Here is a 57,671-nt window from a genome sequence, read left to right as displayed (position 1 = left end):
TAAGGATCTGCTTGAGCGGGAAGGGGCAGGAAGCCCGTTTGAGGTTTATGGGGTTGAAGCTCCTCTGAGCAGATGATGGTATTAATTGGGGAGAGGAAATATCCCGGGTAGGAATCCTATCCTTATATGGAAAAGGAGAGAGAAATGTCAACATTTAAGTCATACAAAGAGCAGTATGTTACAAAAATAAACATTGACCGAAGCGAGTCGCAGGCATTCTACGATAAATATCTGCTGCCGGATGTCTGTGAAAGCTTTGTAAAAAAAGTCAGTGAGCAGAGGGAGCAGGAACCGTCGCTTTACTCCTATGATTACCTGATTACAACTGTTGGTTTTGACATCAGTTCAAGTATCATGTGGATTAAAGCTCTGCAACCGAAAAACGTTTTATTTCTCTGTTCCAGGGAAACGCTTCATCTCGTGGACCGGATTGTGGAGGAAACATCCCTGAAAGTCATTCAAGTTGCTTACGAAGTCGCGGGGAAAAAAGGAGGCAGGGATGTTTACCGAAAGATCAGTGAATATATCCAGAAAAAGAAAATCACTCCTGCCTCCTACCAGCGGGTGGCAATTGATATTACAGGGGGCAAAAAGAGCGTAGTCTCCGGTAGCACGCTTGCAGCCAATCACCTTGGAATTGATATTATATATATAGATAATAACGGCCACTTTCCGGGCCACAAATCCCCACAGCCTGGTAAGGAAGAGCCATCCATTCTGGAAGATCCTCTAGCAGTCTTCGGTGACAGGGAAAAGGCAATTGCAATCTCAAAGTTTAACAGCGAGGACTTTGAAAATGCTGTAGAGTATTTTAAGAGAATACAGGAGAGAGTATTTAATCCCCGCCCGTACGAGGCCTATGAACACTTTGCTGCAGGTTATGCCCATTACGAGTCAATGGAATTTGCCCAAGCTTCCGGGAAACTGGAACGGGCGGTCAGTATAGCCGACATGCTCGAAATAAACGATATTCCCGTTTATAAGATTAAAGAGCAGCTAAGCGCCATGAAGCCGCTTATGAAACTTCCTGATCAGACACCGAAGGATATACTTACAGATGAAGAAACCTACTGGCACTTAAGTGCCTATATGTTTGAAATGGCCAACCATTATATGAAGCGGGGAAAATACGATCTGACTGCACTGTTAACCTACCGTGCGCTGGAAATGATTCTGCAGCATCTTCTTCTTGTCCATAATATTTATTTCAAAGCACCTGATTACTCACCGTATGATGAGACTGATCTTCTCCGGAAAATGAATGATGAAGCACGCAGGGTTTTCACCCCTTTTAGGCGAAATCACCAGCTCCCCAAAAGAATTACGCTTATGCAGGGGCTGTTGCTGTTAAAAGCCCTGGATGATCCCATTATCCGCAATATAGATGTCAAGGTCATCACCGATTTTATTGAACTTCGGAATAAAAGCCGTCTTGCCCACGGTTTCGATGTACTTGACGAAGGAAAGGTGGAACAGTTTTTCTACCGTATTAAGCAGATTAATAATCTTCTCTGGAACAAAAATGTAGTGTATAAAAAGCAGTACAATTCCTTTAATGAGTTCTCAAAAACCTTTGCCTTTTTGAATATTCATCTTCCCAACTATTATCTTGGGGATGAATAGGATTCATAAACAATGAGATTTCGCTCCTTCAATCGCTATAACGAGGAGCGGATTTTTTTATTCCAATTCCTCCTCCTGTTGTTTAATTCCTTTTTCTTCCTCTTAATCTATTCACTCTCGTTTTCTGTTGCTGTAAAATGAAAGTTACCAAAACATTCAGTAAAAAAGGAGGCTGAGCAATGAACGGAGCGAGGCAGACGTACGAGTATTTTCTGCTGTTTGTAAAGACGGCGTTCACGTCGAAGGTGCAGGTATTTTTTATTCTCGGATTCCCGCTGCTCTATATGATCGCTGCAAATATGCACTGGTTTTCGGAGCCGCCGGCGGAAGCGGCGTTTACAGGGCTTCTTGTCATGTTTGTGACGGTGCAGGTGTTCATTACCGGGATGCAGACGGTAATGAACCTTGTCACGGCTAGAGAGGGCGGGTTTTTTAAGATGTTTACGTTTATCGCGGGTCGCCGGGGGCCTGTTGTGTTCGGTCAGATTCTTGCAGGTTATGTTTTTCTCCTGGCAAACACGATTGTTCTCGCTGCCGTCACCGGTTTGATGTTCGGTCACTTCAGTTTTGCCGTGGTTCTTCATGCGTCTGCTGTTGCGGCGCTCACGATGATTCCCGCCACCCTTGCCCTTTCGTGGATTCTGCTTCTGAAACTGCAGCAGCAGTCTTTCGGTGCGGTTATGAGTATCAGTATCTTTGCCGTCCTGTTTATTACGTTTAACCAGGTGGTTACAGGCGCTCTGTCAATACCGTTTGCCTTTGTTAACCCTGCATATTTCACGTACCAGATTGCGATGCACGTACCGGGAGTTGAGGCGGGAACACCGGAAGTTTCTATATGGATCCTTCTGACGATCGGAACAGTCTATCTTGCCGGTGGGGCAGCTCTGCTTCGGCGGGTTCCGCTAACTTCATCGATTCTGAGAACGTAGGGAGGCAGAGGAATGAAAATCAATCAGGTAAATTACTCGTACGCAAAATCGAACAGACAGGTACTTAACGGACTTTCCTTTCACCTGAAGCCGGATCGGCTGAATGTTGTGGCGGGACTGAACGGAGCGGGGAAGACTACGCTGTTTGATATTCTGACGGGGGTGCTGAAAGCGGAAGGGGAGATCGAAGGACTTCCGAAACAGAACGATGTCGTATATCAGCAGCAGGGTGTATACTTTACCCAGACGTTAAAAGGGCGGGACCTCGTCCGCCTGGTGCTCCACTGCGATCACAGTGGTAAGACCAGGGTCAGGAAAAAAGAGCCGTTTGTTACACCATGCATGACGAATGAAGAGAAAGAGAAGATGGCTGAGCTGTGGCAGCGGCCCTTTGGCCAGATGTCTGTCGGGGAAAGAAGGTGGCTTCTGACATTTGTAATGTGCCGGCTGGATCGGAAGCTTTACGTGTTCGATGAGCCCACCTCAGGGGTGGATCCCCATTCAAGGGTGCAGATCATGAACCGGATCCGGAAACTGGTGGAGGAACCCGGAAAAACGGTCGTTGCAAGTACGCATACTCTTCACGAACTCCAGTTTTACGCTGTTCATCTCGTACTTCTGCACCAGGGAAAAGCTGTTTTTACCGGTACGTACGAAGACTTCCTTACCGAAGGCGGCTCTGATAATCCGGATACAGCTTTTCAGAATCTGGTTATTTCGGAGCGGCCGGCAGTTTCAGGGACTTAGATACATAGAGGAACGGAGAGGACAGCAATGTGGCTGAATGAAATTGTACTATGGACGATTGCGGTATTTGCGGCAATCGGCGCACTGGATCGAGTGGCGGGAAACCGGTTCGGGTATGGTGGTGCGTTTGAGCGGGCATTCCAGGCGATGGGCCCGCTCGCCCTCGCCATGATTGGGGCAATCTGTTTTTCCCCGGTGGCTGCGGAAGGACTGCGTCCAGTCCTCACACCTGTTTTTGAGTGGGCAGGTGCAGACCCGGCTATGTTTGCCGGGATTCTTTTTGCCATCGATATGGGCGGCTACCCCCTCGCAGTTGAGCTTGCGGGTTCGCAGGAAGCGGCGCTGTTTTCAGGGATTATCCTTGCTACGGTTATCGGGCCGCTGTTCGTATTTACGATTCCAGTTGCCCTGGGGATCATTGAAAAGGCGGATCAGCCGTTTTTTGCCCGGGGTGTCCTGACGGGTCTTGTGACAGTACCTCTGGGGGCCTGGATCGGTGGGACGGCAGCGGGCTTCGAGGCTTCTTTTCTGCTCAAAAATCTGATGCCCCTTCTGGCAGCGGTCGTCCCGGTGATTGCCGGGCTCATTTTTGCTCCTCTGCTTATGGTTAAAGGTTTTCTCGTGTTTGGCCGCATCGTTACTGCTTTGCTTACTGTGCTTGCCGGGATCATCGCCGTGGAAGCAGTGACCGGGACCGTGGTAGTTCAGGGGACCGCACCTGTGGAGGATGCCCTTGTGATCGTAGGTATGATTGCACTGACCCTTGCCGGGGCATTTCCGTTCGTTCACTTTCTGCAGAAAGTTCTCGCAAGTGCGCTTAAACCTGTGTCCAGGGTCACAGGAGTGAACACAGCGGGACTTACCGGACTTCTCGCATCTCTCGCCCACTCGATCCCTGCGTTTCAGACGATGGGGGATATGAATCCCCGCGGCAAGGTGATGAGCGGTGCGTTTGCTGTGAGCGGTGCGTTTGTCCTTGGCGGCCACCTCGGATTTACAGCTTCCCTTGAGCCGGAAATGATCGTACCAATGATGACAGGGAAGCTGAGTGCCGGAGTGATCGCGGTGGGTATTGTGATGCTGTGGCCACTCTCAGATAAGGCAGAGACAGAGCTGAAAAGGCCAGGTGAAAATAATTCCTTCAGCCGGGAGACTTAGCCCTGCACTTTCCGGTAACCTCATTTCGAAAAGAACTTAAACAAAAACCGCCTGCCATGGGCGGCTTTTTTTGTCTCAAGTTAAGTACGGAATACAGTGTGCCTGTTTGCGGATACTAAAACAGCTAAAAATTTTGACAGGGTGTTAAAATTTTTTTACGTAAAAAGAATTTGCAGTATGCACTTATGATAGCCCGAAATCCACTATAAGACTGCTGTTAAAGGGATCAGACGAGTTGGCACGGGTCTTGCAATAAGAAAAAGCGGCGACAAAAAACGTGAAAAACAAACACGACTCTACAGGAGGTGTCGAGTTTTGGGAGGACCATGGCAGTATTTTGTTAACAATATTGATTTTGTCCTGCAGCTGACGATGCAGCATATTCAGCTGGTGGGACTGGCAGTGATTATTGCCATTCTGATCGGTGTACCGGTCGGGATTTACCTCACTACAAACGAAGAGGTGGCTGAAGCTGTACTTCAGGTAGCCGCAATTATCATGACGATTCCGAGTATCGCTCTGTTTGGAATTATGATTCCGATTTTGTCCACAATCGGGCACGGAATCGGGTTTTTACCGGCCCTGATTGCCCTTATTCTTTATTCGCAGCTTCCGATTATCCGGAATACCTACGTGGCCATTAACAACGTGGATCCGGCAATGAGGGATGCAGCGAAGGGCATCGGGATGACCACGTGGCAGCGCCTGAAAACGGTCGAACTGCCGATAGCCGTACCGGTTATTATGGCCGGTGTGCGAACGGCGATTGTACTGAGTATCGGAATTGGAGCGATTGCCGCCTTTATCGGAGCCGGCGGACTTGGTGTCATTATTGACCAGGGGATTTCAAGAACAAACCGTGACATGATGCTTGTCGGGGCGATCGCAGTATCGGTTCTTGCGATTGTTATTGATTCGGTTCTCGGCCTGCTCCAGCGCTGGTTAACACCGAAAGGATTATCATAATTCGAGGAGGCAGTTTTTCATGATAGAGTTTTCAAATGTAACGAAAGTGTATGACGGGGATGTGAAAGCCGTTGACGACGTCAGCTTCAGCGTTCCTGAAGGAAATATTGCTGTTTTTCTCGGACCGTCCGGGTGCGGAAAAACGACTCTTCTCCGTATGGTTAACCGGCTCGTGCCGCTTACGAGCGGAACGATTTCCATTAACGGTGAGGACACAGGATCATTAAATGAGATTCAGCTGCGGCGCAAGATCGGCTACGTCATCCAGAGTAACGGTCTGTTCCCGAACATGACGATCGAGCAGAACGTAATGGTTGTACCGAACCTGCTAGGCTGGGATAAAAAGAAGCAGCGGGACCGTTTTAACTATCTTATGGATCTCGTCGGGCTTGCACCTGATGAGTACCGGAAGCGTTACCCGAACGAATTATCCGGCGGTCAGCAGCAGCGTGTCGGGATTATTCGGGCCATGGCGGCAGACCCGCCGGTAATGCTGATGGACGAGCCTTTCGGTGCCCTGGATCCGATTATCCGAAACCGGATTCAGAATGAGTTTCTTCAGATTCAGAAGGAAGTGCAGAAAACCATTCTGTTTGTTTCCCATGACATTGATGAAGCGATTAAAATGGGCGACCAGATTGCCATTTTCAAGTCCGGAAGTCTCATGCAGTACGACACACCGACCGAAATTCTTGCTAATCCTAAAAATGACTTTGTCAATGAATTTGTCGGTGCCGACCGTGCGATCAAAAGCCTCAGCCTTTATAAAATTTCAGATCTGCTTGAGGAAAAGCAGCTGAAGCCTGTAAATGGGGAAGCGGTGACAAAAGTAACCGCTGATACAAACCTCCGTGAAACGATTGCGGTTCTGTTTACGGAAAAAGAAAACGAAGTTATGGTCACCAACGACGCCGGGGAACCGCAGGGGCTGCTGTCACTGGATGAAATTCAGGAGTATCTGCAGCAGTCAATTGAAAGTAAATAACGGGAGGTGAGCGTGTTGAATAAAAACAAAGTCATCGCCCTCGGATTTAAAGGGGTTTTCTGGATCCTCGTTCTTTACTTTCTTTTCTGGGCGTACACTAACGGTTACTTTGACATTCTGTTCAATCAGACAGATGAATTTACGAGGCTTCTGCGCCAGCACCTCATGCTCGTGGGTCTGTCATCGGCGCTTGCGATTCTTATAGCTGTACCAATCGGTATTTTTGTTACACGGCCGGCGTTCAGAAAAACAGAATGGTTTTTCCTGAATACCGCCAATCTCGGTCAGACGATTCCAACGATTGCCATTTTGGCGATAGTCATGAGTTATCTTGGCATCGGCTATCAGCCGGCAGTTTTTGCGCTGACGGCATTTTCGATTCTGCCGATTCTCCGGAACACGGTAGCGGGGATCAACTCCGTTGAGAGCGAAGTGCTGGATTCGGCTAAAGGGATGGGGCTTACTCCCTGGCAGACGCTCATAAAAGTTGAGCTGCCGAATGCAGGTATGCCGATCATGGCCGGTATTCGTACCGCGATCGTCATGAACGTGGGGACAGCGGCTCTGGCCTACCTTGTAGGCGGAGGCGGACTCGGCGACTTTATTTTTACAGGAATTATGCTACGCAGTAATGAGTACCTCATGAGCGGGGCGGTGCCGGTAACAGTTCTGGCGATCCTGCTTGATCAGATTCTCCGGGTCGTTGAAAGAGTGGCGGTACCGCGGAGTCTGAGGGCATAAGACAATCGATAAGAAAAAATGAAAATGAATTACATGTGGAGGGAATTATAATGAAAAAAACAGCAATGGTATTATCAACCGCAGCTTTAGTGGGACTGACTGCCTGCGGAGGTAACGGCGACAGCGCAGCAGAGGATTCAAAAGGACTGATTAACGTAGGTGGTAAAAACTTTACCGAGCAGTTTGTCCTTGCTAAAATCACATCCATTTACCTTGAGGAAAACGGATATGAAGTAGAAGAGTCAACGAACATGGGCAGTGAAGTAGTCCGTGACGCACTCGTGAACGACCAGATCGATCTTTACTGGGAGTACACGGGAACGGCCCTTGTGAACTACCTTGGCGAGGAGCCGCTTGCCGAAGAGGAAGAAGCCTATGACATCGTAAAGGAAATGGACCTTGAGGAAAACGGTATTGTATGGCTTGATATGGCTGATCTTAACAATACGTATACCCTTATGATGCGTGAAGATGATGCTGAAGAAAAAGGAATTGGCAGTGTGTCCGATCTGGCGGACTATGTTAACGACAACCCGGGAGAGCTGAACTTTGCCTCGGACGCTGAGTTTGCCACTCGGAGTGACGGTCTTCCAGGGGCAGAGGAAGCGTACGGATTCAGCTTTGGTTCAGACAATGTAAACCGCATGGATGCCGGTCTTACGTATCAGGCGCTTCGTGACGGTGATGTAAGCGTGGCGATGGGTTTCTCAACAGACAGCCGGATCGTAAACTTTGATCTCGTTAACCTGGAAGATGATCAGTCCTTCTTCCCGGCGTACAACGCGGCGATTTCCGTAAGAGATGAAGTACTGGACGAGCATCCGGAGCTTGAAGAGCTTCTTGCACCGCTGGCAGAAGTGATTGACACGGAAACGATGACAGAACTCAACTACGAAGTGGACGTGGAACAGCGTAACGAAACTGAAGTTGCACGCGAGTTCCTCGAGGAAAATGAACTGATTAATTAATCAGTCGGCACGGTTTTATCAAAGCAATCCCGGGAGGTATAAACCTATGAAAAAAATGACAGCAGGATTATCTATTTTATCCCTAATGGCTCTTGCAGCCTGTGGCGGCGGGGGAGACGGCGGAGAGGAGTCTGCCGGTGACCTCGTTGTCGGAGGGAAGAATTTCACTGAACAGTTTGTGCTTGCGACGATCACATCCATCTACCTTCAGGAGAACGGGTATAACGTAGAGGAAGCAACAAACATGGGAAGTGAAGTGGTGCGCGACGCCCTTGTTAACGAGCAGGTGGACCTTTACTGGGAGTATACGGGAACCGCGCTTGTGAACTATCTCGGAGAGGATCCTGTTTCCGACGGGGACGAAGCATTTGACCTTGTAAAGGAACTCGACTACGAGCAGAACGGCATTACATGGCTGGACAGAGCGGAAGTGGACAATACCTACACACTGATGATGCGTCAGGAAGCGGCAGACGAGATGGGCATAGAATCCATTTCCGATCTTGCTGATTACGTGAACGCCAACCCGGGGGAACTTTCTTTCGCCTCAAATGCGGAATTTGCCTCCCGGAGTGACGGCCTTCCTGGTGCGGAAGAGGCCTACGGCTTCGAATTTGGCAGCGGAAATGTGAACCGGATGGACTCCGGCCTGACCTACCAGGCCCTTCGTGACGGCAACGTGGATGTGTCTATGGGGTTTTCCACTGACAGCCGGATCGTTGCTTTCGACCTGGTTAACCTTGAGGACGATAAAGGTTTCTTCCCGGCATACAATGCCGCAATTTCCATAAGAGATGAAATTCTGGAGGAGCATCCTGAACTGGAAGAGCTTCTGGCGCCGCTTGCTCAAAATCTCGATACACAGACGATGACCGAGCTGAACTACGAAGTGGACATCGAACAGCGGAACGAATCGGAAGTGGCCCGGGAATGGCTTGCCGAGCACGGCCTGATTGATGAAGAATAGCAGAAATGTTTCTGGACCTCTGTACGTGCATGCGTACAGGGGTTTTTACATGTATAAGGCAGTGAAGTGTACAGCAAATCATGAATAAGTAGAAGGTCCGACAGCCGAATATATCTCTCCTCAATCCCGTAACCTCATTCCTGTAACTTCAATCCCCCTCCAAAGGAAGTGGGCATCTTTCCCCACCGATCGTCCTATTCGTGCTAAAATGACAAAAGAAGACAAAGAGCGTTTCACAGCGCGTATTGAAAGATAATTTATGCCGGAACATTGGAGTGCCAACATTATGAAGTTTCCCATTGGACTGCCGAGGGGGCTTACAAAACGATTTATATTCTTAGGGTTATGGATCTTTCTGCTTCCGATGACCCTTATTTTTATGCTTGCTGTTTTTCTGTCTCAGCAGACGCTTGAGCAGCAGTCAGACGACCAGACATTTGTAGCGGCGCAGACGCTCTCCCTGCAGACACGCCAGGTATTTGATCATCAGATCGATATGCTGGAAGCGTTTGTGTTTGATTACCGGAATAACGGAAATCTGGAACGGCTTGAAGAGAGGGCGTCGAGCCATGCGCTCCGGGAGCCGGTATTCAGTGAAGTGATGCTTTATAATGCTGATGGAGATCCCGCAGCCGGCCCGGACGCCGTGGACAGCATGGCTCCGCAGGCTGTTTCCGAAGTTTTTGAAGAAGCGCAGTGGCGTCGTTCTTCCTTCGTTAAAGGGGTAACGACTGAAAGCGGTCATGTGAGGGTTTATATTTCGGTACCTGTCCAGGAAGCCGATCATGAACCAATAAACGGAGCGATAATAGGGGAGATAAACCCTTCTTATTTTTATCACCTCATCCAGACGAGTACGATAGGATCAGAGGGGTGGAACCTTCTTGTTTCATCCGATGGGACTGTTTTTACCGATACAAAGGGTAACCGGTTCAGAAATGAGTCGATCCGTGAAGAAAATATATATGATCTTCTGAGCCGGGGGAGAATGGGTACTTTTCGCGGGAAGTTTTTTGAGGAAGACAGTGTAGCCGGTTATGCACCGGTGGAACGGCTGCCGTTTTACGCAGTGACAATACAGCCTGAATCACAGGCCGGAGCCCCGATTGCCACCCTTCAGCAGGTACTTTCTTCAGGGTGGATGCTGCTGTTTCTCGCGGGGCTCGTTCTGCTCGGTGTATCTGCACGGTGGATCGTAACCCCTGTAAGGCGGCTGACTGATCAGGCGATGAGCTATGCAGAAGGAGAGAGCTGGCATCTGCAGGTAATGAAGGAGAAGGACGAGATTCGGACGCTTGCCAAAGCGATGCAGTTTATGGCAAACGATCTGCAGGAAAAGGAACGCTTTCTCCAGAGGATCCTTTCTTCTTTTCCATACGGGGTTATTACCACAGACTCCAGCGGCTATATCACTTCCGTTAACCGTGAAGGGGCACAGCTGCTGAACATCAGCGCGAGATCACTTACCGGGAGACCTGTTGAAACGATTACATCCAAAAGTCTGAGCCGGCACATCAGAGTACTGTGCGGCCGCAGCCGCCCCTTCAGAAACCACAGCGAGGAGTTCAACTTCGTTAATCATAAACAGCAGAAGCTTGTAATAAAAGTATCCTCAACTCCTCTTCAGGACGAAAAAGGGGAACGGATCGGGGTGCTGACAACCTTCTGGGATCATACGGAGTACAGAAAGCTGGAGCAGCACATCCAGAGGTCGGAGCATCTGGCGGCGATCGGACAAATGACAGCGGGACTTGCCCACGAGGTCAAAAACCCTCTTGGCACAATTCAGATGGCCGGGGACCTGATTGAGGCAGAGACAGAGGAACTGAGGAAGAAGTACCAGCTGAGAGGACCTGCAGTGAGCATGATTCAGGAAGCTTCTGCCGATATTCAGGAAGAGACACGGCGCCTCAATGAACTTGTCAAAAGGTTTCTTAAAATGAGTAAGCCTCATAAAGATGAGGAAACGACTGTGGATATTGGGGAACTGACTGAAGAGGTGGCCCGCCTTGTTTCCCATCAGATGAAAAGGGCAGACATTGACTGCACGGTTTATCATAAGGATGATGGTGTCATCGTACGCGGCGACCGCAGCCAGCTAATGCAGGCATTTCTCAATCTGGCTCTGAACGCCCTTGAAGCAATGGAAAGGGTTGATCGGGGTGTACTGTCCATTACTGTACGGAAAAAGGGGAGCAATGCTGAGATCTCGTTTCATGACAGCGGCGCAGGAATTCCTGCTTCCAAGCTTAAACGGATTTTTAACCCTTTTTTCTCCACCAAACAGGAAGGAACGGGACTTGGGCTTTCAATTACACATGACCTGATAAACGAGCATAAAGGCAGCATAGAAGTGGAAAGCGAGTATGGCAAGGGTTCGGAATTTACGGTACGTCTGCCCCTTGATAAAGAGGGAGAGGAGGCTCAATAATGGACACGTCGATTCTTCTTATAGAAGATAATGAAAAGCTGCGGCGGCTTATGAAGCTGACGCTTGAAAAAGAAGGGTACCGGGTAGAGGAAGCTCCTGACGGAAAAACGGCACGCAGTCTGTTTTCCGAAGATAATTTTGATATTGTTCTTTCCGATATTCTGCTGCCGGATACAACAGGCATTAAGCTTCTTGAAGAATGGAAGGAGAGTGACCCGGGGGTCTGCTGTATTCTCTGTACGGCCTACGGAGAGGTGGAGGACGCTGTTCAGGCCATGAAGCTGGGGGCGTTTGACTACCTGACCAAACCGATTAAAGCGGACGAGCTCAAGGTGGTCATCCGCAGGGCGATCGAATGGGTGAGACTGAATGAAGAAAACGAGTACCTGAGAGAGGTATTTGCCGATGAACGCCAGCTGCATGGTATGGCCGGTGTGAGTGAAAAAATGAAGCGGGTTTTTGACATGGTTCATAAGGTAGCAGGACAGCCGATTACCGTACTCCTTCAGGGAGAAAGCGGTACCGGAAAAAGCCGCTGTGCCCAGGCGATTCACCTGGAAAGCGACCGGAAGGGTAAACCCTATATAGAAGTAAACTGTGCCGCCATTCCCGACCAGCTTCTTGAAAGTGAACTGTTCGGATACGCAAAGGGTGCTTTTACCGGTGCAGTGAAGTCCCAGAAAGGAAAGTTTGAAGCGGCAGACGGAGGAACACTGTTTCTTGATGAAATTGCCGAGATATCACCAGGCCTTCAGGCAAAACTGCTGCAGGTAACCCAGGATAAAACCTTTTATCCTCTTGGGAGCAGTGACCAGAAAAAGGTGGACGTCCGGCTGATCGCCGCAACGAACCGGGATCTGTGGGAAATGGTTCAGGAAGGAACGTTCAGGGAGGATCTTTATTACAGGCTGAACATAATCGGTATCAATATCCCCTCTTTAAGGGAACGATCCGAGGATCTGCCGCTTCTTATTGAGCAGCTGACGGATGAAATCGGCCGGGAACACAGTACTTCATACGAGCTTGAGCCGGGACTGATGAAAAAGCTCAGCTGCTACACCTGGCCCGGTAATATCCGTGAGCTGTACAATGCCATTGCACGGGCAGCCGTACTTGCGGAAGGGACGGTCCTGAAACTTGAGGATTTTCCAAAAGAAGTACGGGAGAACGCCGGCAGTAAAGAGGAGTCACCAGAGGAAAAAGGCGGGAATGAAGCAGTGTCATCACCGGGAGCGCCACTGGGCGACGATTTTTCACTGACTGATGAACTGGAAAACTACGAGCAGTCCACGATCGAGGAAGCGCTTCGCCGGACCGGCGGCAATCAGGCCCAGGCAGCGGACCTGCTCGGAATCTCCAGGCAGAGCCTTCTTTATAAAATACGCAAATACGGGATCTAGACGAACCTGTGCAGCGCTGATAACACTGAAAAAGCAGCAGCTTCCATCGCGGAGGCTGCTGCATATTTATGTCTGTCAGGCGTCTGCTTTTTTCATGGCATTCTGAAGGCGGGTTTTCATTCTTAAGTAAAATTGTCTGACAGGTGTTCCCTCCGGATTTTCCGGGAGACCGGCAGGTTTTGATTTAGCCGGGGCAGGAACCTGTTCCCACTGTTCCCACAGCTCTTTCTGAATGTCTGCTTTTTCCTGAAACTTATCAGTTCCGTAGTAATGAATTTTTAAAAAGTACCAGTAGTAACAGAAACGGTGCCACTGAACTCTGAGATTCCGGTTTTCCTTCAGTTCTCTGAGACGTGTGCGCATCAATAAAGACCCCTTTCTTATGATAGGATTACTGGAAGAACACAGTCTGCTCATGCTGGCTGGATTAAAAGCGGTCTGAGTCAAAATAAAATGAATTGCTTCCTGTGTTCACCTTTACCCTCATTACATGAAAGAATAAACGTTGAAATTCCTGTTATGGGGAAATTAGGAATAAAGAAAACTGTTTATACAAGTTAAGCATGTCGTTCAGAGGGGACAAATAAAACGATTTGGTTTAGGCGGAGTCCCGGTTTTGGGACTCCGTTTTCTATTGGGGGACGGAGAGGCCGGTGGGAGGAAATACCGGTAAGGAACCAGGATTGTGCAGTTCAGTAATTTGCCCGCAGCCCATGAAAAAGGCACCTCAGCTTCTGGAGCCGGGTGCCTTCTGTCATCAGATTAAATTCTTTACGCTTTTGCCCCAGCCGGGGTCTCCTGTTCGCCTGGCTCGTCCTGGTCCCCGCCGTCAATCTCTTTCTGTTTCTGGATTGCCTTGTAGTTGGCAAGAGCAAAGCCGCCTCCAATAAGAATCGACATCGTCCAGTTGGCGATCTGCATGTAGATGAGCATCAGACCGTAGCCGTCAACACCGTAAGTGACGATCAGCCACGCTTTCAGACTGTTCACCACTACGCCGCGGAGTACGAAGAGGGCGGTGAGCACCTGAAACCAGCGAAAGATTCCTTTTGTAAAGTAAAGACGCTTGCTTTCACTTCGTTCCTGCCCCTGCATGTACGCAACATCCACGTTAAAATAAAGACCGAGCGGACGCTTAAGCAGCATGGAGACGAGAAACACTGATGCAAAGGCAAATCCCAGATACACCTGATTCCAGAGCATTGCCTCTGCGCTCCCCGAAAGCAGGTTAACGAGCGTTGTGAGAGACAGGTTCGTAATGATAAACAGACCGAGCAGGTTCAGCTGCCGTTCGGAAATAAACCGGTAGAGTGTATAAATAATTCCCGGAACCGTGGAGAGAAGAATGGCATAATAGTCACCCAGCGGCTCCCGGCCATAGTTCCAGATCGTAAAGGGAATAATGACGTAACAGAGAAGGTCAAAAAAGACTGTATTTTTCCGTTTCATTCGTTCGTCCACCTCATTTTCTCTTTCTATCATATCGGAAAGAGGCGGATTCGTATATGGACCGGAGTGAAATTACTAGGAAAAACGCTCCGGAAAAAAAGCGTTCCGAAAATGATCCTCAAGGCCTGCACCGTCGATCAGATCCGCCACTGCCTCCCCTGTAGCAGGACTCAGAAGAATGCCGTTGCGGTAATGACCGGTGGCAAAGATAACGTGAGGTGCATCTGCCAGACGGCCCAGCAGGGGGAAACCGTCCTGCGTGGCTGGTCTCAGACCTGCCCAGGTATGAAAGGGCTGCCGTTCCTTTAAAAATGGAAGCATCCGATAGTTCCAGTTTACAAGGCGGGCGATCCCTTTTTCCGTCACGCCGGTGTCAAAACCGCTGATGTCTTCGGATGCTCCGTTTACGAGGGTCCCGTTCGCTTTCGGCACAAGGTAACCCTGACTGGAGGAAATAATATGGCGCACATCTGCACCCTCACGATCATAGGCACAGATCTGCCCGCGGATCGGGAAAACCGGGATGCGGAGTCCGAACGTGTCCTCCAGCTGGCCGGACCAGGCACCGGAAGCAACGACGAGATGATCACCGGAAAAACGGCGGCCATCGGCTGCTTCGAGGACCGGTTCGTTCAACCAGCTTCGAATCGTAACAGACTCCAGCCGGTCCTCAATTACAGCTCCCATCTTCCGGCACGCTTCTTCAAGGGCCTGCGCGCACTCCGGAGCGTAGACGTGTGCTTCGTCGGGGGAATAGATCGCAGCAATGACTTCGTCGGACAGTAGCGGTTCAAGCTGCTGAAGGCGGTCCCCTTCAACGATTTCCGCTTCTGAACCGAACCTTTTCTGCCAGCCGATGCGGCTCTCAAGACCAAGGAGGTCCGATTCGTGGTAAACCGCATGAAGACTGCCGCTTTCCGTATACTCAAAATCCATCCCCGACTCACGTTTCACTTCTTTCTGCCATTCCGGAAAACGGCGGAGGCTTTCAAGACAGAATGTGAAAAAGGGATCAGGATCCTCACTTATTTCGGAAAAAGGAGCGAGCATACCGGCCGCAGCGCCTGTTGCCTGTCCGCCGCATATACTTTTTTCGAGAATGGTTACATCAAGTCCCCGCTTTAACAGGGAAAAGGCGGCGGAAAGCCCGATCATTCCGCCGCCCATTATTAAAACGTGCTTTTTCTTCATATATGAAGCCTCCTGACCTGCTGATTAGTAGGAAACGAAGGAAGGCAGGCCGCTGGAAGCCGTGGCATATTTCTTCTTCGGAATACGACCTGCCTCATAGCTTAAACGACCTGCATCGATCGCCATTTTCATCGCTCCGGCCATTTTTACTGGATCCTTTGCTTTGGCTACAGGAGTGTTCATAAGTACCCCGTCGGCACCGAGCTCCATCGCCTGGGTGACGTCCATAGCTGAGCCGAGCCCTGCGTCCACGATAATCGGAACTTCTGCATCTTCTACAATCAGTCCGAGATTGTACGGATTCAGGATGCCAAGCCCGGTGCCGATTGGAGAACCGCCCGGCATCACCGCTGCAGCGCCGGCTTCTTCAAGACGCTTGCAGAGTACAGGGTCATCGGAAGTGTATGGCAGAACCGTAAATCCTTCCTTTACAAGGGTTTCAGTCGCTTTAAGTGTTTCCAGGGGGTCCGGGAGCAGGGTTTTTTCATTGGCGCTGATTTCGACTTTAATCCAGTCGCTCAGTCCGGATGCTTTTGCCAGACGTGCAATCCGTACCGCTTCATCGGCGTTGGAAGCGCCGGATGTGTTTGGGAGATAGGTGAATTTCCGATCCTCTTCCAGGTGCTGGAGGATGGCGTCCTCTCCGGGAGCCTCAAGATTCACCCGGCGGATGGCAAACGTCAGTACATCTGCCTCTGAAACCCGGATTACTTCGTTCTGGATATAGGGGTTAGGGTACCGGCCGGTTCCCAGGAAAAAGCGCGAACGCAGCTCCCGGCCGCCAATAGTAAGGTTTTTGTGTTTCATGGTGTCATCCTCCTCCGATAAACTGGACCAGTTCAATCTTTGATCCGTCTTTTACAGCGGCATCTTCCCAGTCCGCCCGGTCCAGAATCTGTCCGTCCACTTCAGCGACGACCAGCTTTGGTTCCAGGTTGAAGTGGGCAACAACTTCCGAGACATTGCGGGCGGTGATATCATGCTCCTCGCCGTTAACGGTCAGCTTCATTATTTTCCCTCCTTCACCGGAATTCGTGAGAGAAACCGGCGGCACACGTCCTGTATATCCATTGCACCGACGATTTCACTGATGGCACAGATGCGCGAAGCTCCGGCGTCAATGACCTCGTCCACGTTGTGCAGCTTGATTCCCCCGATGGCTACAAACGGGATGCGGATCTCTTCGGCCACCTGCCGGACGTAACCGGTAGTAACGGGATCGACCACGTCGGTTTTGCTTTTAGTCGGGAAGACAGGGCCAACACCGATATAGTCGGCACCTCCTGCTTCTGCAGCTCTCGCTTCACCGATGTGGTGAGTGGAAATTCCGATGATTTTATCAGGTCCCATGATGCGGCGGGCGTCTTCAAGGGGGAGGTCATCCTGCCCAAGGTGGATGCCGTCTGCATCGACAGTCAGGGCAACGTCGATATGATCGTTTACGATAAAAGTGACGTTATGCTTTCGCGTAAGTTCACGAAGGGCACGGGCTTTTTCGAGTACATCCCGTTTGCTTCCGGTTTTGTCGCGGAGCTGAATGATGTCCGCGCCGCCGAGAATTGCATCTTCCATAACGGAGATCATGTCACGATCTGGGTGAAACTGTTCTCCGGTAATGACATAGAGGGAGAAATCTTTCATTCTGTAAAACCGCCTTTCCTGAGTAGGGTAAACCCTTAATAGGGTCCAATTAGTATGAAAAAGAAAAGCTGTTTACGGATAGACTGCTGCTTTTCCAATATTACCTAAGGAGCGAAGGGTTGCGACTCCAGCGGGAATAGCATTAGCTGAAGACCCCGCAGGTGATCTTTCCGAGGAGGCTGAAGCAATGCCCGCGGAAAGCGTCAACCTGCAGCGGAATAAACAACAATCTATCTGAAAAGAGCTAAAAGAAAAGGCCGTATTCCGGTGTCGATGGAATACGGCCTGAGCTTCAGGATACATCGACTTTCCTACGCTGGTACAAACCAGATCAGGTTCGAGGGTAAAAGGACAGGCCCTTTTTCTCAGACTGCTTGAACAGCCACCCCTAGTCTTTTTCTTACTGATATCTTCCATTGTAAACGATTGCGGGAGATGGGGAAAGGGAAATGCATGACAAAAAAGACCAGCATTGTACCGGTCTTTTTAAAAGAGAGCTACTGGAGGACAGCAGACGTTAAATCAGGACGTGGTGCTTCCCGCTGTTTCCAGCATTGCCCTGGTAACAATGTCGCGAATGATAATCTCACTGATGGGCTTCTGAATCGTATCGAAGGCACCGAGAAGAATGGTCTTTTTAAGGTGAATGTCCGTGCCGGCTGATGAAACCATAATGACTTTCGTTTCCGGAGCCATGCGTACGATTTCCTTCAGGGCCTGGATGCCGTCTTTAACGGGCATTATAATATCCATAATGACGATCTGAGGTCTGTGCTGCCGGCAAACTTCTACAGCTTCGCATCCGTTTTTTGCTTCATACACGCTGCCTGCACCAATCAGTGTCACTGTTTCCCGCAGATGTTTACGGACCATTGGCGAGTCATCGCAGATTAATACGGAATACTGGCCTGTCTCCTCCATGAAAGAACCCCCTTCATTCTTTAACCCGGTGATCCGGCCGCAAATGGTTTTCCAGCCGGGAAGCATCCTTTATTTTGCCTGTCTGTAAAACAGTTAAAGACATTTTAACACATTTATCAGAAAATATAGACACTGATTTGAAAAATAGACTGACAGTCGACGAAATAAGGGGAAATCAAGTAGAAACGGCGTCCTGGAGCATCCGATATTGCTTTTCCACTTCGTTCGTACTACATTTAACATAAGTCTGCAATATTCTTATTGGTCTTGCAGTAAACTCTTAAGCAGGGATTCCGCACAGAAAGGAAGAGACATATGGCATCAGGACCAATCGACATCTCCAAATTCGAGAAAAAAATGATTATCCGCCAGATCAGGAAAGAGGATATCGATAAAATAATTGAGCTTTCAAAACTGTGTTTTCCGAACATGGAAGGCTGGAAACGTGAACAGCTGGAGAGTCACCTGGCTCTGTTCCCGGAAGGTCAGTTCTGCGCAGAATACGATGGGGAAATTATCGGTTCGTGTTCGAGCCTGATCATCAACTTCGATGAATACGACGATCAGCATACGTGGGACGAAATCACGGATGAAGGATACATTACCAATCACGATCCGGACGGGTACAACCTCTACGGAATCGAAATTATGGTGCATCCGGAATACCGCCGGATGAAGATCGGCGTCCGTCTCTACGAGGCGCGCAAGGATCTTGCCCGCCAGCTGAACCTGAAGAGCATTATCATCGGAGGGCGTATCCCCAACTATAATAAGCATGCTGATGAGATGTCTCCCCGCGAATACGTGGAGGAAGTCATCCGTCATAACGTCTTTGATCCGGTACTCACATTCCAGGTTATGAACGGCTTCAGCCTAAAGCGGGTGAACCGTGATTACCTGAAGGATGACAAGGCGTCCATGAAGTATGCGACGCTGATGGAATGGAACAACGTTGACTATCAGGCAACAACGAAGCGCCATTTCAAGACCTCGTTCCCGGTAAGAATCTGCGTCATTCAGTATATGATGAAGAAGATTGACAGCTTCGAGGAGTTCGCCCAGCAGTGCGAGTACTACGCAGATGTTGGTGCGAGCTACAATGCGGATTTTGTTGTTTTCCCTGAGATCATAACAACCCAGCTGCTTTCGTTTATCGATGAGAAACGGCCAAGCCGGGCGATCCGCCGCCTTACTGAGTTCACGGAGGATTATATCCGCGTGTTCACCGACTTTGCGGTAAAATACAACGTGAATATTATCGGCGGCTCCCACTTTGTCGAAGAGGAAGGGGACATTTACAACATTTCCTACCTGTTCCGCCGTGACGGGACGATCGAAAAACAGTACAAAATCCACATTACGCCAAACGAGCGGAAGTTCTGGGGGATCCGCGGCGGCGACAAGGTAGAAGTATTCGATACGGACTGCGGGAAAATTGCGATTCAGATCTGCTACGACATTCAGTTTCCGGAGCTCGGCCGTATCGCCACTGAAAAAGGGGCAAACATCATTTTCAGCCCGTTCTGTACCGATGAAAAGCAGGGCTATCTCCGCGTGCGGTACTGCGCACAGGCAAGAGCTATTGAAAACCAGGTATACACCGTAATCAGCGGCACGGTGGGCAACCTTACCCAGGTGGAAAATATGGATATTCAGTACGCTCAGTCCGGGATTTTTACTCCCTCCGATTATCCGTTCCCACGTGACGGAATTGTAGGCGAGTGCAACCCGAATATTGAAACTGTCGTGGTAGGTGACGTGGACACGGAGATCCTCCGCCGTTCACGCAAGTCCGGAAGCGTCACACAATGGAAGGACCGCCGCACCGACCTGTTTAAAATTAATTCGGATTGCTGATCATGTTTTAACGAGGCTGGGACAGGAGTGTTTTAATAGATGAAAAACCGAACAATCAATTCGTGACGCAGGTAAATCGCTCCTGAAATATTCGCCGCTTTCCGCGGGAAGCGGCTGAGCCTCCGCGTGCTTCGCCCTGCGGGGTCTCACCTGCGCTTTTCCTCCCGCAGGAGTCGGCGAATATTTCATCCGCTTGTCAGCTTTTTGTTCGGATTCTCATCAAAACACTTTACTTCTGTCCCAGTCTCGTTTCTGTTCGGTTTGTGCTGCGAAAACCTGACTACGTTTATCCTCTTCTCCTTTTGCCCAAGATGTAGGGGAAAGGGAGGAAGTCATTTATGGATAAGCAGAATACGCAGACGGACCGTAAAGGCCCCGAGCGCAAAATTCCCGACTGGAAGCTTCCGGCGGCAATCGCCATGGCGTTTCTATGGATCACCACCGCGTTTTTCCTCTGGCTGCCCGGCCAGATTGACGAGGAACCAGGTGAAATTGCAGCGGCTGACTGGTCGGTGCAGACCTTTACACGGGAAAACCCGGTGCGCGAAGGTGAGCCTGTTACACTCCAGGTGTTCGTATATGATAATGAAACAAAAGACCCTATTACCGGTGCACTGGTCACAGCCGACCTCGATTACAGGGAGGAGCCGCTCACCCTGCACTATGTGGAAAATGGTCTCTATGAAAAAACGGAACAGGTGACTGAAGACAGAGTACTTTCGGGTACAGTGTCAGTTAAGAGAAATGAACTGGCACTGGCTTCTGAATTTCATTTTCCCGTCGAATCCCGCCATGATGAGTGGGAGGAGACCCGGTCAGCTTTTCTGATGACCGGTACAAGAACAGTCTCCCGCTGATGGGGGGCTGTTTTTTACATTCAAAAATGACCAGGAAGACCTTCTAAAGATCCTGCTGATTTAAATTCCATATTTTACTGAACAATTGTTTCATAGTTGTCCTTCCCGGGCTGCATCTGGTTTTTAGGAACTTATTGCACCTCTTATTAATTAATTATTTTAATTAATTTTTAAAAAACTATTGAGAGCGCTATCAGAAATCGTTTACAATGGAGCAACCAAGACGATTGTTTGTTTAAAGTAAATGGAAAGCGGCTGACTCTTTTCTACTACAAAACACTATCATGACATCTCACAAAGGAGAGTCTTCCATGAACTGGATTATTATTTTGTCATTCCTGTTTTTTACAGGTCTCGTTGCTGTAATTTCCTATATGAAAACAAAGAAGGAAAATCTGGACACCCACGACGGATACTTTCTTGGGGGACGGAGTCTGACTGCCTGGGTCATTGCCGGTTCCCTCATGCTTACAAATCTATCAACTGAACAGCTGATTGGGCTTAACGCCGAAGGTTACGAGTTTAATATGAGTTCAATGGGCTGGGAGGTCGGGTCTGCGATTGCCCTTGTTATTGTGGCGTTTTTCTTCCTGCCCCGGTACTTAAAAGGCGGTATTACAACAATTCCCGACTTCCTTGAAAAACGTTACGATCCTGGAGTTAAGCAGTTTGTAACGATTTTGTTTCTGTTCGGGTACATTTTTAACCTGCTTCCGCCGATCCTTTATTCAGGTGCGGTTGCCCTGAGCGGAATGTTTAACGTACCGGAAATGCTTGGAGTAAGCCCGACTGCAGCTCTCTGGATAACGGTATGGGTTATTGGCTGTATCGGTTCCCTTTATGCCATTTTCGGTGGACTGAAAGCGGTTGCGGTATCGGATACGATCAACGGAATAGGTCTTCTCATTGGGGGACTTCTCATTCCTATACTTGGCCTGATGGTTCTTGGTGGCGGTTCACCGTTTGCCGGATTTACAACCATTATGGAAAATACACCTGAGAAGCTTAATGCCGTAGGAAGCAGCAGTGATCCCGTTCCATTTGGAACGATGTTTACAGGAATGCTCCTCGTAAACCTATTCTACTGGGGTATGGCCCAGCATATTATGCAGCGGGCGATTGCCGCCAAAAACCTGAAAGAAGGCCAGAAAGGGCTTATCATTGCAGCATTCCTGAAACTGCTTGGACCGGTATTTCTTGTACTGCCGGGGATTATTGCCTTTAACCTTCTGGGCGATAATCTCAACGCAATGGATGCCTACCCGGCGCTGGTAAACCACATCCTGCCGACATGGATGGTTGGACTATTTGCGGCGATCCTTTTCGGTGCCGTACTGTCCTCCTTTAACTCGGTACTGAACTCTTCAGTAACGCTGTTTGTTCTTAACATTTACAAACCTTATTTCAAGCCGAAAGCAAAGGATGACGTGCTGATCCGTCACGGTAAAGTGTTTGGCCTGTTTCTTGCTCTGTTTGCCATGAGTGTAGCGCCTTTAATTGCTATGGTGCCGCAGGGATTCTTCCAGTATCTGCAGATGGTAAACGGATTTTATAACGTACCGATTCTGACGATTATCGTGGTTGGCTATCTTACGACAAAAGTGCCTGCAGTTGCCGCAAAAGTGGGTCTGGTTTTCTTTATCTCCACTTACGGCTTTACGCAGCTTGTCTGGGATGGCGGGCTTCACTTCCTGCATATTCTTGCGATTCTCTTTGTCGTCACCGTTACAATTATGCTGATTATTGGAAGCCTTTATCCTCGGGACAAAGAGTTTGTTCTTGAGGAACAGGCAAAAGTGGACATGACGCCGTGGCGTATTGTTTATCCGATGGGGGCAGTGGCAACGGGAACGATGATCCTCGTGTACCTTATCTTCTCGGTAGCAGGAATTGCATCCTGATGCCGTGTGCTGAACAATAATTGCATTAAGCGGCATGCTGGAACAGAGCATGCCGCTTCTTTTTTAACTTTTATTCAATTAAAAAGGAGTCCTCATTATGCCTATTTTCGTCAACCAAGAGCCTTTGGAATTTCACCTTCAGTCAGAAAATGTCAGCTATATCTTAACGATTCTGGAGAACGGACAGCCGGGGCACCTTTATTACGGGAAAAAGCTGACCCACCGTGAGAGTTTTCAGCACTTTGTCCGTGGGGGTGAGCGCGGGGCTACAGCCTATTTAAATGAGGGGGATATGAACTTTTCGCTTGAACTTGTGCAGCAGGAGTTTCCTTCCTTTGGAACGACTGACTTCCGTGAACCGGCCATTCATATACTTCAGGAAAATGGCAGTCGTATCTCTGGTTTTGAGTACGTCAAACACGATACAGTAAAAGGAAAACCGAAACTGGAAGGTCTTCCGGCAACCTACACTGAAGACGAATCGGAAGCTTCAACCCTGATTCTAACACTGCATGATCCCGTAACCGATGCAGAACTGATGCTCTTCTATACGATTTTTGAGGATACAGGTGCGGTCACACGCAGCGCGAAGGTACTGAATAATGGTGCAGAACCATTGCGGATCAAGCGTTTCATGAGTGCGTCGGTGGATTTTCCCGATGCAGATTTTGATATGGTCCAGCTATCCGGAGCGTGGGTACGTGAACGGCATGTGCATTCACGCAGACTTGTACCTGGTATCCAGCGTGTCTCAAGTACCAGGGGGACAAGCAGCAGCCAGCAGAATCCGTTTTTTGCAATGGTGCGTCCTGACACGAATGAACACACCGGTGATGTATACGGCTTTTCCTTTGTTTACAGCGGAAACTTTCTTGCCCAGGTGGAAGTGGACCATTATGATTCTGCACGGGCGATGATCGGGCTCCATCCCTTTGACTTCGAGTGGAAGCTGGAAACGGGTGAAAGTTTTCAGTCACCTGAAGCGGTGCTTGTTTACTCCAGTGAAGGGATGAACGGCATGAGCAGGGCCTATCACGACCTTTACCGCAAACGCCTTGCCCGGGGAGAGTGGCGTGACCGTGAGCGTCCGGTACTGATAAACAACTGGGAAGCGACCTACTTTGATTTCAACGAAGAAAAAATCCTTGAGATTGCCCGTTCTGCCCATGAGTGCGGAGTTGAACTGTTTGTTCTTGATGACGGCTGGTTCGGCAGACGGGATGATGATACAACTTCCCTTGGGGACTGGGTCGTTGATGAGCGGAAGCTGCCAGGCGGCATGAAGCAGCTTGCGGAAAACGTAACAGATCTGGGCATGCAGTTCGGCCTCTGGTTCGAACCGGAAATGATTTCAAAGGAAAGCCGTCTCTTTAAAGAGCATCCGGAGTGGGTAATTCAGGCACCGGACCGGCGCCTTTCCCACGGACGAAATCAGTATGTCCTGGATTTTTCAAACAGGGAAGTGGTGGATCACCTTTTCAGTCAAATGGCAGCAGTGCTTGAAGATGCTCCGATCAGCTACGTAAAGTGGGATATGAACCGCAACATCACAGAAGCTGGTTCTGCGTGGCTCCCGCGGGATCGTCAGCAGGAGCTCTGGCACCGTTACATACTTGGGGTGTATGAACTGTATGAAAGGCTTACTGCCCGGTTTCCGCATATTCTTTTTGAATCCTGTGCAAGCGGAGGGGCGAGGTTTGATCCGGGCATGCTTTATTACGCCCCGCAGGCGTGGACAAGCGATAATACAGATGCAGTGGAACGTCTGAAAATCCAGTACGGTACGTCCTTTGTTTACCCGTTAAGTTCAATGGGTGCCCATGTTTCAGCCGTTCCAAACCACCAGGTAAAAAGGGTCACCTCCCTGAAAACGAGAGGGGACACTGCGTTTTTTGGAATGTTCGGGTATGAACTGGATGTAACGAAAATGAGCGAGACTGATCGGGAGCAGGTAAAGAAGCAGATCCGTTTTTACAAAAACTACCGAAGCCTGATTCAAAAAGGCGTGTTCACGCGCCTGATCAGTCCGTTTGGTTCAAATGAAACAGCATGGATGGTCACCTCAAAGGACAAATCCACTGCGCTGGCAGGCTATTATCAGGTGCTTGGTGAACCCAATCCCGGCTTTAAAAAACTGAAGCTCGCAGGACTGGATCCGGATAGGAAGTACAAGGTGAGCGGGAAATCGCTGTTCTATTATGGGGATGAGCTGATGCACGCTGGACTTGATCTGGAGGAACCCTATATCGGAACCGATACAGGGGGAATACAGGATAGCGGGGACTTTACATCCCAGCTCTATGTGATCGAAGCTGTCTGACAGGTTAATAAAAAGGGAAGCCCGCTGCGTGCTGATGCAGCGGGCTGTGTTTATTCGCTGCTGATGAGATGCAATTGAGAATTCAGTAGTATAACTTTTTTAATTAAATTTATTAATTAATGTTTTCAAGAGCGTTTCTGTCCCTTATAATAGAGAAAGGAATCATGATGTCTGCCGTTATTTGTAATCGTTTACAGATCGTCTTGGTCGTTGATTGTGTAAACATTTCTGTAAGAGAGAAAGGGGAATTACATCGCATGGAAGAGAAACTGCTGCAGGCGATGAAAGAATACTATGACGCCAATGAGAGCGATGTCAGGCTGTTTTTTGCACCGGGGCGCGTGAATCTGATTGGCGAGCATATCGACTACAACGGAGGTTTTGTGTTTCCGTGTTCCTTAAGTATCGGAACATATATGGCGGTTTTTCCGCGGCCCCATACAGACCGAGTAAGAATGCTCTCGCTCAATTTTCCTGATAAAGGCGTCGTTTCCTTTGACGTTAACAAGCTTGAATATGATGAATCGGATGACTGGGCAAACTACCCTAAGGGCGTGCTGAATGAATTTGCCAAGCTCGGAAAGCAGCCTGGCAGCGGATTTGATGCTGTTTTCTACGGAAACATACCAAATGGAGCGGGGCTGTCGTCGTCTGCGTCCATTGAACTTGCAACTGCTGTAATGTGGAATGAAATTAATGAATTCGGACTTTCAATGACAGATCTGGTGAAAATTGGCCAGCGGGCAGAAAACGATTTTATTGGAGTCAGCTGCGGAATTATGGATCAGTTTGCCATTGGAATGGGCAGGGAAAATCACGCCATACTTCTGGACTGCAATACGCTTGATTATGACTACAGTCCCGTTGAACTTGGGGATTATGCGCTTGTTATCGCAAACACAAACAAAAGACGTGGACTGGCTGATTCCAAGTACAATGAGCGCCGCGCCGAATGTGAATCTGCCCTTGAGGCTGTCCGTACAAAAAAAGAGGTTCGTCACCTATGTGATCTCAATGCGGCTGAGTTCCAAGAGGTAAAAAGTGTGATTACGGAACCGGAGGCTCTTAAACGGGCAAAACATGCCGTTTATGAAAATGAGAGGACGATCCAGGCAGCCGAACTGCTGAAAGAAGGAGATCTTCACGGTTTTGGCCGACTGATGAGCCAGTCACATGTGTCACTGCGGGATGATTATGAAGTATCAGGCAATGAACTCGATAATCTGGTAGAGGCAGCATGGAGCGAAGACAGTGTCATCGGTGCGAGAATGACAGGAGCAGGATTCGGCGGCTGCACCGTAAATATTGTGCATAAAAAAGAGCTTGAACAAACACTCGGGAGAATTGGTTCAGAGTACACGAAAAAGACCGGGCTTGAGGCAGAGTTTTATATCGCTGAAATCGGTCCGGGAGCAAAAGAACTGAAACCGGTAAAGGAAGGTGATTGCTGATGGCAGTTCTGGTGTGTGGAGGAGCCGGCTATATTGGAAGTCATGCAGTGGAGGACCTCATTAGACAGGGTGAAGATGTCGTTGTAGCGGACAATCTGCAGACAGGTCATATCGGAGCGGTTAACCCCAAAGCCTCACTATATATAGGTGACCTGAGGGATGGAGCATTTCTGACAAGAGTCTTTGAGGAAAATGACATTGAGTCTGTAATGCATTTTGCAGCTGATTCCCTGGTGGGTATCAGCATGGAAGAGCCGCTTCAGTATTACGATAACAACGTAAACGGAGCCCTTTCCCTTCTTAAAGTCATGAAGCGATTCGGGACAAAGCGCATCGTATTTTCGTCAACTGCCGCCACTTACGGTGAGCCGGAGCGGATGCCGATCGAGGAGACAGACCGGACAGAACCAACGAACCCTTACGGTGAGACAAAACTTGCCATTGAAAAAATGCTGAAATGGAGTGAGAAGGCTTACGGGATTGAGCACGTGGTTCTCCGCTACTTTAACGTTGCTGGAGCACATACAGAGCAGGAGATCGGAGAGGATCATACACCTGAAACCCACCTCATCCCTATAATCCTTCAGGCAGCCCTCGGACAGAGAGAGAAGATTATGATCTTCGGCGATGATTATGATACGGATGATGGCACGTGTGTTCGTGACTATATTCACGTCAATGATCTTATTGCAGCGCATATTCTCGCCCTTAAGAGCCTCAGGGAAAACAGAGGAAGCGATACCTATAACCTTGGAAACGGAAACGGGTTCAGTGTAAAAGAAGTAATTGAGACGGCACGGGAAGTTACAGGACATCCCATTCCTGCCCAGGTCGCCCCAAGACGTCCAGGGGATCCTGCGAGACTGGTAGCTTCTTCTGGAAAAGCCAAGGAAAAACTGGGCTGGGAGCCCCGTTATGCAGACATGAAAACCATTATCAGAAGTGCATGGGAGTGGCATGAGGCAAATCCAGAAGGCTACAGTGACAGCTGGATCCGATAATGCACGGAAAGGAGAACCGGAAATGAGTACACAGACTGTTGAACGTTCCATTGAACGGCTTGTTCAGTACGCACAGCAGAAACAGCTTATTGAATCGGCGGATATTCCGTTTGCAAGAAACAGCCTTCTTGCATTGATGGAAGTGGATGATCCGGTCGAACCCCGCTTCGAAGCCCCGGAGGAAGCGCTTGAGCATCCGGCACCAATCCTGGAGGAACTGCTTGACCACGCCTTTCAAAGGGGACTGATCAAAAATAATACAGTCACCGAACGTGACCTGTTTGATACAAAGCTCATGGGGTGTCTGACACCAAGACCTTCCGAGGTAATCAGGGAGTTCGGAAACGATATGGAAGCTGCAGGTGCTGAGGCGGCAACCCGTAATTTTTACACATTCAGTCAGGATGTCCATTATATCCGACGTGACCGGATCTGCAAAAACCTGAGCTGGTTTACTCATACTGATTATGGGAACCTTGAAATTACCGTGAATTTGTCAAAACCGGAAAAAGACCCGAAGGAAATCGCAGCGCTGAAGGAAGTGAAGGGATCCGATTATCCCAAATGCCTTCTCTGTAAGGAGAATGTGGGTTACCGTGGAAGGCTGAATCATCCTGCAAGGCAGAATCTGCGGACTCTCCCTCTCAGCCTGAACGATGAAGGATGGCAGCTTCAGTTTTCTCCGTATGTGTATTACAACGAGCATGCTATCATATTCAGGGAAGAGCACACACCAATGAAGATTTCCAGGGAAACCTTCCGTCGTCTGCTCTCGTTTGCAGGACAGTTTCCCCACTATTTCATTGGTTCAAATGCAGATCTTCCCATTGTCGGTGGCTCAATTTTAAGCCATGATCATTTTCAGGGCGGAAAGCATGAATTTCCAATGGCCGTGGCAGAAACGGAGGAAGTATTCCCTCTTCAAGCCTTTGGTGATGTTACAGCGGGAATAGTGAAGTGGCCAATGAGCGTCGTACGCCTGACGGGATCATCGATGGAGGAAGTGACAAACGCCGCGGACCACGTGCTTACCCGGTGGAAAGGCTATTCGGATGAATCGGTTGATGTCCTGGCAAACAGCGGGGACACACCGCACCATACGATTACACCGATTGCCAGAATGCGCGGGGGGAAATTTGAACTTGACCTTGTTCTCAGAAATAACAGGACGAGCGATGAGCATCCAATGGGGATTTTTCATCCACATGCGGAAGTGCACCATATTAAAAAGGAAAATATCGGGTTGATTGAAGTGATGGGGTTAGCGGTTCTGCCGGGTCGCCTCCAATCCGAGCTCGAACAGCTGGAGACAGCCATGCTGTCAGACGATCCCGCAGCAGCCATTGAATCGAATGAAGTGATCACAAAACACAAAGACTGGGCACTTTCGATTCTGGAAAGGCACCGTGAATTTTCAAATGAAAAGGCTCCTGTAATTTTAAAAGAGGAAGTCGGACAGGTGTTCAGCACCATTCTGGAGCATGCCGGAGTATTTAAACGCGATGCAGAAGGAAAAGAAGCCTTTAAACGTTTTATGGAGGATATACAGGGATAGTCTGCTGCCATAAAGTATATCAGAGTCATGGAGTGAAACCTGACTGCCGGACAGGCAGTCAGGTTTCTGAGGAATCAGCCGGCTGTTCTGTACCCTGCAGCAGCACTACCGGAAGGTTCTTCTGTGCCTGCATAGGGTTGAAAGGCTGAAGAACCGGCGAAAATAAGGTAGAATAGAAAAGGATGAAAGTCCGCATTTTGTGTTCTGAGTGCCGACTTTTAAATTGGCAGAAGAAAGAGGAATAATTGTATTCAGCTGTTTTTTGAGAGGAGGCGTTTGCTATTGTATCGAGTATGACAGGAAGCTTTCAGCTTATGAAATCCCTGAACCGCTCTATTATTATGAATTTAATACGGACTCATAGTCCCATATCAAGGGCTGAGATTGCAAAGAAAGCAAAATTGACCCCACCTACAGTTACAAATATTGTGAACGAACTGCTTCGGGAAGACTTGATCCTGGAAGGTAAAACGGGGGTTTCAAAAGGTGGAAGGAAACCGATTCTGCTCACGATAAACAAAGACAGCCGCTTTGTTTTCGGAGTAGATGTGGGGGCCCGTGAAGTGAGGGTGGCCCTTACCAATCTCGATGCAGAGTTAGTCTGCCATAAGCGGTCCAGTCTTCCACAGGGATTTAATAAGGAAGAACTGATGGATACGATAAAGGGAATTATACAGGATGTACTGGATGAGAACCTTGTTGAGAGAAGCAGGATTCTCGGGATCGGGATCGGAATGCACGGAATTGTTGACCATGAAAAAGGAATTGCTGTATATGCGCCCAACTTCGGTCTGTCGGATATCCGGCTAAAGGAGGAACTGGAGAATACTTTCAGCTACCCTGTTAAAGTCGAAAACGATGCACGCGCCATGGCTCTCGGCGAGCTCTGGTTTGGAAATGGGCGTGAAAAGGAAAATGTGGTGGTTGTGAACGTGGGGATCGGAATTGGCGCAGGAGTTATTTTCAATGGCCGTCTTTACCACGGGGAACACGGAATCGCAGGAGAAATTGGCCACACCATCATTGATTTGAATGGAAGAAAGTGTGCATGCGGTAATTACGGATGTCTGCAGACTGTGGCAGGAAGCAGCCGAATCCGGCAAAAAGCGATTGAGGAAATGTCCCTCGGAAGGAAATCACTGGTAGAAGAACTGTCGGAAGGTGACCCGGATCGTATTGACGGGGAACTGGTTCATCGTGCAGCGGAGCAGGGGGACTCTCTTGCAGAAGAGGTATTTGAGCAGACCGGGCGCTTTCTTGGTCTTGGGATAATGAATCTCATAAACTTTGTAAACCCCGAGCGGGTTATCATTGGAGGCGGTGTGTCAAAAGCAGGACGTTTTATCATGGAACCTGTAAAGGAAGTCGTGGAGACCAGAGCGCTGACAGACAAAGCAAGAACCACCGAGATCATGGCTTCAAAGCTGGGTGATCAGGGCACAATTACCGGAGCAGCTACACTGATCCTCGCACAGTTATTTGACTACCATATTTCATAAAAAGCTTTCATTTTTTCCTTCACTATGCTATCTTCAAGGTAGTTAATTATTTAATTTAAAAAAGTCTCCGGAGAAAAGTTTCCACTCTTTTTTTGCTGCTGCTGAAAGCGTATACAGTGTCTGAGAGGATAAAAAAGATGCCTGGTGCTCATAAGCTGGCAGCCAGGATCTGGGAACTGACCGTGTACAGAGACCGGTCCTGTCCCTCATCCTAACCGTCCGGATTTGATTGGGAAGTGACGGGAAATTTGATTAACGTATGTTGTAAACTGAAAGAAGAGCATATTTTATGGCTCTTCTTTCTTTCCTTTATGTTAGTAAATTAATTTAATAAACCTTCATCGGAGGGTCATTATTGAGAAACGGAGTGTGAACAGTGAAAATAGCCAAACTTAGAACCTGGCTTAAAGAACAGGGGCTCGATGCACTTCTCCTGTTAAAACGCAATAATTTCTCCTGGGTAACAAACGGGAGACGGAACGATATAGTCCAGACAACAGAGCTGGGAGTAGCAAACCTTCTCATTACAAACGACCGGGTACATCTAATTACCAACCAGATGGAGTTAAAACGGATTGAAGAAGAAGAGCTCCTGAATGTACCTTTTGACTATAATGTACATTCGTGTGAATGGTATGAAAAAGAATCAGATCTTGTCAGGAGGCTGACTGAAGGAATGAAATGTGCTGCTGATGCCCCGTTCGATGATTTCATTCAGGTTGATCAGTATCTTTCGGAAATGAGGACAGTTCTTACATCAGAAGAGGAAGAGAAGTACGAAAAGCTGTGTATGGATACGGCGCTGGCAGTGGAAAAAGCTGCTGAATCGGCAGAACCGGGAATGACAGAGTTTGAGATTGCCAGTGTTGCTGCACAGGAAATCATCTGTTCAGGAGGCAGAATTCAGGTGCTCCTCACAGCATCAGACGAAAGGATCTACCTTTACCGGCACCCTATTCCAACAGGAAAGATTTTTGAACGGCATGCGATGATCGTTGCCTGTGTAGAGAGGGAAGGGCTAGTGGCTAATGTCACACGCTTTGTATACATCGGGGAACCGCCTGAAGTTCTCCTTGAAAATCGGAATAAACTCGCTCGTATAGACGCTGCGATGATTCATCATACAAGACCCGGTACCGTGATCGGTGAAATTGTGAAAAAAGGTATTGCCGAATACGAGCGTGCGGGGTTTCCGGATGACTGGAAAAAGCTTCACCAGGGGGGACCTACGGGCTATAATTCGAGAGAGTTTATTGCCATTCCCTCCTCACCTGGGACAGTCCAGCTGAATCAGCCCTTCACATGGAACCCGGCTCTTCCCGGGATTAAATCAGAAGATACTATCCTGGTGAAAAAGAATGGGAATCATATTCTGACGAAGACTGGAAATTGGCCTTACCTGGAAGTTGAGTATGAGGGACAGACCTACAGCAGGCCCGATCTTCTCATAAAGCCAGCTTCGGCTGCCGGGCAGGATGGCGAAGGCTAACCCTTTTTTCAGACGGGAGGTCATTCCGAAGTGTTACGGAGATCCCCAAAGGTTAATCATAATACAGGCAAAAAATTTAGTTTCCTCATAAATGACTTCATAGAAAATCACAAATGAAAAGGTGGTATCTCAATGTATATTGGTGTCGATTATTATCCTGAGCAGTGGCCGAAAACCCGCTGGTCTGAAGATGTAAGAATGATGAAGGAACTTGGGATCAATGTGGTTCGAATTGCCGAATTCGGCTGGAGCCTTATGGAGCCTGAAGAGGGGAAATATGATTTTTCCCTTTACGACGAAGCGATCGATCTTTTTCATAAAAACGGAATTGATGTGGTCCTTGGAACACCGACCGCAACTCCTCCCGCATGGATGGTTAAAAAGTATCCAGAGATCCTTCCTGTGGACGAAAACGGGGTAACCATTTCCTTTGGAGCCCGCAGGCACTATACAGTAAACAGCGCCACCTATCAGGAGTTTTCCAGGAAAATTACTGCAGAGATGGCGAAGCGCTACGGCAGTCATACAGCTGTAATCGGCTGGCAGACTGACAACGAATACGGTCATGAAAAATCAGATCGGAGCTACGGCGATGAGGACCGCGCCCGCTTTCAGGACTGGCTGAAAGAAGAGTACGGGACTCTTGAGAAGCTGAATGAAACATGGGGTACCGTTTTTTGGAGCCAGACATATACAGAGTGGGATCAAATTCCGGTTCCCCGGAAAGTGTATCAGGAGCATAACCCGAGCCTGCTTCTTGATTTTGACCGGTTCTGTGCAGAAGCCTACAACCGATATAACCGTCTGCAGGTGGATGAACTTAAAAAGCATATTGAGGAACGGCAGTTTATTACCCATAACTTTGTCTACACGGGTCTTGCTCTCAACCAGAAGGAAATGGCGAAGGATCTGGATTTTATCTCCTTTGACAACTACCCGGTCTGGGGCGGGCTTCCAGAGCCGATTACCCCGGCTAACATCGCCCGTCAGCACGATCTGTGCCGGGGAACAAAGAGCGGGAAGGGATACTGGGTAATGGAGGAGCTCTCCGGTGCCCAGGGCTGGGGCCGGATCGGCTATCTGCCGCGCCCTGGTCATATACAGCTGTGGACATACCAGGCGATCAGCCGTGGTGCGGAAGCGATCGTTTACTTCCGATGGCGTGCAGCCCGGTTCGGGACCGAGGAATTTTGTCACGGGATCCTGGACCACGACGGCAAACCGAAGCGGAAGTTCGAGGAAGTGAAGCGGGTTATCGATAATATGAAAGTGTTTGGTGATGAGTGGATCGAATCTGATTATAAAGCGGATGTGGCAGTATACCATGACCCTGAGAATGACTGGGCGTGGCAGATCCAGCCGCAGAGTGAAGTGTTCAACTACGTGGATGAATTTCTCCGCTTCTATGAACCGGCTCATGCCATGAATGCGAAAACAGACATCATCAGTGATGTAGAGGAGCTTGACGGCTACAAGGTTGTAGTAGTTCCTGTTTATTTCCTCACTAAAAACGGCTTTACGGACAAACTGAAACAGTTCGCTGCTGCAGGGGGAACCGTGGTGCTTACGTACCGCTCAGGCGTAAAAGACCGTTTTAATGTTGTTACAGACCAGACGCTTCCGGGAGATCTGTCTGAGCTTGCAGGCATCGAAGTGAACGAGTACGAGTCCCTTCAAAGCGGCCAGATTAACCGGGTGGAAGGAACGGCCGGACCGATTGAGGGGATGACGTCGGATGCCGCAGTGTGGTGTGACCTGATCGACCCTGCCGGCGCCGAAGTGCTTGCGGAATACAGCGACACATTCTATTCCGGCACGGCCGCTATTACGAAGAACAGGACTGGTAAAGGAACCGTTTATTACATTGGAAGCGGTCTGGACCAGGAAATTCTGCGCCCACTGTACCGTGAGATTTTCGCACAGTCCGGAGTGCCGGTTCTCGAAACACCTGAAGGGGTCGAGGTACTCAGGAGAGGGGATAGGGAAACAGAGTTTCTCTCAGTACTGAACCACAATACAGACAGCGCATACACAGTGGAGCTTCCTGAAGGGGAGTGGAAGGATCCCGTAACTGAGGAAGTTTATCAAGGCCCCATGGAAGTTGGTGCTCTCGGCAGCATTGTACTCAGAAAAAAATCCTGATTTAGAATAGAAAATTGATTAGGTCAGAGAGGGCTGCAGCCCTCTCTGGTCTTTTCATTTAGCTCTTTTCGTAAAGATTGTTGCTATTGGTATTATTTTTTGGAGCGAAAGGCCGCGATTCCAGCGGGAAAAGCAACAGCCGAAGATCCCGCAGGGGGATTTTCCCGAGGAGGCTGAGGTGTTGCCCGCGGAAAGCGTCGGTCTGCAGCGTAGAAAAACAACAATCTCTCCGAAAACAGCCTTTCGTTTTTACGGTTCGGCAGCGTCCACGGCGGTGGCTGGGGCACTAAACTGTTTTGCGGCTGCCCCGCGTCCACTCTGTCAGCCTTGTCACCTGTCTCCGAAAAAAGGTACTATTATATGGAGACAGGAGTGAATCGGATGAATGATAATAACCAGAAGCTGCTCCCGGCAATCCGCCAGATGAAAGACTTTGACTGGCTGCTGGAGAGTTCATATCAGACAATCGTTCTGTTGGAAAGTCACGTGGGACAGTTACGTAGTATGGTGAGAGCAGCAAAACGGGCCGGCAAAATGATGTATGTGCACGCCGACCTCGTTTACGGTCTGAAAAATGATGATTATGGAGCTGATTTTCTCTGTCAGGATATTAAAGTGGACGGCCTGATATCCACCCGGAAAAATATGGTCATTAAAGCTAAAAAACACAGCGTTTCCGGTATACAACGGCTTTTTCTGCTTGATTCCATGGCCCTTGAAACCAGCTACAGGCAGATCGCTGTCACCAAGCCGGACTTTATCGAGGTGCTGCCGGGAGTAGTGCCGGACCTGATTGCAGAAGTAAAGGAGCGAACAGGAATTCCAGTTATTGCCGGCGGGCTTATCCGGACAGTCAGGGATGCGGAACAGGCTCTGCAGGGGGGGGCATCTGCCGTTACAACCTCCAAAAAGGAAATCTGGAAACATTACGCGTAACACCTGGCAATTGGAGGTAAAGGTAAGGGTGAGAATTGAAATGAAGAGTCGACTTAGACCAGCCCCTTCACTAAATAAATAAACAGCAAGTCGTACAGGAGGAGAAGTCATGGGGAAAAAATACATTCTGTCCCTCGATCAGGGGACCACAAGCTCGCGTGCTATTCTTTTTGATAAAAATGGTGGCATCCGGGACACTGCCCAGAAGGAATTTGAACAGATTTATCCAAAACCGGGATGGGTCGAGCACAATGCCAACGAAATCTGGACGTCCATTCTCGGCGTCATTGCGGAAGTCCTGAACAAAACAGGAGTACAGGCGAAGGAAGTTGCAGGAATCGGCATTACGAACCAGAGGGAGACGACGGTAGTCTGGGAGAAAGAAACCGGACGTCCCATTTATAACGCTGTCGTATGGCAGTCCCGGCAGACTGCAGAGATCTGCACCGAACTGAAGGAACAGGGGTTTGAAAGCCGCGTGCGTAAAAAAACAGGTCTTCTTCTTGATCCTTATTTTTCCGGAACGAAAGTAAAGTGGATCCTCGATCAGGTGGAAGGTGCGCGGGAAAAAGCGGAAAACGGGGAGCTCCTGTTCGGGACGATCGACACCTGGCTCATCTGGAAGCTTTCCGGAGGGAAGGCACACGTGACCGACTACTCCAACGCCGCACGTACGCTTATGTTTAACATCCATGATTTGAAATGGGATGAAGAGCTGCTGAAAATGCTTGATGTGCCGAAAGCGATGCTTCCTGAAGTGAAGCCATCCTCGGAAGTTTACTCCACTACCGTGGACTACCACTTTTTCGGTGAGGAAGTTGCCATTGCAGGAGCTGCGGGTGACCAGCAGGCTGCCCTGTTCGGACAGGCGTGCTTTGAAAAAGGGATGGCGAAAAACACTTACGGTACAGGCTGTTTTATGCTTATGAATACCGGGGAAAAAGCCGTTACCTCCGAGCACGGTCTGCTGACGACAATTGCATGGGGGATCGACGGAAAAGTCGAGTATGCCCTTGAAGGAAGCATTTTTGTGGCAGGTTCAGCCATCCAGTGGCTCCGGGACGGCCTGCGAATGATTAAGAAAGCATCCGAGACTGAACAATACGCCGAAAAGGTGGAATCAACCGACGGTGTATATGTAGTTCCGGCGTTTGTAGGTCTCGGGACCCCGTACTGGGATTCAGATGTACGCGGCGCGATTTTCGGTCTGACACGTGGTACGGAAAAAGAGCATCTGATTCGTGCAACACTTGAATCCCTTGCGTTTCAGACAAAAGATGTGATGGAAGCGATGGAAAGCGATGCCGGTATCCCTGTTAAACAGATGCGGGTGGACGGGGGAGTTGTAGCAAACGATTTCCTCATGCAGTTCCAGAGTGACCTGCTGGACAAGCCGGTGGAACGTCCTGTTATTCAGGAAACAACCGCCCTTGGTGCAGCTTACCTTGCCGGCCTGGCGACAGGCTTCTGGAGCGACCGGACTGAAATTTCCCGCCAGTGGGATGTGGACCGCCGCTTTGAGCCGGAAATGGACGAAAAAACAAGAGACGGCTGTTACAGAGGATGGAAAAAGGCAGTGGAAGCAGCGATGGTGTTCAAGCCCTGATTTGTGAAAGTAAGATCTCGCAAAATAAAACCCGTCATGCTGTGACAGGAGCCTTTACCCCGGCCGAAAAGTATACTATAATAATAGTAAGTTCATAATCAGGTCGGAGATTGGGAGAAGACCACAGCATTTACAGTTCCCGGGTGAAAAACGCTCATCCGGAGGACGGGGATTGCTGTGGTCTTTTTTCGTACCCTTTGCCCGACTCAGTATAAAACAGACCGAGGGGACACTCACATCCCCCATACACGAAAGGGTGCATTGATTTGGTAAAACCATTTTCAGCGATTCAGAGAAACGCTTATCTGGAAGAAATGGAAGGAAAGGAGCTCGATCTGCTCGTAATCGGAGGGGGGATTACCGGAGCAGGGATCGCCCTTGATGCAAGTGTCCGCGGACTGTCCACGGGGCTTGTGGAGATGCAGGACTTCGCTGCAGGTACATCGAGCCGCTCAACAAAACTCGTTCACGGGGGACTCCGTTACCTGAAGCAGCTGGAGATTAAGCTTGTAGCCGAAGTGGGAAAAGAGCGGGCCATCGTTTACGAGAATGCTCCTCACGTGACAAATCCTGAATGGATGCTTCTCCCGATTTATAAGGACGGCACGTTCGGGAAGGCGGCAACAGCTGTCGGCCTCAAAGTGTACGATAAGCTTGCAGGCGTTAAACGCAAGGAACGCCGTAATATGCTCAGCCGGAAGAAAACACTGGATAAGGCGCCTCTTCTCAGAACTGACGGACTTAAAGGCGGCGGTGTCTATGTGGAATATAAAACGGACGATGCCCGTTTAACACTTGAGATTATGAAAGAAGCAGTACACCGCGGGACGAAAGCAGTAAACTATACGAAAGCAGAAGAGCTTGTCTATGAAAATGGCCGTGTTGCCGGAGTGAAGGCAACGGATCTGATGACAGGCAGGGAATTTACAATTCGGGCAAAGCGCGTTGTAAACGCTGCTGGGCCATGGGTGGATGACCTCCGTGAAAAGGACGGTTCAAAAAAAGGGAAGTATCTTCACCTTACAAAAGGTGTCCATCTCGTGGTAGACCAGTCCCGCTTCCCGCTGAAGCAGGCGGTCTATTTTGACACAGAGGATGACGGCCGGATGATTTTTGCCATCCCTCGTGACGGTAAAACGTACGTAGGGACAACAGATACGTTTTATGACGGGAGAATTGCGAGCCCGCGCATGACTCAGGCAGATCTTAATTATATTCTCGATGCGGCAAACTACGTGTTCCCAAGCCTCAAGCTGGAGGAAAAAGACGTGGAGTCCAGCTGGGCGGGCCTCCGTCCGCTCATCCATGAGGAAGGGAAATCGGCTTCCGAGATTTCAAGAAAAGACGAAACGTTTATCTCCGAATCCGGCCTCATTTCCATCGCCGGCGGAAAGCTCACCGGCTACCGGAAAATGGCTGAGCGGATTGTCGATATGGTTGCAAAGGATCTCGGTGTGAAAGCAAAGTGCACAACTGATAAAATCGTCCTCTCCGGCGGCGACGTTGGCGGCTCTGAAGGTCTCGGTCCGTTTATTAAAGAGCAGACAGCTGCAGGGGCGGCGCTCGGACTTTCAGAAGCCGAAGCTGAGAAGCTGGTAAAGCTGTACGGCTCAAACGTAAAGAGAGTGTATGAAATTCTTGAAACCTCAGGGGAGGAAGCCCGCCATTTCGGACTGCCGAAAAGCGTGTTTGCTTCTCTTGTGTACGGTATTGAAGAGGAAATGACGGTCACACCGATTGACTTTTTCAACCGACGGACAGCGGCACTGTTCTTTGATATCCACTGGGTCAAAGAGTGGAAAACAAACGTAACCAATTATCTTGCTTACCGCCTTCACTGGACTCACGAGCAGCGGGAAATGTTTGAAAATGAGCTGGAAAAGGAAATCTCCTACGCGACTCATCCGGAAGAAAAAGTCATGGATCATTCGAGTAAACATGAAGCGGCGGAACAGGACAAAGTTCCACAGTAATTTCCCCGATATTCTTGGCTTTTCCTGACAAGCACCGTATAATAAAAGAAATGAAAGCGCCCTGCCATAATTGAATGGAAAGGGCGTTTTCGTTCACTGGGAAAAGTACATAGAATGCTGTCTCCGCCCGTTATTTCCGATGAGCTTAACAGCGCTCCTGTTAAGTGAAGGAAGCGGCGGATCGACAGCGGAGTTTATATTCATCAAATACATACTCATGAGGAGGAACGTATGGACTGGAAAAAGCAGTTTGAGAGATGGATGGGATTTGAGGATCTCAGAAGTGATCTCCGCGAGGAACTTAAACATAATGAAAACAATGAAACGTACCTGGAAGACAGTTTCTACAAAAACCTGGAGTTCGGCACCGGCGGTATGCGTGGGGAAATCGGACCGGGAACGAACCGGATGAACATCTACACGATCCGTAAGGCGGCTCAGGGCCTTGCCGACTACATGAAAGCAGCCGGTGAGGATGCCATGTCACGCGGTGTTGTTATTGCCCACGACAACCGCCGCCAGAGCGATGCCTTCGCTCTTGAGGCTGCCTGCACACTAGGGGCAAACGGCATTAAAGCGTACGTAATCAGCGAACTGCGCCCAACCCCGCAGCTCAGTTTTGCAGTCCGTGAGCTGAATACACATACAGGCATCATGATCACGGCAAGCCACAACCCTCCTGAATATAACGGCTTCAAAGTTTACGGGGAAGACGGAGGCCAGCTTGTTCCTGCTGATGCGGACAGGCTGATTGAAATGGTCAATGCGGTTGAGGATGAGCTGCTCATCAAAACAGCGGAAAAAGAAACGCTTGAGCAGGAAGGTCTCCTTGAATTTGTGCTTGAAGATATGGACAGGAAGTACGGCGATAAACTTGAAACGGTTGTCGTTGACAGTGACCTGGTTCAATCCATGGGTGAAGACCTGAGCATCGTGTTCACACCTCTTCACGGAGCAGCACAGCAGCCGATGATGGATGGATTTGCACGCTGCGGCTTTTCCAATGTTCACGTGGTGGAGGAACAGGCAGTACCCGATACGGAATTTTCAGCTGTAACCTCACCCAACCCTGAAGAACACCGGGCGTTTGACCGTGCCATGGTACTCGGGGACAAGCGTGGTGCCGACGTGCTCATTGCAACCGATCCGGACGGTGACCGTGTCGGTGTAGCTGCCAAAGACAAAAACGGGCAGTATAAAGTTCTTACCGGTAACCAGACAGGAGCACTGATGCTTGATTACCTTCTCTCTAAGAGGAAAGAAGCAGGGACCCTGCCGGATAACGGTGTTGTTATCAAAACGATCGTGACCTCTGAAATGGGCCGCCGCGTTGCCGGTGAATACGGGGTCGATACACTGGACGTCCTTACAGGTTTCAAATTTATAAGTGAAAAGATCAGAAACTTTGAGAGCAGTGGCGAAAATACGTACCTGTTCGGGTACGAAGAGAGCTACGGTTACCTGATCGAACCTTTTGCAAGAGACAAGGATGCCATTCAGGCTGCGCTTCTCGCCTCCGAAGTGGCTGCGTACTACAAGAAGCAGGGAAAAACCCTTCACGACGGGCTTCTTGACCTGTTTGAAAAATACGGATGCTACCTGGAGGACCTTGAATCGTTCGTATTTAAAGGCAAAGCCGGCGCCGAAACGATGAATGCCATGATGGATTCTTTCCGCGAGTCACCGGTTAAGGAACTTTCCGGACAGAAGGTGAAATACCAGGAAGACTACCTGACAGGTCTTCGCACGTACGTTCAGGACGGAGAAGAAAAGGAGATCGGCCTGCCGCTGTCCAATGTCATTAAAGTGGTTCTCGAAGATGGCTCCTGGTACTGCCTGCGTCCATCAGGAACTGAGCCGAAAATCAAAGCTTACTTCGGGGTGAACAGGCCTGAAATTACCGAAGCTGAACAAGCACTTGAATCCCTGAAAGCGGATGTACTTGAAAAAGTAAACACCGCAACCTCATAACCGTTCCTATGGTCAGTGAGTAAAATACTATAGTAAAAAAGCATATTGTTCTTATAGCAATATGCTTTTTTACTTCCAAATCCGAACGACTTTGGTTATAATTGGTTTAACAATATCTGTGAAAAATGTCAGCTTACACAGATGAAGAGCGGGGTAGTGAGGAAATGGTACTAGTAAATGACCTTAAGCGTTTCGTGGAGGAAAAGCGGGCCTTAATGATGGAATCAGCCAGAAAAAACGGCCTTACCGCAGAAGAGACGGTCCGTTACAGCCAGGAGCTGGACGAGCTTCTGAACCGTTATCAGAAACTGAGCGGGCAGGACAGCCGTTATTCAGAAAGTGCCGGTTCAGTATAATGATCGAAAACGGGGAATTTGCTGATTCTTCCTTTGACGGCGAGAACTGGACAGGAGAAGAGCTCATCCGCTGTACGTATACGAACTGCAGTTTCCGGGGGGCTGATCTCCAGGGGATCGGAACAGTCCGTTCCTCATTTATCAGCTGTGACTTCAGCGGAGCAAAGCTGAACGACTCCACCCATGATGGATCACAGTTTACGAACTGCCGGTTTACCAGCACAAATCTTTGGACTACCCGTTTCTCTTCCTGTAAGATGACGGGCTCAACTTTTGAGGGAGCGACCCTCACTGGTTTTGAAATCGCTGAAGGTGACTGGTCGTATGTAAACTTCAGGCTTCACGATCTGAGGAAAGCCCGGTTTGACAGGGTTGTGCTCAGAGAAACAGACTTTTACGAGGCGGACCTTTCAGGTGCCGTTTTTACAGGCGCGGACCTGACCCGTGCGATACTGCATAAAGCAGTGCTGAAAAAAGCAGATCTCCGTGGCGCGGTGATCGAAGGGATCAATTTCCGTGATGTGACCCTCGACGAAACGAAGCTCGACTGGAATCAGGCGCTCCGCCTTGCTGAAAGCTACGGGGCGAAGATTGACTAATAAACAGGTGAAGGCTCCGGACCAAGTGTCCGGAGCCTTCCGTGTATTATTGCCTGCGCTATTCTTCCTGTTTGTCCTGGAGCAGGTGGTGTATGCCGACCGTATCCTCTACGGGAAGGACAAAACTGATTCCCTTACCCGGCTGGTTCAGTCCGGTTCCTTCTTCAATTTTTCCAAGCACCTCTTTTGTTTTGTTTCTCTGGATAAGTGTCAGCACTATATCCTTTTCCGGTTCTATGTTCAGTGAGAGGATCTTGGCCTTTTCATGAATGCCGCTGCCCCGGCCGCTGAGAATGGTTCCTCCCTCTGCGCCTGCAGCGATCGAGTTGTCGACAACTTTTCCCGCATTGCCCTTATCCACAATGGTCACGATCAGATTGAAGCCCTTTGTGTTGTCAGTCATGTCATCCAGATCCTCCTTTTCAATCTCTTCATAGTCGATATGGCTCATCCCTATTGTTTTTCTGATATCGAGAATGCAGCCGATACCTTTTCCCTTTGTGTTGAGCTTTACAGCGTCTGTGATAGCTTCCATCACAGACGGAAGGATGTGGTCCGGCACGAGGGTAAGAACGACATCCTTTTCGTAAATCCTGTCGAGCCCGAACGTTTTGCCTTTTTCATGAATGCCGACACCGCTTCCGAGAAGAACCGTCCCGCCTTCCGCACCAGCTTTCTTGGAGGCTTTTGTTACCTTTTTTGATTTTCCACGCTTTACGATCGTGACGATCAGTTTGTGGTCGTGTTTTTCCTTCATGATGCTGATCGCTCCTTCCATTTATAGATCAGACCGAGTATGAGGACCGAAAGTATTGGTGTAATGGCCACAAGGGCAATCATCCCGAACCCGTCCATTAAAGGATCCCGGCCTTCAGTCACTTCCGCAATTCCAACGGCAATAGCGAGAATAAAGGTAACCGTCATCGGACCTGTTGCCACTCCGCCGGCATCGAAGGCGATACTGATAAAACGATCCTTCGAAAAAAAGATAAGTGTAAGTGCCAGGGCATAGGCAGGTACGATGATAAACCAGAGCGGTATACCAATTACGATCCGGACCATGGAGAGCGCGATCGAACAGGCGACACCGATGGAAAGTGTAAACAGCATTACATTTTTTGAAATCGAGCCTGCTGTCACCTTTTCCACTTCGTAGTTTAGAATACGGATTGCCGGTTCGGCAAACGTCGCTGTAAAACCGAACAGAAAGCCGAGTATAGGGAGGAGGAGTAAAGTGTTCTCCCTTTCTCCGAGCAGCTCGCCGATTACCTCACCAGCCGGGAAAAAGCCGACTTCCACTCCCTGAAGAAACAGGGACAGCCCGATGAATGTGAGGATGATTCCAATGAATATATTGCGGATCTTTTCTTTTTCAAGCTTGAGGAAAAAGAACTGAAATACCAGGAAAAATACGAGCAGGGGGATGACGGCCATCGTCACTTCAAGAAGGACGTGATCAAAACCCTGAAAAAGTTCTGCGATCATCCGTAAATCACCCCCAGAATCATGACAGCTATAATAGGCCCGATTGAGGCCAGGGCCACCAGACCGAAACCTTCACCAGCCGATGACTTGCTGCCGCGGATGACAGATGCCACACCAACCCCGAGAGCAAGTATGAACGGAACCGTCATGGGGCCGGTCGTCACACCGCCCGCATCAAACGATATCGGGATAAAGTTTTCCGGAGTGAACAGGGCAAGAATAAACACCACTGCGTATCCGCCGAGAAGGAGATACTTCAGTGGAATCTCATAAATGGTGCGCGCCATGGCGAGGGCAACAAATATGCCGACGCCGAGTGCCACCGTATAAATAAGCGTTGTGTTTGATATTTCCCCGCCGGATACCTGATCCACCTGAAGAGCGAGCACACGCACATCAGGTTCAGCGATCGTAACAGATACTCCGAGTATGAAGCCGACCCCGATAATGAGCCAGACTTTTCCCGACTTCGGAAGGGTGGAACCGATCATCTCACCCACGGGCAGAAGCCCGATATGTACCCCCAGCAGGAAAATGAAAAGCCCCAGTCCAACCATCACCACACCGAATAAAAAGCGGATAAAGACGTCTGCCGGCATACCGATCACGGTATATTGAAGAACGATTATCAGCACGGCCATCGGCATAATTGCGAAAGTAACTTCCTTGAACTGGTCGATTGCGTTTTTCATATCATCGCTCCAATGTTTATGTTGTATATACGTTATCATGGATTATTTACCCTGTAATTGGAAAGCTTACTCGTTTGTTTTATTTTTGGAATTTTCTGAAATTAAGGGTTACAAAATGCCGTTTATGGTGTATAATAGTAAAAAGGAACCAGAAAGCGGTGATTGCCCCTTGGCGATTATTTACATCTGCAAGCAGTGTAATGGCGCCGGCACGATTGAAAGGAAGCGATGGTTTATGACGAGACGCAGCTCCTGCCGCTTCTGTGAAGGAAAGGGAAAGAGAAGATTCATTAAGGAAAGTGTTTAGCCGCACGCCGCACTCCCGAGGGAGGTGTGGTTTTTTTGTGTGTTTTGCCGGGGGCTGGATTTATAAATAAATGGGCAAATAGGAGGGTTTTCATAATAAATGTCGAATAAGGGATTCTGAAGGGAAGGGATCTAATGTTAATTCGGAAGCCCCGCACCAGACCACTCGAAATCCTCGCATACGAAGCGCTGATCAGACGCCTCCCGGACAACCACCCCAGAAAACCGGACTTACTTTCGGCATTCCGTTCCAGATTATCCGGACACAATGGCGAACGAAATACCGAACACTACATAAACTCAGCAGATGTCATCCCGTTCCACGTTTACCACAACCTCCGCTTCGAACACTCCCCCAATGAATATGTCCAAATTGACACTCTTCTTCTTGCTAGGCAACTCGCCATCATACTGGAAATAAAATATTTAGGTGGCAAATCACTTTTCTTTAAAGGTGATGCCAACCAGGTAATACAGACTTCCGATGAAGGGGAGCAGAAAACATACGACTGTCCCGTCATGCAGGCCCGCAGGCAGAAACACAAACTTCTTAAGTGGTGCCGCAATCTGAACTTTCCAAGCATCCGCGTGGAACATTTTGCCCTCATGGCAAACAGCCGCCCCGAACTCATCTTCAGCGAAGATTACTGTGAACGATGGCGTGTATTCCGCAGTACCGCTCTTGAATTTCGCCTTCAGGAGCTCACGATTTTCAACAAACCCCCAGATGATCCCATGCCGGAAGAGACATTCCGGCAGCTTGATCAGGCACTCCTCGACGCCCACGAGGAGTTCATCCCCAATTTGCTGAAACGACATAAAATTCATTTTGATAATGTGATCAAAGGGGTATTCTGTCCTGAATGTCCCGCAGTGCTTATGACCCGCACAAGCAGAGGGTGGGGCTGTCCCGTTTGTCTGTCCCGCTGCAGCACTCGTAGTGCTGTAAACCGCACCCTGCGGGAGTATTGTCTTTTTGCGGGGAGGATAATTACAAATGCCACTATATCGAGGTTCCTCGGATTGGACAGCCCTTCTTTGACAAGTAACATCCTGAGAAGAACCGTCCTTCCAAAATCCGGGGACAAACGGGGGAGTGTCTACAGTCTGAAGGGGTTGCTGACCGAGGGTAAGGAGGCTAAGGACAATTAATTTTCTGTAAGGACAATGAGTTCAGTGTAAGGACAATTAATTTTCTGTAAGGACAATGAGTTCAGTGTAAGGACAATTAATTTTCTGTAAGGCCAATAAGTTCCGTGTAAGGACAATTAATTTTCTGTAAGGACAATTAGTTATGTGTAAGGACAATTAATTTTCTGTAAGGCCAATAAGTCCCCCCTCTCTATACCCCCAACACAAAAAGCCCCGCGCACCATAACGTGCGCGGGGCCCGATACAACCAGCCGTTTACCCGCTTCAGGGGTGGCTTCGCTACTCCAGCATCTCCCACCCGGTAGAAAGCTTCAGATCCGGATACTTATCCTGGAAGAAACGCAGGGCAAACTCGTTTTCAAACAGCAGCACCGAGCGGCCGTGCTGATCGTTGACTAGCATCTTCCGGCTGTCCGTCATATTATCCGTCACCTCACCGCCGGTCACCCAGCGCGCCAGCTCGTGCGTCATGTGCTGAAACTCGATGTCCACATTGTACTCGTTTTTCATCCGGTACTCGAACACCTGGAACTGCAGCTCACCAACCGCCCCGATAATGTAATCCTCAAAGTACGGCGTCTTGTAAAGCTGAATCGTTCCTTCCTGAACAAGCTGCGTCATACCTTTATGATACTGCTTGTGCTTCAGGGCGTTTTTCGCCGTTATCTTTGCGAATTTTTCCGGCGGGAACTGGGGCATTTCCTCGTAGCGGTACGGCTCGTTTCCGCTCACAATCGTGTCGCCCACCTCGAAGTTCCCCGAGTCATACAGCCCGATAATATCCCCCGGAACTGCATCGTTTACCGTCTCCCGGTCCGACGCAAAAAACGAATGACTCTGGGACAGCTTCATCTTTTTGCCCGTACGCGACAGCATCACTTCCATCCCGCGGCTGAACGTCCCGGAACAGACACGCAGGAATGCGATCCGATCACGGTGGTTGGGGTTCATGTTCGCCTGAATCTTAAAAATAAACCCGCTGAATACAGAACTTTCCGGATCAATCAGTTCTCCGGAAGCTTTCCGCGGCTGCGGCGGCGCAGCGTGCTCAACGAACTCATCGAGAAACGACTGCACACCGAAGCTCGACAGAGCACTACCAAAAAACACCGGCGTGAGTTCCCCGTTGCGGACCTTATCCTGCGTAAACTCGTTGCCTGCCTCATCCAGAAGCATAAGCTCCTCTTCAAACTGATTTTTCTCGTAGTCTTCAAGGAAATCCTGCTCATCGTAATCCACAATCACGCGCTCGTGAGTCTCATCATATACCTCAATTTTGTTCGTACCGCGGCTGTAGATACCTTTAAGCGTTTTTCCCATACCGATCGGCCAGTTCATCGGGTAAGTCTCCATCTCAAGCACTTCCTCGATCTCCGACAGAAGATCAAGAGGCTCTTTCCCCTCGCGATCCAGCTTGTTAATGAACGTCAGAATCGGAATTCCGCGCATCTTACACACCTTAAACAGCTTCAGCGTCTGGGCCTCGATCCCCTTCACACTGTCGATCACCATCACAGCCGTATCCACCGCCGTCAGCGTCCGGTACGTATCCTCACTGAAATCCTGGTGCCCCGGCGTATCCAGAATATTAATCTGCACATCATTATAAATCAGCTGCATCACACTGGACGTCACCGAGATCCCGCGCTGCTTCTCAATTTCCATCCAGTCCGACGTAGCAAACTTGCCGCTTTTTTTTCCTTTAACCGTACCCGCATCACGGATCCCGCCCCCGAGATGGAGGAGCTTCTCCGTCAGCGTCGTTTTACCCGCATCCGGGTGCGAAATAATCGCAAACGTGCGGCGTGGCCGTTCCTGTGTCATCGTCAAAACCCTTTCCGTTTATAAACTTCAAGCCCCCTTGAGGGCAAAGAAAACAATCATCTGACCACCAAAAAGCCAGGCCCTGCAACAGCCCGCCTGAACACTTTTCGTAATCCATCTCCTCATTATAAACAAAATAAGGACAGGAATCACGCCCAAAATGCATGACTACCCGCTGAAGCGGGAAAATAACAAGGGAAGAGGAGGGGAAACCGATGACCGAAGAAACAGCACAGAAGCAGGAAGACAGAAAAGACGCGCGGATTTTTTACTCGATAATGACGGGGATTTTTCTGATCGTGACGCTTTCAAGCATCGGCTATGTGTTTAACTCTGCCGCAGAGCGGACACTCAACTTCCCGACGCATCTGCTTGCGATTGGATTCGGGTTCGGTGTCTGGAGTATTCTGCTGTGGAGAAGAAAACAGAACGCATTTGCATACGTGCTTACACTATGTTCAGCATACGCCCTTTTACTCGTACTATTCACAGTAATTGCATCCTGACCGCATTACAGCATATAAACAACAGGAGATATGACACCATGAATAAACAGCGCTGGATTTGGATCGCCGCCGTTCTCGTCACACTGATCGTCGGCGTGCTTTTTTTCAACACAGCGGAATCCCCGGGACTGCTGGCATCGCTTCCATACCATCTGCTCATCGTCACTGCACTTTTCGGTGTGTGGGCGTCGTTTGAGTGGCGGAAGGGTCACAGAAAACTTGCCTACCTGTTCATTGCCATTGCGGTGTACGCTTTCTCGGCATTCTGCTTTACGACGATTGTTCTGTAAACTTTACTATCAGAAGCTCCGTTTTACGCCGTCCGCCCGCTTACCGGGGCCATGCGGCGAGCGGACGTAAAAAGGGACCGCCCTGGCTGAAGGGGCGGTCCTTTTATGGGGAAGCATCTATCTGATCTCCTTCATAGAGGGGATCGCGCAGTTATTTCGCTTCTTCGGAGGCGAAGTTTTCAGGGTAGCCGTAGCTCCCGTGTTCGCTCATATCGAGGCCGAGCAGTTCTTTTTCACGGGAGACCCTGAGTCCGCCCACAAGTGGACGAAGAAGAAGCAGCAGGCCGTAGGAAGCACCAAAGGCAAATACGCCGCATGCAACAACGCCGATCGCCTGAACCCCGAGCTGGGAGAAGCCGCCGCCGTACAGAAGTCCAGCAGAGCCGCCGTTCATCGCAGCGAGCTGGGGTGTGGCAAACAGTCCGGTGGAAAGGGTGCCCCACACACCGGCCATACCGTGAACGCTGAGGGCATAGATCGGATCATCAATCCCGCGGCTTTCAAAGAACTTCATACTGTAGTAAACGAGAACACCTGCCACAAACCCGATAATTACCGCTGCCCACGGTGCGACGAAAGCACACGAGGCGGTAATCGCCACAAGTCCTGCCAGTGTCCCGTTGAGCATCGTCGGAACATCGGCTTTTCCTTTATCCACCCACGTAATGAGGAGGGCGGCAAGGGCACCGGCCGCTGCAGCAAGCTGGGTTACAAGAGCGACGTAACCGAAGAAGCCGTCATCAACACCGAGCGTGGAACCTGCGTTGAATCCGAACCAGCCGACCCAGAGAATGAGGACTCCAAGTACTGTGTACACCTGGTTGTGCCCGCTGAGCGGGTTGGACGAACGGTCGGCGTTAAATTTGCCGATCCGCGGTTTTAACAGAAGTGTGGCAGCGAGTGCGGCCATGGCTCCGGTCAAATGAACTACGGTGGAGCCGGCGAAGTCCTGTTTCTCGAGGCCAGCCAGCCAGCCCGAGCCCCAGATCCAGTGCGCCACCACCGGGTAAATTACAGCGGTAAACAGAATGGCAAAAATGATATATACAGATAATTTAGCACGTTCGGCAAAGCCTCCGAACGCAATTGCGAGGGCAATACCCGCGAACGCCAGCTGGAACATAAAGTCCACGGATCCCATCAGCCCGTCGGATACACCGGTAAATTCACCGAAGAAAAAGTCCGTCATGCCGATAAAGGTGCCTTCTCCGTAAATGAAGCCGTAGCCGACGGCCCAGAAAGTAATAGAAGCGAGCCCGAAAGCAAAAATTGATTTACCGGCTGTATGACCGGCATTTTTCATCCGGGTGGATCCGGCTTCCAGGAGGATAAATCCTCCCTGCATGAGTATCACCAGCACAGTGGCAAAAATGACCCACATATTGTTCATGAGAAAAATACTGTCTTCCATCCAGATCGTTCCCCTTTCAATTTGTAGTACATAAACATCATAATATTTAGAATTTTCAGCAACAACAAAGCAGTCAGATAATGTAACACAGTATTTTCAAATGAAAGGGGAGGAGAGACTTGAATTAAAAAAACAGATAAGTCCAAATGTCATCACTGCTGCATAAAAAAACGCCTCCACAGCCGGAGGCGTCAGCAGAACAAAGTATCAGATCGACAGCTCAATCGCGAGCTTATAAAGATCTTTGATGTCATCATTTTCCTTGTCCTGAACCACGTAGTCAAAATCGTGAACCGAGATCTGGTTCTTCTCGAGTCCCAATGCTTTGCCCGATTCACCTTCCATAAGAAGCTCCACGGCCCGGGCACCAAGTCGTGATCCGAGCATACGATCCAGTGCAGTTGGAGAACCGCCGCGCTGCACGTGACCGAGGATCGTCACCCGCGTATCAAAATTCGTTTTTTCTTTAATGTACCGGCCGATTTCATCTCCGCTTCCGGCACCTTCTGCCACAATAATGATGGAGTGCTTTTTCCCACGCTTAAAGCCTTCCTGGATCCTGGTAATCATATCATCCCGGCTTGATTCCACCTCGGGAAGCAGAATGCTTTCAGCACCGCCGCCTACTCCGCACCATGCAGCGATATCCCCGGCATCGCGGCCCATAACTTCCACCACATATGTCCGCTCGTGGGAGGAGGCTGTGTCCCTGATATTGTCGATTGCCTGAATAACTGTGTTCATGGCTGTATCAAAACCAAGGGTGTAATCCGTGCCGCGGATATCGTTATCAATCGTCCCCGGGAGGCCGATGGCGCGAATGCCGTTTTCATGAAGCTTCTGCGCTCCGCGGTAGGAGCCGTCCCCGCCGATCACAACCACACCTTCAATACCGTGCTGCTTTAGTACCTCCACAGCCTGGGCCTGTCCTTCCGGAGTCTTGAACCGCTCGCTTCGTGCAGAATAAAGGACCGTTCCGCCCCGGTGGATGATGCTTCCCACATCTTTTAGCTCCAGCTGCTTAACGTCGTTTTCCATCAGCCCTTCAAAACCCCGGTAAATACCGAATACATCCAGGTCATGGTAAATTCCTTTTTTTACAACGGCCCGTACCCCTGCGTTCATACCAGGCGAGTCGCCACCGCTCGTCATAACTGCAATTTTCATGAGAATCACTCCGTTCAGTAAAATAGGCCTGTCCGGCTGAATACCGGCAGAACTTAGTTTTACCAATATGGTAGCGTTTTCCCGGGAGGAATGCGAGCTAAACAATTTCAATGATCACCAGTTCCTTTTCAAGCTCAAGGAGGTATTCTTCATAGATCTCTTCAAGGAGAGCCTCTTCGGTTGTATTGATTTCTTTTTTCAGATAAATAAAATTCCCGTGGATGTAGTATTCCGATCCGTCACTCCCGGCGATAATCAGTGCGGGGGCTCTGTCGGTTTCGTTAAACGGGGCCGTGCTTACAAACATGTAGTCCACCCGGGAAGTATATTGAATCACAACGTACAGCATCACTGCAGCCCGCCCCCTCATCCAGAATTGTTTGTAATACTGTATGACAGGCAGGAACTGCGTGTATAAGCGTATTCATTATATTCGGAATTGTTTTATTTTAAAGTTGTGGCGGAAAAGTGAAAAGGAGTGAAAATGAACGTAAAGAGAAGGAATTTGAAGGATATACCGGATGATTCCCGCTTATATCGTATTTCGTGTTTTTAGTAATTTCTGTTAGAATTCAAGCTGTTTGCAACGGACCCCGACTTTCGTGAAAGTCGAAAGTCACCATAATATAATCGCAATGATTTGCCGGGTGACAAAAGCTGCGTACGGATGGAAAACAGCTTGGAACGGATCCTGATAGATTACTGACGGAAAAACCAGAGAAAGAGGTGCAGTTTTGAGTTACGCAGAAAAAATGAAAAATGAATGGTTTGGCAATGTGAAAGGGGATATCCTTTCGGGCGTTGTCGTAGCTTTAGCCCTGATCCCGGAAGCGATTGCTTTTTCCATTATTGCCGGTGTCGATCCGATGGTAGGTCTGTATGCTGCGTTCTGTATTGCAGTAGTCATTGCCTTTGTAGGCGGACGGCCGGGTATGATTTCAGGTGCCACTGGTGCTATGGCACTTCTCATGATTACGCTCGTAGCGGATCACGGACTTGAGTATCTGCTTGCAGCTACGATTTTAACCGGAATTATCCAGGTGTTATTTGGTGTATTTAAACTTGCAAGCGTGATGAAGTTTGTTCCAAGGTCAGTCATGATTGGATTCGTTAACGCACTTGCAATTCTTATTTTCATGGCCCAGCTCCAGCACTTTGTCGGTGAAACGTGGATTATGTACATGCTGGTAGCCCTGACTCTGGCCATAATCTACGTTCTGCCTAAATTTACGAAGGCGGTGCCGTCACCCCTGGTGGCCATTGTCATTGTCAGTGCGGTCGCTATCTTTATGAATATGGGTGTGCGGACCGTAGGTGACATGGGCGCACTGCCTGCGACTCTGCCGATGTTTGCCCTGCCGAACATTCCGCTGACGTTTGAAACGCTTATGATTATTCTTCCGTACTCGCTTGCGCTTGCTATGGTCGGTCTTCTTGAGTCACTTCTTACAGCATCGATTGTGGATGACATGACCGACACAGACAGCGATAAAAACAAGGAAAGCCGTGGCCAGGGGGTTGCCAATATGGTAACCGGCTGCTTTGGCGGAATGGCCGGCTGTGCCATGATTGGCCAGGCCGTAATTAACGTTAAATCGGGGGGACGGGGACGCCTGTCTTCACTTGTGGCCGGGACGGTTCTTATGTTCTTAATTCTTGTCCTCGGCGACCTTGTCGTTCAGATCCCGATGGCAGCACTTGCCGGTGTCATGATTATGGTTTCTATCAGTACATTTGACTGGGGTTCAGTCCTCAACCTTCACAAGATACCGAAGACCGACGCGATCGTCATGATCGTGACCGTAGGTACTGTCGTTTACACGCACGACCTGTCAAAAGGAGTTTTTGCAGGAGTATTGCTGAGCGCGATCTTCTTTGCAGCTAAAATCTCAAAGGTGAAAGTGGAAAAATACGTGGACAAAAAAGCAGCACGGATTACGTATCAGATTACCGGGCAGCTGTTCTTTGCTTCTGTAACCGAGCTTCTTGAAAAGGTTGATTTCGAGGGAAAAGCAGACGAAGTCGTAATTGATCTTCACAATGCCCACATGTGGGATGACTCGGCTGTTGGTGCCATCGATAAAATTGAGTCGAAATTCAAGGCCCGTGGTGTTAAAGTGAAAATAATTGGATTAAATAAAGAAAGCACGGATCTTATGGACCGTGCAAGCGGATTAAGCAAGGCGTCCGGACACTAAGGGGAAAGTCGGTGAAACGTCCATGTTTAAAAGAATTCTTCTGGCAGTCGACGGGTCGGAACACGCTGACCGCGCCGCTGAAAAAGCGATAGGTCTCGCAAAACTTCAGGGGGCAGGAGCATCTGTCGAACTCGTCTATGTGGTTGATGCAAAAAAGTCAAAATCCGATGTGCTGAAATACGGGGATTCGGACACAGCGACTTATAAACGTAAGGAAATGCTTCAGGTCTACGAAGCGAAATTGTTCAACAAAGGCATCAAGTCCGAAACAACCGTCCTGTTCGGATCGCCTGCCGAAACGATTATTGAACATGCCAACGACGGCAAATACGACTGCCTCGTCATGGGAAGCCGCGGACGCAACGAATTTCAGACATTCGTTCTCGGCGGCGTCAGCCATAAAGTGATGAAGCACGTGAAAGCACCGGTTATGCTGGTGAAATAAATTCGACAAAAGCTTCTGGAGCCATTGGGACTTCAGAAGCTTTTTTTGTTCCTCATCATGCTGGGACAATAGTAGGAAAAATGATAAAAACAGTTAGAAAAACCTTTAAAGTAGTTAGAATTATTTTAAAAGTAGTAAGAAAAAACCTGTAATCAGTTAGAAAAAGGCCCTAGTATAAAAAATCCAGCACAAATTAACACGTCAGCATCAATAAAAAACCTTCTCACCGGCGCATACTAACCGGGAAAGAGGTGACTTGTGTCCATGGATGATAAAACGCGTAATTTTATGAAGGAACTAACAAATGCAGAAGGTATTCCGGGCTTTGAGGATCGTGCCTACAAAGTGATGAGAAAAACGATCGAACCGATGAGCGAGGAAATCGTAACCGATAACTTCGGCAGCATTACCGGCCGGATCGGCCAGTCAGGTCCAAAAGTCCTCCTTGCCGGCCACCTGGATGAAGTAGGCTTCATCGTAAGCAGTATTACAAAAACAGGATTTATAAAGTTCAAGCCTCTCGGTGGATGGTGGGGACACGTAATGCTATCCCAGAGAGTAAAAGTGATGACAGCCAAAGGGGATCTCACTGGTGTGATCGGCTCGAAAGCACCGCACGTCCTTGCACCCGAGGAACGTAAAAAAGTACTTACTATCGACAAAATGTTCATCGATATCGGTGCGACGAGCGACGAGGAAGCGCGCGAGTTCGGCGTTGAAATTGGAGATCCGATCTGTCCGTCAGGCGACTTTGAAGTGCTTCCAGGGGGCAAAATGCTTCTTGCCCGCAACTGGGATAACCGTGCCGGCTGCTACGTAGCGGCCAAAGTGCTGGAGAAACTTCAGGGACAGCAGCTCCCGAACACGCTTTACTCTGGGGCTACCGTGCAGGAAGAGGTGGGACTTCGCGGTGCCCAGACGCTTATCCAGACGATCAAGCCAGATATATCGTTTGCCACAGACGTTGGAGTGGCGGGAGATACACCCGGCATGAACCAGGAAGCAGCCAACCTGGAGCTCGGCAAAGGACCGATTATCGGTTTTCTCGACCGCTCCATGATTCCGCACCGGAAGCTTCGTGATTTTGTCGTAAACCTGGCAAAAGAGAACAATATACCGTTTCAGCGTGAACTTATGAGCGGAGGAGCGACGGACGGAGGGAAGTTTCATATCGAAGGAAGCGGGATTCCGACACTCGTTGTAAGTGTACCTTCGCGATACATTCATTCCCACGTATCCATCGTGCATCTGGACGATCTGAACCACGCCGTGGATCTGCTTGTTCATACCATATCAGCACTGGATGAACAGACCGTTCAGAGCATAAAAGGACTTTAACAGAGGCTATTTCCTGCGGTGAAAAGGAAGCCAGGAACGGACCCGCTTCAGCCGGTTGGCAGGCCGGCGTCCGCCTGGCCTCTCGCCCAGACGCACATTGTAATGTTCCAGTACGTCATCAAATGTTACAATGCCTTCCAGCACGTCTGATTCCCCGGTTACCGGAATGGCGGACAGGCCGTAATTGCTCATCAGGTCGAGCACACGCTTCAGTGGCGTGTGTTTTTTTATGCTGTGTACCTGGGTCCGCATAAGAGAGGAAATCTTTTCGTTCTCCCCGGCAAGAAAAAGCTCGCGGAGGGAGCAGATACCGATCAGCGAACCGAGTTCGTTCACAACATACTGATAATGAAGTGTCTCAACCATGCCGGCCTGCTCCTTTACTTTAAGAAGCGCATCCTTTGTTCTCATATCAGGAGAAAGTACGATGCATTCAGTGGTCATAAAACTTCCGGTTTCATGTTCCTGCCGGCCGATCAGCTGGCGGATCTGCTTTTGCTTTCTGAAATCGAGCTTTTTAATGTAATATCTGCTCACCGCATCAGGAATGTGCTTGAGAAAATCCACAAGTTCATCTGTTGGCAGGTGCCTGAGGACGGCAATCATGTCCTCTTCATCAAGTTCGCGCAGCACCGACTTCTGCTGCTGATCGTCAAGTTCAATAAAAAGTTCCCCCAGCTCCCGATACGTCAGAAAGGAATGAATCAGACGCCGTTTTTCTTCGCTGCATTCCACATAAAAGTCCATCTGGTCGATAGGATGGAGGGCGAGAAAGTCACGGCGGAAACTGACACGATCCTCCTGTTTTATAGCCTGCATCAGGTAATAGGTGTATTCCTCACGGTTCCGGATATCAAGTTTCACGTCAGCTCCTCCTTTTTTAATCTAAAGATGTTCCACTTCCACAGTGATTACATCATCGATCTTTTTGATAAGATAGTAAATCTCAGTCGTATACTGGTCCTCAGGAGCAGCAAGCTTAAGGTCGATCTGCTGCCGCTGGTTTTCAAGGTCGGTTATTTTCATATGACGGATTTTAATGACCGGCTTTCCCTCACTTTTCCGTTCAAGCACACGCAGGAGCTCGGTCATACGGTAGTTCGGGTCCATTACGATTTTCACCGATACATCCCGCATCCGGAGGGCGGAGGGACCAATCCGCTTCACTAAAAGAGGAACGAAATTAATGCTTAGAAGAACAAGTGCCAGGGCAACCGCGGCTTCCCAGTAAAAACCTGCACCTACAGTAATCCCGAGACCGGATGCTGCCCAGATAACCGCTGCACTGGTCAGACCGGAAATTACGTCATTGCTTCTGCGGAGAATCACCCCTGCGCCGATGAAACCGACGCCGCTCACAATCTGGGCAGCCAGACGCATCGGGTCCATTGTATTAAACACCTCTGTTGCATGGGCGTAAAAGGACTGAATTGAAACGATCGTCAGCAGGCAGCTTGCTGTGCAGATAATCGTGCAGGTTTTTAATCCGAGCGGCTTATGCTTTACCTGTCTGTCCAGTCCAATCAGAAGACCGAACACACAGGCGAGCACAAGCTGGAGAAGCACTTCAAATGACATCATGACGTCCACCTTCTTTCTCTTACTCCTCTTAATATGGAGCAGGTAAACAATATTAAACCGGACTTCAGAAACACAAAAACCGCCTCCCAGCGATGGAAGGCGGTATAAAATCACAGCAAAATACCTCTGTCAGCACCCCATCGTTGAGTTTTAGCACTGTACAGCGTAGGTCAAACGACCAGCTGCGTTAAGAACGGCCTTATCTCGACCGTTCCTGTTCAACCCATTGGCGTCTCTCGACATTTCTGGGCAGCAGCATTTCTCTGTACAGGAGCCTCACCTAACGAAGCTTTATTTAATTTTCCAATCAGCTTACAGGTACTGAATAAGCGCTGTGGCGATGGAGAAATAAATCATCAGACCAAGAATATCGTTGATCGTTGTGATGAATGGTCCCGATGCAATGGCCGGGTCCAGCTTCATTTTGTTGATAATAACCGGTACAACCGCACCGATAATGGTGGCGATGCTTAGTGTAATGAAGAGGGATACACCGACAACGCCGGCAAGCATAAAGTTCCAGTCGTATATAAACGGAATGACAACCATGAGCGTAATCGCACAGAACACACCGAGATAAAGGCCGGTACCGAATTCACGTTTTACCGTATTTAACATCCCTTTTTTCTCAAAAGAGCCAGTAGCAAGGGAGCGTACCATTACAGCAAGTGACTGTGTACCCGTGTTACCGGCAGAGTCCATAATAAGCGGAATGAACGCTGCAAGTACGACGATCTGTTCAAGTGTTTCCTCAAATGTTCCGATCACACCAGCTGTAATAAGTCCGAAGAACATGAGCATGACAATCCAGGGGGATCGTTTTTTCGCAGCTGTAAAGGACGTAATGTTAACATCGGTCGCTCCACGGGAGGCAACAAATTCCCCGATATCCTCAGTCGCTTCTTCCTCAATTACATCGATAATATCATCGACCGTAATGATTCCAACAAGCGTATTGTTGTTTGTTACAACAGGTACGGCCAGAAAGTCGTACTTTTTAAACAGTTTCGCCACGTCTTCCTGGTCGTCGCCTGTGTTTACGCTGACGACACGCGTGCTCATCACATCTTCAACTTTTTTATTCGGGTCCGCTGTAATCAGGTCACGAAGGGACACAACCCCCGCCAGTTCCTGTTTGGCATTTACCACGTAAAGATAGTAAATGGTTTCAGCATCAGGGCCTTCTTTACGGAGAAGTTCGATGACATCACGCAGAGCCGCCTCGGCCGGGATGTTCATGAACTCTTTAGTCATAATGGCACCGGCAGTTTCCTCTTCGTAACTTAGAAGTTCCCGAATGTCTTTTGCGTCATCCGCTTCAAGTCCTTCAAGGACGGTCTTTACTTTCGCTTCAGGCACTTCCCCGAGAAAATCCGCCACATCGTCCGTGGACATTTCCCCGAACATATTCGTTGCATAGTTCTGATCAAGCTCTTCAATAACATCTTTCTGTTCTTCAAGTTCAAGTTCCTGGAAAATTTCAGCAAACTCTTCAGGGGAAAGATATTCATATACTTTTTCCCGCTGCGCTTCGTCAAGCCCGAGGAAAAAATCATGCTGATCCTGCGGGTGAAGCTCTAAAAACAGCTGGCGAAACTGCTGCACATCTTCTGCTTTCAGCGCCTGAAGAATACTTTCATTGT

General features: G+C 49.2%; 51 protein-coding genes and 2 riboswitches (2 of these 53 running past the window's edge). Of the genes, 34 read left to right on the top strand and 17 right to left on the bottom strand.

The genetic code is table 11. The annotated features are described in order from the left end of the window. The 12 genes from FGB90_RS17345 to FGB90_RS17290 all read left to right on the top strand — a co-directional run. Positions 1-76: the 3' end of a hypothetical protein gene (locus FGB90_RS17345; RefSeq protein ID WP_138812126.1), read on the top strand. It extends 3,794 nt beyond the left edge of the window; the window shows 76 of its 3,870 coding nt (coding positions 3,795-3,870); its start codon lies off the left edge, out of view; the stop codon is at positions 74-76. A gap of 68 nt (positions 77-144) precedes the next feature. After that, positions 145-1,623 (top strand): TIGR02710 family CRISPR-associated CARF protein, encoded by a 1,479-nt coding sequence (locus FGB90_RS17340; protein ID WP_171051897.1) that lies wholly within the window; start codon positions 145-147, stop codon positions 1,621-1,623. 179 nt (positions 1,624-1,802) lie between these two features. After that, complete coding sequence (locus tag FGB90_RS17335) at positions 1,803-2,555, top strand: hypothetical protein (protein ID WP_138812124.1); 753 nt, start codon at positions 1,803-1,805, stop codon at positions 2,553-2,555. 12 nt (positions 2,556-2,567) lie between these two features. Next, the gene (locus FGB90_RS17330; protein ID WP_138812123.1) at positions 2,568-3,302 is read left to right on the top strand and encodes an AAA family ATPase; all 735 of its coding nucleotides are present in this window, start codon (positions 2,568-2,570) and stop codon (positions 3,300-3,302) included. A 27-nt stretch (positions 3,303-3,329) separates the two neighbouring features. Next, the gene (locus FGB90_RS17325; protein ID WP_138812122.1) at positions 3,330-4,460 is read left to right on the top strand and encodes an ethanolamine utilization protein EutH; all 1,131 of its coding nucleotides are present in this window, start codon (positions 3,330-3,332) and stop codon (positions 4,458-4,460) included. A gap of 315 nt (positions 4,461-4,775) precedes the next feature. Next, positions 4,776-5,426, top strand: a complete 651-nt coding sequence (locus FGB90_RS17320) for an ABC transporter permease (RefSeq protein ID WP_306419245.1) — start codon at positions 4,776-4,778, stop codon at positions 5,424-5,426. Between the two features lie 19 nt (positions 5,427-5,445). After that, positions 5,446-6,411 carry an ABC transporter ATP-binding protein gene (locus FGB90_RS17315; RefSeq protein WP_138812121.1) on the top strand — a complete coding sequence of 322 codons (966 nt, stop codon included), beginning with the start codon at positions 5,446-5,448 and terminating at the stop codon, positions 6,409-6,411. 15 nt (positions 6,412-6,426) lie between these two features. Next, positions 6,427-7,152: an ABC transporter permease gene (locus FGB90_RS17310; RefSeq protein WP_246056232.1), complete on the top strand. Its 726-nt coding sequence runs from the start codon at positions 6,427-6,429 to the stop codon at positions 7,150-7,152. 50 nt (positions 7,153-7,202) lie between these two features. Further along, positions 7,203-8,120: an ABC transporter substrate-binding protein gene (locus FGB90_RS17305; protein WP_138812120.1), complete on the top strand. Its 918-nt coding sequence runs from the start codon at positions 7,203-7,205 to the stop codon at positions 8,118-8,120. 46 nt (positions 8,121-8,166) lie between these two features. Beyond that, a complete protein-coding gene (locus tag FGB90_RS17300) occupies positions 8,167-9,087 on the top strand; it encodes a glycine betaine ABC transporter substrate-binding protein (RefSeq protein ID WP_138812119.1) in 921 nt (306 codons plus the stop codon). 286 nt (positions 9,088-9,373) lie between these two features. Next, positions 9,374-11,518: an ATP-binding protein gene (locus tag FGB90_RS17295; protein WP_171051896.1), complete on the top strand. Its 2,145-nt coding sequence runs from the start codon at positions 9,374-9,376 to the stop codon at positions 11,516-11,518. Beyond that, positions 11,518-12,918: a sigma-54-dependent transcriptional regulator gene (locus tag FGB90_RS17290; RefSeq protein ID WP_138812117.1), complete on the top strand. Its 1,401-nt coding sequence runs from the start codon at positions 11,518-11,520 to the stop codon at positions 12,916-12,918. The genes FGB90_RS17295 and FGB90_RS17290 overlap by 1 nt, the downstream gene beginning before the upstream one ends. A 75-nt stretch (positions 12,919-12,993) precedes the next feature. Here the strand turns inward: FGB90_RS17290 and FGB90_RS17285 are convergent, their stop codons facing one another. The 7 genes from FGB90_RS17285 to FGB90_RS17255 form a co-directional block, all read right to left on the bottom strand. Beyond that, the gene (locus FGB90_RS17285) at positions 12,994-13,281 is read right to left on the bottom strand and encodes a hypothetical protein (protein WP_138812116.1); all 288 of its coding nucleotides are present in this window, start codon (positions 13,279-13,281) and stop codon (positions 12,994-12,996) included. Between the two features lie 408 nt (positions 13,282-13,689). After that, positions 13,690-14,367, bottom strand: a complete 678-nt coding sequence (locus FGB90_RS17280) for a VC0807 family protein (RefSeq protein ID WP_210237258.1) — start codon at positions 14,365-14,367, stop codon at positions 13,690-13,692. A gap of 75 nt (positions 14,368-14,442) precedes the next feature. Then, positions 14,443-15,558, bottom strand: a complete 1,116-nt coding sequence (gene thiO / locus FGB90_RS17275) for a glycine oxidase ThiO (protein ID WP_138812115.1) — start codon at positions 15,556-15,558, stop codon at positions 14,443-14,445. 24 nt (positions 15,559-15,582) lie between these two features. After that, entirely contained in the window at positions 15,583-16,365 is a 783-nt protein-coding gene (locus FGB90_RS17270) for a thiazole synthase (protein ID WP_138812114.1), read from the bottom strand. Between the two features lie 4 nt (positions 16,366-16,369). Next, positions 16,370-16,567, bottom strand: coding sequence for a sulfur carrier protein ThiS (gene thiS, locus FGB90_RS17265; protein ID WP_138812113.1), 198 nt, complete (start codon positions 16,565-16,567; stop codon positions 16,370-16,372). Beyond that, the gene (thiE, locus tag FGB90_RS17260) at positions 16,567-17,199 is read right to left on the bottom strand and encodes a thiamine phosphate synthase (protein ID WP_138812112.1); all 633 of its coding nucleotides are present in this window, start codon (positions 17,197-17,199) and stop codon (positions 16,567-16,569) included. Before thiE ends, thiS begins: the two co-directional genes overlap by 1 nt. A 291-nt stretch (positions 17,200-17,490) precedes the next feature. Continuing rightward, positions 17,491-17,599, bottom strand: a riboswitch (TPP riboswitch). A 122-nt stretch (positions 17,600-17,721) separates the two neighbouring features. After that, positions 17,722-18,120, bottom strand: a complete 399-nt coding sequence (locus FGB90_RS17255) for a response regulator transcription factor (protein WP_138812111.1) — start codon at positions 18,118-18,120, stop codon at positions 17,722-17,724. A gap of 315 nt (positions 18,121-18,435) precedes the next feature. Between FGB90_RS17255 and FGB90_RS17250 the strand changes: the two genes are divergently transcribed. The 16 genes from FGB90_RS17250 to FGB90_RS17175 all read left to right on the top strand — a co-directional run bounded on the left by FGB90_RS17250 (position 18,436) and on the right by FGB90_RS17175 (position 41,633). Next, positions 18,436-19,977 carry a bifunctional GNAT family N-acetyltransferase/carbon-nitrogen hydrolase family protein gene (locus tag FGB90_RS17250; protein WP_138812110.1) on the top strand — a complete coding sequence of 514 codons (1,542 nt, stop codon included), beginning with the start codon at positions 18,436-18,438 and terminating at the stop codon, positions 19,975-19,977. A 338-nt stretch (positions 19,978-20,315) separates the two neighbouring features. Then, a complete protein-coding gene (locus FGB90_RS17245; protein ID WP_138812109.1) occupies positions 20,316-20,834 on the top strand; it encodes a hypothetical protein in 519 nt (172 codons plus the stop codon). A gap of 311 nt (positions 20,835-21,145) precedes the next feature. Then, entirely contained in the window at positions 21,146-22,735 is a 1,590-nt protein-coding gene (locus FGB90_RS17240) for a solute:sodium symporter family transporter (protein ID WP_138812108.1), read from the top strand. Between the two features lie 97 nt (positions 22,736-22,832). Further along, positions 22,833-25,055, top strand: coding sequence for an alpha-galactosidase (locus tag FGB90_RS17235; protein WP_138812107.1), 2,223 nt, complete (start codon positions 22,833-22,835; stop codon positions 25,053-25,055). A 257-nt stretch (positions 25,056-25,312) separates the two neighbouring features. After that, positions 25,313-26,506 carry a galactokinase gene (locus FGB90_RS17230; protein ID WP_138812106.1) on the top strand — a complete coding sequence of 398 codons (1,194 nt, stop codon included), beginning with the start codon at positions 25,313-25,315 and terminating at the stop codon, positions 26,504-26,506. After that, positions 26,506-27,507, top strand: a complete 1,002-nt coding sequence (galE, locus tag FGB90_RS17225) for a UDP-glucose 4-epimerase GalE (protein ID WP_138812105.1) — start codon at positions 26,506-26,508, stop codon at positions 27,505-27,507. Before FGB90_RS17230 ends, galE begins: the two co-directional genes overlap by 1 nt. A gap of 22 nt (positions 27,508-27,529) precedes the next feature. Continuing rightward, complete coding sequence (gene galT, locus FGB90_RS17220) at positions 27,530-29,062, top strand: UDP-glucose--hexose-1-phosphate uridylyltransferase (RefSeq protein WP_138812104.1); 1,533 nt, start codon at positions 27,530-27,532, stop codon at positions 29,060-29,062. A 293-nt stretch (positions 29,063-29,355) separates the two neighbouring features. Beyond that, positions 29,356-30,561 carry an ROK family transcriptional regulator gene (locus FGB90_RS17215; protein ID WP_138812103.1) on the top strand — a complete coding sequence of 402 codons (1,206 nt, stop codon included), beginning with the start codon at positions 29,356-29,358 and terminating at the stop codon, positions 30,559-30,561. Between the two features lie 376 nt (positions 30,562-30,937). Beyond that, positions 30,938-32,050 carry a M24 family metallopeptidase gene (locus FGB90_RS17210; RefSeq protein WP_138812102.1) on the top strand — a complete coding sequence of 371 codons (1,113 nt, stop codon included), beginning with the start codon at positions 30,938-30,940 and terminating at the stop codon, positions 32,048-32,050. Between the two features lie 132 nt (positions 32,051-32,182). Then, positions 32,183-34,192 carry a beta-galactosidase gene (locus tag FGB90_RS17205; RefSeq protein WP_138812101.1) on the top strand — a complete coding sequence of 670 codons (2,010 nt, stop codon included), beginning with the start codon at positions 32,183-32,185 and terminating at the stop codon, positions 34,190-34,192. Between the two features lie 381 nt (positions 34,193-34,573). Beyond that, positions 34,574-35,128, top strand: coding sequence for a glycerol-3-phosphate responsive antiterminator (locus FGB90_RS17200; RefSeq protein WP_138812100.1), 555 nt, complete (start codon positions 34,574-34,576; stop codon positions 35,126-35,128). 109 nt (positions 35,129-35,237) lie between these two features. Beyond that, on the top strand, positions 35,238-36,734 hold the full coding sequence (gene glpK, locus FGB90_RS17195; RefSeq protein ID WP_138812099.1) for a glycerol kinase GlpK: 1,497 nt from the start codon (positions 35,238-35,240) through the stop codon (positions 36,732-36,734). A 266-nt stretch (positions 36,735-37,000) separates the two neighbouring features. After that, positions 37,001-38,707 (top strand): glycerol-3-phosphate dehydrogenase/oxidase, encoded by a 1,707-nt coding sequence (locus FGB90_RS17190; protein ID WP_281280072.1) that lies wholly within the window; start codon positions 37,001-37,003, stop codon positions 38,705-38,707. A gap of 231 nt (positions 38,708-38,938) precedes the next feature. Continuing rightward, complete coding sequence (locus tag FGB90_RS17185) at positions 38,939-40,678, top strand: phospho-sugar mutase (RefSeq protein WP_138812098.1); 1,740 nt, start codon at positions 38,939-38,941, stop codon at positions 40,676-40,678. Between the two features lie 164 nt (positions 40,679-40,842). After that, complete coding sequence (locus FGB90_RS17180; protein ID WP_138812097.1) at positions 40,843-41,034, top strand: aspartyl-phosphate phosphatase Spo0E family protein; 192 nt, start codon at positions 40,843-40,845, stop codon at positions 41,032-41,034. Continuing rightward, on the top strand, positions 41,034-41,633 hold the full coding sequence (locus FGB90_RS17175; protein WP_138812096.1) for a pentapeptide repeat-containing protein: 600 nt from the start codon (positions 41,034-41,036) through the stop codon (positions 41,631-41,633). Before FGB90_RS17180 ends, FGB90_RS17175 begins: the two co-directional genes overlap by 1 nt. A 58-nt stretch (positions 41,634-41,691) precedes the next feature. Here the strand turns inward: FGB90_RS17175 and FGB90_RS17170 are convergent, their stop codons facing one another. From FGB90_RS17170 to FGB90_RS17160, 3 genes are read right to left on the bottom strand one after another with little or no spacing between them, the layout of a single operon-like run. Then, the gene (locus tag FGB90_RS17170) at positions 41,692-42,390 is read right to left on the bottom strand and encodes a P-II family nitrogen regulator (protein WP_138812095.1); all 699 of its coding nucleotides are present in this window, start codon (positions 42,388-42,390) and stop codon (positions 41,692-41,694) included. Further along, positions 42,387-43,118, bottom strand: a complete 732-nt coding sequence (locus FGB90_RS17165; protein WP_138812094.1) for a DUF1538 domain-containing protein — start codon at positions 43,116-43,118, stop codon at positions 42,387-42,389. Before FGB90_RS17165 ends, FGB90_RS17170 begins: the two co-directional genes overlap by 4 nt. Further along, the gene (locus FGB90_RS17160) at positions 43,115-43,810 is read right to left on the bottom strand and encodes a DUF1538 domain-containing protein (protein WP_138812093.1); all 696 of its coding nucleotides are present in this window, start codon (positions 43,808-43,810) and stop codon (positions 43,115-43,117) included. The genes FGB90_RS17165 and FGB90_RS17160 overlap by 4 nt, the downstream gene beginning before the upstream one ends. A 441-nt stretch (positions 43,811-44,251) precedes the next feature. On the opposite strand from FGB90_RS17160, the gene FGB90_RS17155 reads away from it, so the two are divergent. Continuing rightward, on the top strand, positions 44,252-45,268 hold the full coding sequence (locus tag FGB90_RS17155) for a nuclease-related domain-containing protein (RefSeq protein ID WP_138812092.1): 1,017 nt from the start codon (positions 44,252-44,254) through the stop codon (positions 45,266-45,268). 279 nt (positions 45,269-45,547) lie between these two features. On the opposite strand, the gene FGB90_RS17150 is transcribed toward FGB90_RS17155, so the two are convergent. After that, positions 45,548-47,092 (bottom strand): peptide chain release factor 3, encoded by a 1,545-nt coding sequence (locus FGB90_RS17150; protein ID WP_138812091.1) that lies wholly within the window; start codon positions 47,090-47,092, stop codon positions 45,548-45,550. Between the two features lie 215 nt (positions 47,093-47,307). Here FGB90_RS17150 and FGB90_RS17145 point away from each other — a divergent pair, with 215 nt between their 5' ends. After that, positions 47,308-47,598, top strand: coding sequence for a hypothetical protein (locus FGB90_RS17145; protein WP_138812090.1), 291 nt, complete (start codon positions 47,308-47,310; stop codon positions 47,596-47,598). A gap of 38 nt (positions 47,599-47,636) precedes the next feature. After that, a complete protein-coding gene (locus FGB90_RS17140) occupies positions 47,637-47,888 on the top strand; it encodes a hypothetical protein (protein WP_138812089.1) in 252 nt (83 codons plus the stop codon). Between the two features lie 151 nt (positions 47,889-48,039). Here the strand turns inward: FGB90_RS17140 and FGB90_RS17135 are convergent, their stop codons facing one another. The 3 genes from FGB90_RS17135 to FGB90_RS17125 form a co-directional block, all read right to left on the bottom strand. Further along, complete coding sequence (locus tag FGB90_RS17135; protein ID WP_138812088.1) at positions 48,040-49,299, bottom strand: ammonium transporter; 1,260 nt, start codon at positions 49,297-49,299, stop codon at positions 48,040-48,042. Between the two features lie 207 nt (positions 49,300-49,506). After that, positions 49,507-50,466 (bottom strand): 6-phosphofructokinase, encoded by a 960-nt coding sequence (gene pfkA, locus FGB90_RS17130; protein WP_138812087.1) that lies wholly within the window; start codon positions 50,464-50,466, stop codon positions 49,507-49,509. Positions 50,467-50,563: 97 nt separating this feature from the next. Beyond that, entirely contained in the window at positions 50,564-50,818 is a 255-nt protein-coding gene (locus FGB90_RS17125) for a hypothetical protein (protein ID WP_138812086.1), read from the bottom strand. A gap of 400 nt (positions 50,819-51,218) precedes the next feature. Between FGB90_RS17125 and FGB90_RS17120 the strand changes: the two genes are divergently transcribed. From FGB90_RS17120 to FGB90_RS17110, 3 genes are all read left to right on the top strand, one after another. After that, positions 51,219-52,664 carry a SulP family inorganic anion transporter gene (locus FGB90_RS17120; RefSeq protein ID WP_138812170.1) on the top strand — a complete coding sequence of 482 codons (1,446 nt, stop codon included), beginning with the start codon at positions 51,219-51,221 and terminating at the stop codon, positions 52,662-52,664. 22 nt (positions 52,665-52,686) lie between these two features. Next, the gene (locus FGB90_RS17115) at positions 52,687-53,109 is read left to right on the top strand and encodes a universal stress protein (protein ID WP_138812085.1); all 423 of its coding nucleotides are present in this window, start codon (positions 52,687-52,689) and stop codon (positions 53,107-53,109) included. A 258-nt stretch (positions 53,110-53,367) separates the two neighbouring features. Beyond that, positions 53,368-54,447 carry a M42 family metallopeptidase gene (locus FGB90_RS17110; protein ID WP_210237257.1) on the top strand — a complete coding sequence of 360 codons (1,080 nt, stop codon included), beginning with the start codon at positions 53,368-53,370 and terminating at the stop codon, positions 54,445-54,447. 6 nt (positions 54,448-54,453) lie between these two features. Here FGB90_RS17110 and FGB90_RS17105 read toward each other — a convergent pair whose 3' ends face one another. From FGB90_RS17105 to mgtE, 3 genes are all read right to left on the bottom strand, one after another. Then, positions 54,454-55,311, bottom strand: coding sequence for a CBS domain-containing protein (locus FGB90_RS17105; protein ID WP_138812083.1), 858 nt, complete (start codon positions 55,309-55,311; stop codon positions 54,454-54,456). A gap of 21 nt (positions 55,312-55,332) precedes the next feature. After that, complete coding sequence (locus FGB90_RS17100) at positions 55,333-56,025, bottom strand: MgtC/SapB family protein (protein WP_138812169.1); 693 nt, start codon at positions 56,023-56,025, stop codon at positions 55,333-55,335. Positions 56,026-56,155: 130 nt separating this feature from the next. Next, a riboswitch (M-box (ykoK) riboswitch) is annotated at positions 56,156-56,323 on the bottom strand. A 17-nt stretch (positions 56,324-56,340) separates the two neighbouring features. Then, positions 56,341-57,671 carry the 3' portion of a magnesium transporter gene (mgtE, locus tag FGB90_RS17095; protein ID WP_138812082.1) on the bottom strand. 34 nt of this gene lie beyond the right edge of the window, so the window shows 1,331 of its 1,365 coding nt (coding positions 35-1,365); the start codon falls outside the window, past its right edge — the gene reads right to left on this strand; its stop codon occupies positions 56,341-56,343.

Origin of the sequence: Alteribacter natronophilus, assembly GCF_006007885.1 — a bacterium.
Taxonomy (GTDB): Bacteria; Bacillota; Bacilli; order Bacillales; family Salisediminibacteriaceae; genus Alteribacter; species Alteribacter natronophilus.
This window is presented reverse-complemented; position numbering and strand designations above follow the sequence as displayed.

Bases quoted from the DNA above. Each gene is read 5' to 3' on its own strand.
- FGB90_RS17295 (WP_171051896.1), top strand. From the start codon at position 9,374: ATGAAGTTTCCCATTGGACTGCCGAGGGGGCTTACAAAACGATTTATA.
- galT (WP_138812104.1), top strand. From the start codon at position 27,530: ATGAGTACACAGACTGTTGAACGTTCCATTGAACGGCTTGTTCAGTAC.
- FGB90_RS17135 (WP_138812088.1), bottom strand. From the start codon at position 49,299: ATGGAAGACAGTATTTTTCTCATGAACAATATGTGGGTCATTTTTGCC.
- FGB90_RS17305 (WP_138812120.1), top strand. From the start codon at position 7,203: ATGAAAAAAACAGCAATGGTATTATCAACCGCAGCTTTAGTGGGACTG.
- FGB90_RS17240 (WP_138812108.1), top strand. From the start codon at position 21,146: ATGAACTGGATTATTATTTTGTCATTCCTGTTTTTTACAGGTCTCGTT.
- FGB90_RS17200 (WP_138812100.1), top strand. From the start codon at position 34,574: ATGAATGATAATAACCAGAAGCTGCTCCCGGCAATCCGCCAGATGAAA.
- FGB90_RS17170 (WP_138812095.1), bottom strand. From the start codon at position 42,390: ATGAAGGAAAAACACGACCACAAACTGATCGTCACGATCGTAAAGCGT.
- FGB90_RS17165 (WP_138812094.1), bottom strand. From the start codon at position 43,118: ATGATCGCAGAACTTTTTCAGGGTTTTGATCACGTCCTTCTTGAAGTG.
- FGB90_RS17205 (WP_138812101.1), top strand. From the start codon at position 32,183: ATGTATATTGGTGTCGATTATTATCCTGAGCAGTGGCCGAAAACCCGC.
- FGB90_RS17155 (WP_138812092.1), top strand. From the start codon at position 44,252: ATGTTAATTCGGAAGCCCCGCACCAGACCACTCGAAATCCTCGCATAC.
- FGB90_RS17185 (WP_138812098.1), top strand. From the start codon at position 38,939: ATGGACTGGAAAAAGCAGTTTGAGAGATGGATGGGATTTGAGGATCTC.
- FGB90_RS17175 (WP_138812096.1), top strand. From the start codon at position 41,034: ATGATCGAAAACGGGGAATTTGCTGATTCTTCCTTTGACGGCGAGAAC.
- thiS (WP_138812113.1), bottom strand. From the start codon at position 16,567: ATGAAGCTGACCGTTAACGGCGAGGAGCATGATATCACCGCCCGCAAT.
- FGB90_RS17285 (WP_138812116.1), bottom strand. From the start codon at position 13,281: ATGCGCACACGTCTCAGAGAACTGAAGGAAAACCGGAATCTCAGAGTT.
- FGB90_RS17245 (WP_138812109.1), top strand. From the start codon at position 20,316: ATGGATAAGCAGAATACGCAGACGGACCGTAAAGGCCCCGAGCGCAAA.
- FGB90_RS17300 (WP_138812119.1), top strand. From the start codon at position 8,167: ATGAAAAAAATGACAGCAGGATTATCTATTTTATCCCTAATGGCTCTT.
- FGB90_RS17335 (WP_138812124.1), top strand. From the start codon at position 1,803: ATGAACGGAGCGAGGCAGACGTACGAGTATTTTCTGCTGTTTGTAAAG.
- thiO (WP_138812115.1), bottom strand. From the start codon at position 15,558: ATGAAGAAAAAGCACGTTTTAATAATGGGCGGCGGAATGATCGGGCTT.
- FGB90_RS17150 (WP_138812091.1), bottom strand. From the start codon at position 47,092: ATGACACAGGAACGGCCACGCCGCACGTTTGCGATTATTTCGCACCCG.
- FGB90_RS17230 (WP_138812106.1), top strand. From the start codon at position 25,313: ATGGAAGAGAAACTGCTGCAGGCGATGAAAGAATACTATGACGCCAAT.
- FGB90_RS17215 (WP_138812103.1), top strand. From the start codon at position 29,356: ATGACAGGAAGCTTTCAGCTTATGAAATCCCTGAACCGCTCTATTATT.
- glpK (WP_138812099.1), top strand. From the start codon at position 35,238: ATGGGGAAAAAATACATTCTGTCCCTCGATCAGGGGACCACAAGCTCG.
- FGB90_RS17180 (WP_138812097.1), top strand. From the start codon at position 40,843: ATGGTACTAGTAAATGACCTTAAGCGTTTCGTGGAGGAAAAGCGGGCC.
- FGB90_RS17100 (WP_138812169.1), bottom strand. From the start codon at position 56,025: ATGTCATTTGAAGTGCTTCTCCAGCTTGTGCTCGCCTGTGTGTTCGGT.
- FGB90_RS17340 (WP_171051897.1), top strand. From the start codon at position 145: ATGTCAACATTTAAGTCATACAAAGAGCAGTATGTTACAAAAATAAAC.
- FGB90_RS17255 (WP_138812111.1), bottom strand. From the start codon at position 18,120: ATGGAGGAGACAGGCCAGTATTCCGTATTAATCTGCGATGACTCGCCA.
- FGB90_RS17280 (WP_210237258.1), bottom strand. From the start codon at position 14,367: ATGAAACGGAAAAATACAGTCTTTTTTGACCTTCTCTGTTACGTCATT.
- pfkA (WP_138812087.1), bottom strand. From the start codon at position 50,466: ATGAAAATTGCAGTTATGACGAGCGGTGGCGACTCGCCTGGTATGAAC.
- thiE (WP_138812112.1), bottom strand. From the start codon at position 17,199: ATGAAAGATTTCTCCCTCTATGTCATTACCGGAGAACAGTTTCACCCA.
- FGB90_RS17115 (WP_138812085.1), top strand. From the start codon at position 52,687: ATGTTTAAAAGAATTCTTCTGGCAGTCGACGGGTCGGAACACGCTGAC.
- FGB90_RS17315 (WP_138812121.1), top strand. From the start codon at position 5,446: ATGATAGAGTTTTCAAATGTAACGAAAGTGTATGACGGGGATGTGAAA.
- FGB90_RS17140 (WP_138812089.1), top strand. From the start codon at position 47,637: ATGAATAAACAGCGCTGGATTTGGATCGCCGCCGTTCTCGTCACACTG.
- FGB90_RS17330 (WP_138812123.1), top strand. From the start codon at position 2,568: ATGAAAATCAATCAGGTAAATTACTCGTACGCAAAATCGAACAGACAG.
- FGB90_RS17250 (WP_138812110.1), top strand. From the start codon at position 18,436: ATGGCATCAGGACCAATCGACATCTCCAAATTCGAGAAAAAAATGATT.
- FGB90_RS17290 (WP_138812117.1), top strand. From the start codon at position 11,518: ATGGACACGTCGATTCTTCTTATAGAAGATAATGAAAAGCTGCGGCGG.
- FGB90_RS17145 (WP_138812090.1), top strand. From the start codon at position 47,308: ATGACCGAAGAAACAGCACAGAAGCAGGAAGACAGAAAAGACGCGCGG.
- galE (WP_138812105.1), top strand. From the start codon at position 26,506: ATGGCAGTTCTGGTGTGTGGAGGAGCCGGCTATATTGGAAGTCATGCA.
- FGB90_RS17235 (WP_138812107.1), top strand. From the start codon at position 22,833: ATGCCTATTTTCGTCAACCAAGAGCCTTTGGAATTTCACCTTCAGTCA.
- FGB90_RS17120 (WP_138812170.1), top strand. From the start codon at position 51,219: ATGAAAAATGAATGGTTTGGCAATGTGAAAGGGGATATCCTTTCGGGC.
- FGB90_RS17160 (WP_138812093.1), bottom strand. From the start codon at position 43,810: ATGAAAAACGCAATCGACCAGTTCAAGGAAGTTACTTTCGCAATTATG.
- FGB90_RS17325 (WP_138812122.1), top strand. From the start codon at position 3,330: ATGTGGCTGAATGAAATTGTACTATGGACGATTGCGGTATTTGCGGCA.
- FGB90_RS17270 (WP_138812114.1), bottom strand. From the start codon at position 16,365: ATGAAACACAAAAACCTTACTATTGGCGGCCGGGAGCTGCGTTCGCGC.